At 62.2% G+C, this 56,041-nt stretch carries 54 protein-coding genes and 3 pseudogenes (1 of these 57 only partly in view); 27 read left to right on the plus strand and 30 right to left on the minus strand.

The window, feature by feature from the left end:
• Positions 1-65: 65 nt before the first annotated feature.
• The 3 genes from AC0L27_RS03045 (at position 66) to cax (ending at position 3,052) form a co-directional block, all read left to right on the plus strand.
• On the plus strand, positions 66-1,013 hold the full coding sequence (locus AC0L27_RS03045; RefSeq protein ID WP_354207325.1) for an ABC transporter substrate-binding protein: 948 nt from the start codon (positions 66-68) through the stop codon (positions 1,011-1,013).
• 338 nt (positions 1,014-1,351) lie between these two features.
• Positions 1,352-1,663: a hypothetical protein gene (locus tag AC0L27_RS03050; RefSeq protein WP_354056747.1), complete on the plus strand. Its 312-nt coding sequence runs from the start codon at positions 1,352-1,354 to the stop codon at positions 1,661-1,663.
• Positions 1,664-1,951: 288 nt separating this feature from the next.
• Entirely contained in the window at positions 1,952-3,052 is a 1,101-nt protein-coding gene (gene cax, locus AC0L27_RS03055; RefSeq protein ID WP_354211186.1) for a calcium/proton exchanger, read from the plus strand.
• A 138-nt stretch (positions 3,053-3,190) separates the two neighbouring features.
• On the opposite strand, the gene AC0L27_RS03060 is transcribed toward cax, so the two are convergent.
• Positions 3,191-4,387, minus strand: coding sequence for a L,D-transpeptidase (locus AC0L27_RS03060; protein WP_354211187.1), 1,197 nt, complete (start codon positions 4,385-4,387; stop codon positions 3,191-3,193).
• A 523-nt stretch (positions 4,388-4,910) separates the two neighbouring features.
• Between AC0L27_RS03060 and AC0L27_RS03065 the strand changes: the two genes are divergently transcribed.
• Complete coding sequence (locus AC0L27_RS03065; RefSeq protein ID WP_354211188.1) at positions 4,911-5,858, plus strand: lysozyme family protein; 948 nt, start codon at positions 4,911-4,913, stop codon at positions 5,856-5,858.
• A 255-nt stretch (positions 5,859-6,113) separates the two neighbouring features.
• Here the strand turns inward: AC0L27_RS03065 and AC0L27_RS03070 are convergent, their stop codons facing one another.
• The 3 genes from AC0L27_RS03070 to AC0L27_RS03080 form a co-directional block, all read right to left on the minus strand.
• Entirely contained in the window at positions 6,114-6,464 is a 351-nt protein-coding gene (locus tag AC0L27_RS03070) for a hypothetical protein (RefSeq protein ID WP_473317952.1), read from the minus strand.
• A gap of 558 nt (positions 6,465-7,022) precedes the next feature.
• Positions 7,023-8,642 carry an inorganic phosphate transporter gene (locus AC0L27_RS03075; RefSeq protein ID WP_275170355.1) on the minus strand — a complete coding sequence of 540 codons (1,620 nt, stop codon included), beginning with the start codon at positions 8,640-8,642 and terminating at the stop codon, positions 7,023-7,025.
• A gap of 69 nt (positions 8,643-8,711) precedes the next feature.
• Complete coding sequence (locus tag AC0L27_RS03080; protein ID WP_354211189.1) at positions 8,712-10,223, minus strand: CYTH and CHAD domain-containing protein; 1,512 nt, start codon at positions 10,221-10,223, stop codon at positions 8,712-8,714.
• Positions 10,224-10,452: 229 nt separating this feature from the next.
• Here AC0L27_RS03080 and AC0L27_RS03085 point away from each other — a divergent pair, with 229 nt between their 5' ends.
• Together AC0L27_RS03085 and AC0L27_RS03090 are read left to right on the plus strand one after the other, a co-directional pair.
• Positions 10,453-10,716, plus strand: a complete 264-nt coding sequence (locus AC0L27_RS03085) for a hypothetical protein (RefSeq protein ID WP_354211190.1) — start codon at positions 10,453-10,455, stop codon at positions 10,714-10,716.
• Positions 10,713-10,889, plus strand: coding sequence for a hypothetical protein (locus AC0L27_RS03090; protein ID WP_275170352.1), 177 nt, complete (start codon positions 10,713-10,715; stop codon positions 10,887-10,889). Before AC0L27_RS03085 ends, AC0L27_RS03090 begins: the two co-directional genes overlap by 4 nt.
• Positions 10,890-10,941: 52 nt before the next feature.
• Here AC0L27_RS03090 and AC0L27_RS03095 read toward each other — a convergent pair whose 3' ends face one another.
• Together AC0L27_RS03095 and AC0L27_RS03100 are read right to left on the minus strand one after the other, a co-directional pair.
• A complete protein-coding gene (locus tag AC0L27_RS03095; protein WP_354211191.1) occupies positions 10,942-11,232 on the minus strand; it encodes an HGGxSTG domain-containing protein in 291 nt (96 codons plus the stop codon).
• Positions 11,229-11,831: a hypothetical protein gene (locus tag AC0L27_RS03100; RefSeq protein ID WP_354211192.1), complete on the minus strand. Its 603-nt coding sequence runs from the start codon at positions 11,829-11,831 to the stop codon at positions 11,229-11,231. Before AC0L27_RS03100 ends, AC0L27_RS03095 begins: the two co-directional genes overlap by 4 nt.
• Before the next feature lie 441 nt (positions 11,832-12,272).
• Here AC0L27_RS03100 and AC0L27_RS03105 point away from each other — a divergent pair, with 441 nt between their 5' ends.
• The 3 genes from AC0L27_RS03105 (at position 12,273) to AC0L27_RS03115 (ending at position 15,717) form a co-directional block, all read left to right on the plus strand.
• Positions 12,273-13,247, plus strand: a complete 975-nt coding sequence (locus AC0L27_RS03105) for a Bug family tripartite tricarboxylate transporter substrate binding protein (RefSeq protein ID WP_354211193.1) — start codon at positions 12,273-12,275, stop codon at positions 13,245-13,247.
• A gap of 129 nt (positions 13,248-13,376) precedes the next feature.
• On the plus strand, positions 13,377-14,465 hold the full coding sequence (locus AC0L27_RS03110) for a mandelate racemase/muconate lactonizing enzyme family protein (RefSeq protein ID WP_354211194.1): 1,089 nt from the start codon (positions 13,377-13,379) through the stop codon (positions 14,463-14,465).
• Positions 14,466-14,568: 103 nt separating this feature from the next.
• Complete coding sequence (locus AC0L27_RS03115; protein ID WP_354211195.1) at positions 14,569-15,717, plus strand: amidohydrolase; 1,149 nt, start codon at positions 14,569-14,571, stop codon at positions 15,715-15,717.
• A 183-nt stretch (positions 15,718-15,900) separates the two neighbouring features.
• Here the strand turns inward: AC0L27_RS03115 and AC0L27_RS03120 are convergent, their stop codons facing one another.
• Together AC0L27_RS03120 and AC0L27_RS03125 are read right to left on the minus strand one after the other, a co-directional pair.
• The gene (locus AC0L27_RS03120) at positions 15,901-16,485 is read right to left on the minus strand and encodes a DUF1349 domain-containing protein (protein WP_354211235.1); all 585 of its coding nucleotides are present in this window, start codon (positions 16,483-16,485) and stop codon (positions 15,901-15,903) included.
• 320 nt (positions 16,486-16,805) lie between these two features.
• On the minus strand, positions 16,806-17,117 hold the full coding sequence (locus AC0L27_RS03125; RefSeq protein ID WP_354056773.1) for a hypothetical protein: 312 nt from the start codon (positions 17,115-17,117) through the stop codon (positions 16,806-16,808).
• On the opposite strand from AC0L27_RS03125, the gene AC0L27_RS03130 reads away from it, so the two are divergent.
• Entirely contained in the window at positions 17,116-17,838 is a 723-nt protein-coding gene (locus AC0L27_RS03130; protein ID WP_354211197.1) for a DUF72 domain-containing protein, read from the plus strand. The genes AC0L27_RS03125 and AC0L27_RS03130 overlap by 2 nt on opposite strands.
• 59 nt (positions 17,839-17,897) lie before the next feature.
• Here AC0L27_RS03130 and AC0L27_RS03135 read toward each other — a convergent pair whose 3' ends face one another.
• Entirely contained in the window at positions 17,898-19,085 is a 1,188-nt protein-coding gene (locus AC0L27_RS03135) for a CaiB/BaiF CoA transferase family protein (RefSeq protein WP_354211198.1), read from the minus strand.
• A 166-nt stretch (positions 19,086-19,251) separates the two neighbouring features.
• On the opposite strand from AC0L27_RS03135, the gene AC0L27_RS03140 reads away from it, so the two are divergent.
• Complete coding sequence (locus AC0L27_RS03140) at positions 19,252-20,139, plus strand: VOC family protein (protein ID WP_354056779.1); 888 nt, start codon at positions 19,252-19,254, stop codon at positions 20,137-20,139.
• A 100-nt stretch (positions 20,140-20,239) separates the two neighbouring features.
• Here AC0L27_RS03140 and AC0L27_RS03145 read toward each other — a convergent pair whose 3' ends face one another.
• Positions 20,240-21,031 carry a helix-turn-helix domain-containing protein gene (locus AC0L27_RS03145; protein WP_473317901.1) on the minus strand — a complete coding sequence of 264 codons (792 nt, stop codon included), beginning with the start codon at positions 21,029-21,031 and terminating at the stop codon, positions 20,240-20,242.
• Positions 21,032-21,049: 18 nt separating this feature from the next.
• Between AC0L27_RS03145 and AC0L27_RS03150 the strand changes: the two genes are divergently transcribed.
• The 4 genes and pseudogenes from AC0L27_RS03150 to AC0L27_RS03165 all read left to right on the plus strand — a co-directional run bounded on the left by AC0L27_RS03150 (position 21,050) and on the right by AC0L27_RS03165 (position 24,755).
• Entirely contained in the window at positions 21,050-21,859 is an 810-nt protein-coding gene (locus AC0L27_RS03150; RefSeq protein WP_354211200.1) for a glutathione S-transferase family protein, read from the plus strand.
• A 56-nt stretch (positions 21,860-21,915) separates the two neighbouring features.
• Entirely contained in the window at positions 21,916-22,269 is a 354-nt protein-coding gene (locus tag AC0L27_RS03155) for a putative quinol monooxygenase (RefSeq protein ID WP_473317902.1), read from the plus strand.
• Positions 22,270-23,946: 1,677 nt separating this feature from the next.
• A pseudogene (locus tag AC0L27_RS03160) lies at positions 23,947-24,444 on the plus strand (VIT1/CCC1 transporter family protein).
• Entirely contained in the window at positions 24,342-24,755 is a 414-nt protein-coding gene (locus tag AC0L27_RS03165) for a cytochrome P450 (protein WP_473317903.1), read from the plus strand. The pseudogene AC0L27_RS03160 and the gene AC0L27_RS03165 overlap by 103 nt, the downstream one beginning before the upstream one ends.
• A 137-nt stretch (positions 24,756-24,892) precedes the next feature.
• Here AC0L27_RS03165 and AC0L27_RS03170 read toward each other — a convergent pair whose 3' ends face one another.
• Positions 24,893-25,681, minus strand: a complete 789-nt coding sequence (locus tag AC0L27_RS03170; RefSeq protein WP_473317904.1) for a ferritin-like domain-containing protein — start codon at positions 25,679-25,681, stop codon at positions 24,893-24,895.
• 289 nt (positions 25,682-25,970) lie between these two features.
• On the opposite strand from AC0L27_RS03170, the gene AC0L27_RS03175 reads away from it, so the two are divergent.
• The 10 genes from AC0L27_RS03175 (at position 25,971) to AC0L27_RS03220 (ending at position 35,979) form a co-directional block, all read left to right on the plus strand.
• Positions 25,971-28,283, plus strand: a complete 2,313-nt coding sequence (locus AC0L27_RS03175; protein WP_473317905.1) for a 4Fe-4S binding protein — start codon at positions 25,971-25,973, stop codon at positions 28,281-28,283.
• Positions 28,284-28,306: 23 nt separating this feature from the next.
• Positions 28,307-30,253 carry a TAT-dependent nitrous-oxide reductase gene (gene nosZ / locus AC0L27_RS03180; RefSeq protein WP_473317906.1) on the plus strand — a complete coding sequence of 649 codons (1,947 nt, stop codon included), beginning with the start codon at positions 28,307-28,309 and terminating at the stop codon, positions 30,251-30,253.
• Positions 30,254-30,285: 32 nt separating this feature from the next.
• Positions 30,286-31,626, plus strand: a complete 1,341-nt coding sequence (locus AC0L27_RS03185) for a nitrous oxide reductase family maturation protein NosD (RefSeq protein ID WP_473317953.1) — start codon at positions 30,286-30,288, stop codon at positions 31,624-31,626.
• Entirely contained in the window at positions 31,623-32,543 is a 921-nt protein-coding gene (locus AC0L27_RS03190) for an ABC transporter ATP-binding protein (protein WP_473317907.1), read from the plus strand. Before AC0L27_RS03185 ends, AC0L27_RS03190 begins: the two co-directional genes overlap by 4 nt.
• Positions 32,540-33,367, plus strand: a complete 828-nt coding sequence (locus tag AC0L27_RS03195; protein ID WP_473317908.1) for an ABC transporter permease subunit — start codon at positions 32,540-32,542, stop codon at positions 33,365-33,367. The genes AC0L27_RS03190 and AC0L27_RS03195 overlap by 4 nt, the downstream gene beginning before the upstream one ends.
• Positions 33,364-33,936 (plus strand): nitrous oxide reductase accessory protein NosL, encoded by a 573-nt coding sequence (locus AC0L27_RS03200; RefSeq protein ID WP_473317909.1) that lies wholly within the window; start codon positions 33,364-33,366, stop codon positions 33,934-33,936. Before AC0L27_RS03195 ends, AC0L27_RS03200 begins: the two co-directional genes overlap by 4 nt.
• Positions 33,933-34,928 carry an FAD:protein FMN transferase gene (locus tag AC0L27_RS03205; RefSeq protein WP_473317910.1) on the plus strand — a complete coding sequence of 332 codons (996 nt, stop codon included), beginning with the start codon at positions 33,933-33,935 and terminating at the stop codon, positions 34,926-34,928. Before AC0L27_RS03200 ends, AC0L27_RS03205 begins: the two co-directional genes overlap by 4 nt.
• Before the next feature lie 36 nt (positions 34,929-34,964).
• Positions 34,965-35,354 (plus strand): c-type cytochrome, encoded by a 390-nt coding sequence (locus AC0L27_RS03210; RefSeq protein ID WP_473317911.1) that lies wholly within the window; start codon positions 34,965-34,967, stop codon positions 35,352-35,354.
• A 30-nt stretch (positions 35,355-35,384) separates the two neighbouring features.
• On the plus strand, positions 35,385-35,612 hold the full coding sequence (locus AC0L27_RS03215) for a hexameric tyrosine-coordinated heme protein (protein ID WP_473317912.1): 228 nt from the start codon (positions 35,385-35,387) through the stop codon (positions 35,610-35,612).
• Between the two features lie 103 nt (positions 35,613-35,715).
• Positions 35,716-35,979, plus strand: a complete 264-nt coding sequence (locus AC0L27_RS03220; RefSeq protein WP_473317913.1) for a hypothetical protein — start codon at positions 35,716-35,718, stop codon at positions 35,977-35,979.
• Between the two features lie 256 nt (positions 35,980-36,235).
• On the opposite strand, the gene AC0L27_RS03225 is transcribed toward AC0L27_RS03220, so the two are convergent.
• The 6 genes and pseudogenes from AC0L27_RS03225 to AC0L27_RS03250 form a co-directional block, all read right to left on the minus strand.
• On the minus strand, positions 36,236-36,598 hold the full coding sequence (locus AC0L27_RS03225) for a FixG Ig-like domain-containing protein (RefSeq protein WP_473317954.1): 363 nt from the start codon (positions 36,596-36,598) through the stop codon (positions 36,236-36,238).
• Positions 36,599-36,752: 154 nt separating this feature from the next.
• Positions 36,753-36,983, minus strand: a pseudogene (locus AC0L27_RS03230) (4Fe-4S dicluster domain-containing protein); the annotation flags it as partial.
• Positions 36,893-37,660 (minus strand): annotated as a pseudogene (locus tag AC0L27_RS03235) (4Fe-4S dicluster domain-containing protein); the annotation flags it as partial. The pseudogenes AC0L27_RS03230 and AC0L27_RS03235, both read right to left, overlap by 91 nt.
• Positions 37,661-37,669: 9 nt before the next feature.
• Entirely contained in the window at positions 37,670-37,984 is a 315-nt protein-coding gene (locus tag AC0L27_RS03240; RefSeq protein WP_473317914.1) for a metal-sulfur cluster assembly factor, read from the minus strand.
• Complete coding sequence (locus AC0L27_RS03245; RefSeq protein WP_473317915.1) at positions 37,981-38,490, minus strand: DUF2249 domain-containing protein; 510 nt, start codon at positions 38,488-38,490, stop codon at positions 37,981-37,983. Before AC0L27_RS03245 ends, AC0L27_RS03240 begins: the two co-directional genes overlap by 4 nt.
• Before the next feature lie 10 nt (positions 38,491-38,500).
• Positions 38,501-39,838, minus strand: coding sequence for a hypothetical protein (locus AC0L27_RS03250; protein WP_473317916.1), 1,338 nt, complete (start codon positions 39,836-39,838; stop codon positions 38,501-38,503).
• A 519-nt stretch (positions 39,839-40,357) separates the two neighbouring features.
• Here AC0L27_RS03250 and AC0L27_RS03255 point away from each other — a divergent pair.
• A complete protein-coding gene (locus tag AC0L27_RS03255) occupies positions 40,358-40,561 on the plus strand; it encodes a hypothetical protein (protein WP_473317917.1) in 204 nt (67 codons plus the stop codon).
• Positions 40,562-40,645: 84 nt separating this feature from the next.
• Here the strand turns inward: AC0L27_RS03255 and AC0L27_RS03260 are convergent, their stop codons facing one another.
• From AC0L27_RS03260 to AC0L27_RS03290, 7 genes are all read right to left on the minus strand, one after another.
• A complete protein-coding gene (locus AC0L27_RS03260; protein WP_473317955.1) occupies positions 40,646-41,149 on the minus strand; it encodes an EAL domain-containing protein in 504 nt (167 codons plus the stop codon).
• A 95-nt stretch (positions 41,150-41,244) separates the two neighbouring features.
• Entirely contained in the window at positions 41,245-42,984 is a 1,740-nt protein-coding gene (locus AC0L27_RS03265) for an FAD-dependent oxidoreductase (protein WP_473317956.1), read from the minus strand.
• A gap of 75 nt (positions 42,985-43,059) precedes the next feature.
• Positions 43,060-43,908: a sugar phosphate isomerase/epimerase family protein gene (locus AC0L27_RS03270; RefSeq protein WP_473317918.1), complete on the minus strand. Its 849-nt coding sequence runs from the start codon at positions 43,906-43,908 to the stop codon at positions 43,060-43,062.
• A gap of 57 nt (positions 43,909-43,965) precedes the next feature.
• On the minus strand, positions 43,966-45,036 hold the full coding sequence (locus tag AC0L27_RS03275) for an ABC transporter substrate-binding protein (RefSeq protein ID WP_085395764.1): 1,071 nt from the start codon (positions 45,034-45,036) through the stop codon (positions 43,966-43,968).
• Positions 45,037-45,140: 104 nt separating this feature from the next.
• Positions 45,141-46,214 (minus strand): ABC transporter ATP-binding protein, encoded by a 1,074-nt coding sequence (locus tag AC0L27_RS03280; protein ID WP_085395763.1) that lies wholly within the window; start codon positions 46,212-46,214, stop codon positions 45,141-45,143.
• Positions 46,215-46,242: 28 nt separating this feature from the next.
• Positions 46,243-47,859, minus strand: a complete 1,617-nt coding sequence (locus tag AC0L27_RS03285) for an ABC transporter permease (protein ID WP_473317919.1) — start codon at positions 47,857-47,859, stop codon at positions 46,243-46,245.
• 228 nt (positions 47,860-48,087) lie between these two features.
• Positions 48,088-48,843 carry an SDR family NAD(P)-dependent oxidoreductase gene (locus tag AC0L27_RS03290; RefSeq protein WP_473317920.1) on the minus strand — a complete coding sequence of 252 codons (756 nt, stop codon included), beginning with the start codon at positions 48,841-48,843 and terminating at the stop codon, positions 48,088-48,090.
• Between the two features lie 186 nt (positions 48,844-49,029).
• Here AC0L27_RS03290 and AC0L27_RS03295 point away from each other — a divergent pair, with 186 nt between their 5' ends.
• The gene (locus tag AC0L27_RS03295; protein WP_473317921.1) at positions 49,030-50,061 is read left to right on the plus strand and encodes a LacI family DNA-binding transcriptional regulator; all 1,032 of its coding nucleotides are present in this window, start codon (positions 49,030-49,032) and stop codon (positions 50,059-50,061) included.
• Positions 50,062-50,249: 188 nt separating this feature from the next.
• On the opposite strand, the gene AC0L27_RS03300 is transcribed toward AC0L27_RS03295, so the two are convergent.
• The 6 genes from AC0L27_RS03300 to hypD all read right to left on the minus strand — a co-directional run.
• The gene (locus AC0L27_RS03300) at positions 50,250-52,364 is read right to left on the minus strand and encodes a TonB-dependent receptor (RefSeq protein WP_473317922.1); all 2,115 of its coding nucleotides are present in this window, start codon (positions 52,362-52,364) and stop codon (positions 50,250-50,252) included.
• Positions 52,365-52,579: 215 nt separating this feature from the next.
• Positions 52,580-53,293 carry a HoxN/HupN/NixA family nickel/cobalt transporter gene (locus tag AC0L27_RS03305; protein WP_473317923.1) on the minus strand — a complete coding sequence of 238 codons (714 nt, stop codon included), beginning with the start codon at positions 53,291-53,293 and terminating at the stop codon, positions 52,580-52,582.
• Positions 53,294-53,457: 164 nt separating this feature from the next.
• Complete coding sequence (gene hypB, locus AC0L27_RS03310; protein ID WP_473317924.1) at positions 53,458-54,438, minus strand: hydrogenase nickel incorporation protein HypB; 981 nt, start codon at positions 54,436-54,438, stop codon at positions 53,458-53,460.
• Positions 54,438-54,794, minus strand: a complete 357-nt coding sequence (locus AC0L27_RS03315; RefSeq protein ID WP_473317925.1) for a hydrogenase maturation nickel metallochaperone HypA/HybF — start codon at positions 54,792-54,794, stop codon at positions 54,438-54,440. The genes hypB and AC0L27_RS03315 overlap by 1 nt, the downstream gene beginning before the upstream one ends.
• Entirely contained in the window at positions 54,788-55,855 is a 1,068-nt protein-coding gene (gene hypE / locus AC0L27_RS03320; RefSeq protein ID WP_473317926.1) for a hydrogenase expression/formation protein HypE, read from the minus strand. Before hypE ends, AC0L27_RS03315 begins: the two co-directional genes overlap by 7 nt.
• A protein-coding gene (hypD, locus tag AC0L27_RS03325; protein ID WP_473317927.1) for a hydrogenase formation protein HypD crosses the window boundary here: on the minus strand, positions 55,852-56,041 show its final stretch. Its footprint extends 941 nt past the window's final position; 190 of the gene's 1,131 nt are visible here — the last part of the coding sequence; its start codon lies beyond the right edge, outside the window; the stop codon is at positions 55,852-55,854. The genes hypE and hypD overlap by 4 nt, the downstream gene beginning before the upstream one ends.

Genomic DNA, 56,041 nt, shown 5'->3' on the forward strand with positions numbered 1-56,041 from the left:
ATGTCCATTTCGTCACGGCAACTGGTCGCCGTGCCGGAGCTTCGAACAGACCAGGGAGGAAGCCAATGTTGAAGTCGATCTCGTTTGCCGGCGCCGCGATGGCGCTCGTCTTGAGCTCTGCGCCGTGCTTCGCCAAGGAGCTCAAGTCGATCGGCGTTTCCTTGGGTTCGCTCGGCAATCCGTTCTTCGTCGCGTTGTCGAAGGGCGCCGAGTTTGAGGCCAAGAAAACCAACCCCAACGTGAAGATCACCACCGTCGGGTTCGAATATGATCTCGGCAAGCAGGTCACCCAGATCGACAATTTCATCGCTGCCGGCGTCGACCTGATCCTGCTCAACCCCGGCGATCCCAAGGCGGTCGGCCCGGCGATCAAGAAGGCGCAGGCCGCCGGCATCGTCGTCGTCGCCGTCGACACCGCGGCCGAAGGCGCCGACGCCACGGTGACCACCAACAACGTCCAGGCCGGCGAGATCTCCTGCCAGTACATCGTCGACAAGCTCGGCGGCAAGGGCGACGTCATCATCGAGAACGGCCCGCAGGTCTCCGCGGTGATCGATCGCGTCGTCGGTTGCAAGAACGTGCTCGGCAAGAACCCCGGCATCAAGGTCCTGTCCAACGACCAGGACGGCAAGGGCTCGCGCGAAGGCGGCCTCACGGTGGCGCAGGGCTATCTGACCCGCTTCGCCAAGATCGACGCCATCTTCGCCATCAACGATCCTCAGGCGATCGGCACCGACCTTGCGGCGCGCCAGCAGCAGCGCACCGGCATCGTCATCACCGCGGTCGACGGGGCACCCGACATCGAAGCAGCCCTCAAGGACCCGCAGTCGCAGCAGATCCAGGCCTCCGCCTCGCAGGACCCGTTCTTCATGGCCCGCCGCGCCGTGCAGGTCGGCGTCAACATTCTCAACGGCCAGAAGCCGGCGTCCACAGTCGAGCTGCTGCCGTCGAAACTCGTGACGCGCGACAATGTCGGCGAGTACAAGGGCTGGACCTCGGACCGCTCGCAGTAGCAGGCGGAAGACGGCCGGCGTCGGGTGCGGCGCTGGTCGGCTCGCGTGGCGTGGTGCTAGCTGGGCGTGCAGCGGTTGACCGGGTCGGCCGCGCTCTCGTTAGGCTCATGGTCTTGTGGTCACAGGTTCAATCTCGTCTCTCATCATATTCGCAGGCTCGACCAGCCGACGTCCGCTTTTCGACACCAAGCGGCCCCCTGAGTTTCAATGCAAGAGTTCAGCTGTGACCCCAAGCGGACCTTGGCCCTCCACGAAACGCGGGATTAACTTGCAGGTGTTTTGAGTGATCGGCACCAAGCCGTAGACGTTCACGCCTTAATATCCTCTAGGAGAACGCCATGATCCTTTTTGTGTGGGGCACAATACTCATGGTCACCTTCATTCCGGGCGCCATTGTTGGCTGGCTGGTTGGGAAAATTCCGTGTCCCACAGGGGTGTGCGGAGCATTGTTGGTTGCTGGATCAGCCCTTCTGGGGTTTGCGGCCTCCGAGATAATCGCTCCAAATCAGTCGGCCAGGTTTCATGAAGAAGAATTGCTGATGTACTCCCCACCGATTTTGGTCGCGATGTTGCTCGGACTATGGATCAGCCGCGCAAAAAAGAGGCCTCCGGCTCGCCCGTGGTATCTGCCCCCAGAGAAAGCGGAGTAAGGCCATCTCTCAGTTGGGTGACCTCATTTTTCTTCAGGGCGGCTATTGGCCCGTTTGAGACATGCCCGCCTATTCTGAAAATGTCCGTTCACCGGGGTAGACCGGAAGTCGCCATGATCCGGCCAACCGACGCGAATGACCCAACGACGACACTTTTTTTGCGGGGCTGGCGGACAACGGCCAGCGCGCCTTTCCCGGCCTTCGGGCCCGTGTTGAGCCAGATCAATGCCGATCCCGCGACGAGGCCGAATTTCCGCCGTCGCACTCAGTATGGATAGGGCGCCCGCTATGAAACCCCTGCTCAAGCAAATCCTGCACAGCCCGCTGCTCTGGATGCTGATCTTCGTTCCGGCCGTGCTGGTGGCGGAAGCGGTTGCACCGCATTCCCATACGCTGCTCTTCGTGCTTTCGGTACTCGCCATCGTGCCGCTAGCCGCCCTGCTCAGCCACGCGACCGAAGCGGTCGCCGCCAAGACTGGCGATGCAGTCGGGGGGCTGCTCAATGCGACGCTGGGAAACTTAACGGAGCTGATCATCGCGATCACCGCGCTTCAGGCCGGCCAGTATATGCTCGTGAAAGCGTCGATTGCCGGCGCGATTGTCACCAACGCCCTGTTCATGCTAGGTGCCTGTCTATTGCTCGGCGGCCTGCGCTATCACGTCCAGGAATATAATCGTGCCGGCGCGCGGCTCTACTCCGGTCTCTTGCTGATGGCCACCGTCGCCCTGCTCGCCCCGTCGGCGGTCGCCGACCTCGATCTCGTACAAGGCGACGCTGTCATGCGGAAGCTCAGCGTCGGTCTCGCCATACTGCTCATCGTCGCTTACGCGCTCGGCCTGCTGTTCTCACTGAAGACCCACAAGGAATTGTTCGCAAGTGCCGACCATAGCGAGGGTGAGGAACATTGGCCGATTGGCCTTGCGGTCGGCACGCTGCTGGTCGTCACTTTGTTGGTTGCACTAGTGAGTGAGATTTTTGTCGAGTCCGTACAGAAGGCGGCGGAAACGTTTGGAATGAGCCCAGCCTTTGTCGGCTTTATCATCGTCTCAATGGTCGGCGCCGCCGCCGAGTTTGCCGTGGCATTTTCTGCGGCGCGCAAGGACCGCCTCGACATGAGCGTCAGCATCGCGCTCGGCAGCGCTTCCCAGATCGCGCTGTTCGTCGCACCCGCACTGGTGCTGCTCAGCTATGTCGTCGGGCCGTCGCCAATGAGCCTGCAGTTCTGGCCGGGCGCCGTCACCATGGTTATGATTGCGACCGTGACCGCGAGCTTCATTACGAGCAGCGGGCGCTCGGCCTGGTTCGTCGGCGCCCTGCTTATCTTCATCTACGCGGTCTTTGCGCTGACGCTGTACGTAGTCCCGCCAGCGAGCCAGGGGATTGGGTAACGCCAACGCCTCCTTTTCCTCATCGTCCGTCGGCGCCGTGCCGTTTGTGAGTGAGTCCGTTGTTGGCCCAGAATTGCGGTTGGACAATTCCAGCGGGTTGCGCAGCGGCATCGTGCGTTGGTGGGTTGCGCCGGCGCGTCAATGCGTTACCACGATGAAATCCGTGTCTTTTCCCGTCTCCTGGCTAATTCCGTTGTCGGAAACAATCAACGAAGAGGCCGGCGTCAGGAGTTCAGAGATCTTCTCAACCGTATCCCGGGGCATTTCGATGCGGTTGAGCGCAGCGTTGGCTTTGTCGGGTAACGGTCCCGGCGCGGTTTGCTGCGCGGGCGCTTCTCGCCGTTTCGTGGCAGCTTCGGACATACGGGGCAATCCCTCTGGAATCGACACGACGCTCCAGCGAATAGCCGTTCCCTCGTTCTGGAATTCCATTGCGGTAAACACGTGCGTTCCCAGCGGCTCCTCCGGATTTTCGATCTTGACCGGGACATCAAACAACGGCGTGAAGCCCTGACGCACGAACAGCTTGCTCAACTTACGACTGACGAAGATGGAGATCGGGACGATCTTTTTAGGCACGCTTGCAGCGGGAGCCGAGCCCGGCTCCTGGAGACTGGCGGCTTCTGGAGTCTCGGCGTTTGATACCAGTGATCCCTGCTTTGCCGCGGCTGCACCGATGCTCTTGGTTGCGACGGTGGCACTCTGGAATTCGGACGAACCGGACGCGGCTTTCGGTTGAAAAAGCTGCGGATTGGCTATCTCGACCGGCTGGACATCACCATGCGCAATGATCACGCGCGTGCCGCGCTTCGTGAGATGCCAGAGTCGAACGGCAAAATCATTCTTCAAACGGATGCAGCCGTGTGACGCTGGATGCCCGGGCACGACACCGGCGTGCAACGCTATCCCTGACCAGGTGATGCGTTGCATGTAGGGCATGGGGGCGGCGCTATAAATATTTGAACGGTGCCATCGTTCTTTGCTGATGACGCTGAACACGCCGAGGGGCGTCGGATGCCCCTCCATTCCCGTGGACACCGAAGAGCGTGCAATCAGGGCCCCGTTGTCAAAAAGCGAGATCCGTTGGTCTGCTATCGAGATGATGATCTGGAGCGGGCCCTTCGGAAGGGGCTCGGGCCGAACGCTCTTCGCCGTTTCAGAGTTTGTCTGCCGGTGGTGGTGCTTGTCTTTGTACGGAGCGTATTGGCTTCGCCAGAACGTGTGTTGGGGTCCAAGCAGAAATTGAGCGTGTGCGATCCCCGCAGGGAGCATGAAAATGGCGAATACAGCGGTTGTTATCGCGCGCTGCATTGCTGGCAATTCCTTAACGAACATCGCCCGGTCCCCGTAGGCGCCATTCCATCGTTTCGAGACGATGCGCGAAGCCGAAGCCTGATGCGTCATCCTGACAGCGCACCAAGCCTCTCCTCCAAATCTGGTCGCAGTGGGTCGAAAATTGGACCGTACTCACAATTGCCGTGGGAGTTGCCGCTGAGACGGGCGCGATTGCTTGTGATCGACGCGTTGCAATCGGGCAACACGTTTCGGAAAAATTGACGAGCGGCCGTTCGCGCCATTGCGCGACCCACATTGAACCCAAGAATGAGCCTCTTCGCATGCTTGGCTTTTCTACACGGCTCCGGTGGAGCCCATGGGGGACGGCATCATGAACCCGCGGCGATTTACGATAGTGGTGCCGACGTTTTGCGGAACGGTCGTTCTCGCGGGGTGGATCGTTGGCTGGCTGGCTGGCTTCGGTCCGGCCGGCACCGAAAACGCCCGCGCAGTGACAATCCAGGAGCGCGCAGCATCTCTCGCCGCCAACGCGAGGCTCGCGGATGAACCGCAGGCAATCGCAATGGGCAACACCGGACCCGCGAACGCCGCTGTCGCTAGCGCCGAAGTGGCGACGGCCGCTGAGCCCGCGGCGGGGACGGCCACCGACACGACGGCGGCCTCGGATAAATCGGAATCGATCGTCGTGGCCGCGTTGCCCGATCCGTCGCAAACGTTGTCGGCCGATTTACCGCCTGCGCAGGACTCGGTGGACTTGGCCCACCATGATGTCGCCCAGCTGGCGCCGACCACGTGCGGTGCATCCGGCGGTGCCTCCAGCACGGGGCCGCAGGATTTCCGGTATCTCATTTGTTATGTCTGGTCCGAACTGCCGCCTGCCGAGAAGCCGGCTGCGATCGTCTTGCGTTCGTTCAAGGACATCCCGGTCGGAACGCCGGTGGAAGAGATCAAGCGCGCGTCCGACGCTTTCGGTCTGGATTTCGCTTTCATGAAGGCGGTGGCCAAGGTCGAGTCCGGGTTCGACCCCAAGCAACGCACCGGGTCGTATATCGGGCTGTTCCAGCTGAGCAAATACGAGTTCAGAAAATTCGGCTCCGGAGACATTCTTAATCCCCGCGATAATGCCGTTGCGGCAGCCTACAAGGTCATCACGGAAGGCATTCTATTCCAGTGGGTGACGCACCGGAAGCCGGACTTGAACGATCTTTACCTGATCCATCAGCAGGGCTGGGAAGGCGCCGCGGAGCACCTCAGCCAACCCAATCGCATCGCCTGGAAATCGATGTGCGCCACCAGCGAAGGCAGGGAGAAGGGCGAAAAATGGTGCAGGCGCGCGATCTGGGGCAATACTCTTCCGGCCGTCAAAGAGGCGTGGAAATCCGTGGAGAAGCTGACGTCGGAGGCGTTCGTCGGAATGTGGCGCGAGCGGGTTGCTCATTTCCAATCGAAATACATGGGCACCGCGACCGCCGAAGCCGAGCGGGCGCAGGCACCAGTGAATTCCCGTTGAGTGGTTAGCAGGAGTTGCCGCACCCGCGGGCGAGCGGGGCTTCACCGTCGCTGGTCGCGCGGATGCACTTTACATCGTCAACGACGCGCTCGGGTCGTTCCTGCTGCTAGCGAGGCGATCGATCGGGTGCCGATGTCTGCTTGTGGTCCGAAAGCGAAGTGTCCGGCACGCCGGCAACTAGGGCCATAGCGGGCATCGAGAATACGCGGGCAAATCGACGCGAATGACCCGAAGCCGAGCACCTTGAAAGTGAATTCAAGTCATGATGCCAGGCATGAAGCATCGGACGCGCGGATGGCCGTCTATGTAATGCCTCCAGACCATTGTACGGCCGAAGCGGTTTGGTTCTGTGACAACCGCACCGTCAGGTACGAGCACCCATTCGCCGTCAATGAGGACGCGGTAACGGCCCCGACTGGACTCCCAATCGGCATCGGACACGATGTATCCATCGGCATCGGTACAGCACCTTCCAAATTCGCTCTGCAAGCTTTCAAACCACGACTTCAGCGGAGAATGGTCGTATCGGCCATCGTCGCGTGCAAGTACCGGCGTCAGTAGCAACGCTGAACCCAACAACGATGCCGCAAGTTTCGCTGGAAACATCTGTTTGCCTCCGCGATATTCGCCGGCCGATCCGCTGGCTTGCTGCGGCTTAGGCTGGCAACCCGGAAACCAAGTCTGTTGCAACTGCCGCTGATGAGTGACGATAGCCACAATCGCTCGATGCTGTGATGGGACAGGTCATTGCCATCGCCCACTGACGTGAGTCCGGCAATTCGAGCGAAGGTTCAAACACGACAACGTTTCAACTAAAGGTCAGTGCAGCTGCTTCTTTGGCCTAGCTTGCCCTTAACCGACCTCCGGGCTGGCGCCGAGCTTGTCCGCTCATGACGGCGTAGCCGACCAAAGCCATCACAGACTTCCGTGCTCCGCCGTGCATGAGCGGGATTTGCCGTGCACTGCGGGTGAGACGACAGCTATTTTGATCTCGCTTCCAGTGCGAGCAACGCAAGGATCAGCGCGCGGGCACCGCCCGCGTCGTTGGTGGCGGCGGTCCCCATCAACCTCCCGTCCCGATCAGTTTTTCGGTGGCGTTACACGATCGGACGGCCCGTGCGCAAATGGCGCGCCGACAGACCATCGTTGCAGATGGCGAACGGGTCAGATCACAGCGTGGAAAATCATGTACAGCAGGCCGGCGATCAGCATGGCCGCGGGCAATGTCAGAACCCATGCCAATACGATGTTCCTGATCGTCCCCGTCTGCAGCCCCGAGCCGTTAGCCGCCATGGTGCCGGCGACTCCGCTGGACAAGATATGCGTGGTCGACACCGGCATGCCGTAAAACTCAGCGCCGAGGATGGTGCCGGCCGCTACCAACTCGGCCGAAGCACCTTGCGCGTAGGTCAGGTGCTGCTTTCCGATACGCTCGCCGACCGTCACGACGATCCTGCGCCAGCCGACCATGGTGCCGAGGCCAAGCGCGATCGCGACCGAGACCTTGACCCAGGTGGGAATGAAGCGCGTGCCGTCTTCCAGGCTGGTGCGATAGCTTTTCAGGACAGCGGCGTCGCCCGGCTCGAGCTTGGCGCCCGCGTCGGGCAGCAGACGGATGGCGTCGGCCGCCAGGTACATGTCGTTGCGCATGTTGGGCGTCGCCGCCGCCGGAACCCGGCTGATCGATCCGTAGCTCTTCACGCCATTGGCGACCTCGTCGGACAGGCTTGCGAGCGCTGCGAACACGTCCGGCCGGTTCAGGTCCCGGGTCTTGAGCGCGGTCCCAATCAGGCCGCGTGCATCGTTCGGACTGACCTGCTGAGCGCCTTGTGCACGCGCCGCGAACACCGACTTCGCCTTGCTGGTGATGTCGACGAACGCCGGCGTGCTCGAATCCGGCATGGTCCGGTTCAGAGCGTAGGCGGTCGGCGCCACGCCGATCAGGATCAGCATGATGAGGCCCATGCCCTTCTGCCCGTCATTGCCGCCATGCGCAAAGGACACGCCGGTGCAGGTCAGGATCAGGATGCCGCGGATCCACCACGGCGTCTTGCCCTTGGGCTCCTGGTACAGCTTCGGCACGGGAACGACGGCCTTCAGCAACAGCAGCAGCAAGGCCGACAACGCGAAGCCAACGACCGGACTGAACAGCAGCGCCTTGCCCACGCTCATGGCCTGGGTCCAGTCGACCCCCGACGTGGCCTGCCCGGTGGGGGCGAGAAGCTCGTTGGTAAGCCCGACGCCCATGATCGATCCGATCAGGCAGTGCGACGAGCTGTTCGGGATGCCCATCGACCAGGTCGCGAGATTCCAGATGATTGCCGCGATCAGCAGGGCGAAGATCATGGCGTAGCCGGCGGTGCTGCCGACCTGGAGGATCAGGTCGACCGGCAACAGCGTGATCACGCTGTAGGCCACCGCGCCGGTGGAAACCAGCACGCCGAGGAAGTTGAACACGCCCGACCAAATCACCGCGGTCAGCGGCGGCAGGCTGTGGGTGTAGATGACGGTTGCGACCGCGTTGGCGGTGTCATGGAAGCCGTTCACGAATTCGAAGCCGAGTGCGATCATGAGGGCAACGCCGAGGAGCAGCAGCGCACTGATCGCGAGCGGCTCGCCGACGCTTTGCGTATCGGTGAAGATGCCGTAGGCAGCATAGCCGATGCCGCTGACGAGGAAGAGCAGGAAGACCGCCACCATGCTGACATGGGGTTTCTTGTGGAGGTCGGGTTTGGCGGCGGCTTGCGCGACCGGACGTGCATCGTTGAGTGCGAGATCGGACATGGGGATAGCTCGGCGGTCAGTCTGTCAGCGATGATCCCGGCGGATCAGGAAATCCATGGGAGCCTCAGCTCAGCCGCTGGGCACGGCGCGCAGCCGGCGCAACCGGTGCAGCTCCTTTGCCGCGTCCTTCATCAGCCCATCGGCGGCCTCGCGTTCCTGGCCGACGATGACCCCCGATGTGAAAGCCTGGGCGCGGCGGTGCGCAGGCGGCGCCGTCAGCGCAGCCTCGGTCGCCAGTTTGCGGTGTGTCATGAAGTCGTTCAGCGATCCCAGGGCCGATTGAATCTGCTTCAGCCGACCGGAAAGAGCTGCAAGCTCCCTCCGGCCGCGATCGCCGTAAAGGCTGCTGAAGAAGTCGGTTGCATAGCGAACCTTCTTGATCTTGATCCGCAGCTTGTGGCGTTGCACCGGATCGAGATCATTCAGTCGCTTGCCTTGCTTTCGCGCCTTCCTGATGCGCCGATCCAGCACCTCCGCGGCGTAGGCGGCGATCGAGCGGTCGTCATCGACGCGAGGCCGTCCGGCTTCGATCCACTCGATCGTATCGATCAGCAGGCGGCGGTAACGCGCCGCCGCGACCGCGTCGCGGGCGCGCTTGAAAGCCGCCATCCTTTGCCTTGAGAACCTCTCGCGGATCGCCCGTGCCCCGCGTGCCGGGACGCCATGCCTGGTGATCGGCTGTATGCTCTCCTTCAGAAACACGTCGATTTCACGCGCAGGCGCCAGTTCGTCGGTGAGCCATTTCAGCTCGGCCTTGATCCGCGCCGTGCTCGCTCGCGGCAGGATGTCGCCGAACAGCGAAATCGCCGCGCGCAGGCGCCGCAGCCCAACGCGCATCTGATGAACGCCCTCGGCATCGAGGTCACGCACCGGATCGGCGTTCGCCGTGATGTGACGCAGCGTCGAATGCGCGATCACGCGGAATGCCTCGTGGGGCGATTGCTCGGGAATGAGCTCGATCGCCTCGGCATGTTGCGCGCCGCCGCCGCTGTCCGCGACGAGCTGGTAACCGCGCTCGGCCTTGGAGCGCAGATCAAGCTCGGCCCCCGTTCGGCGTTCGAGATCGCGCGCGAGGCGGAACAGGTCCGCGACATGTCCGGATTTGAGTTCCAGCTCCAGTTCGGCAACGGGCCGTGACCGCCGCCCGGCGCTGATGCGGCCCCGGTCGACGGCGAGTTCGATCTGGCTCTTTCGTACGCGGCGGGCCTGCGCCATCCGACGGATGTCGGTCTGGAATACCGGCTTCAGCTTGCGGGGAAGTTTCCCCGTCGCAAGGCGCCGGAGCGGTGTATGGCTGGTCTTGGCAAGATCGGGATTTGCGCCGGAGACCTCGTGCTCCCATTCTCCGCGCCTTACGCCGCCCGCGCCGCCTGCTTTGACGGTTTGCACGTAGCGGTCCTCGATCTTGCGAACGCGCAGCGTCAGGCCGTGGCGCCTGAGCTTGTACCCGTTCGTATCGTAGTAGGTCGACACCAGCGTCTGCTCGGATTTGTCGCGGCGCTGGCCCGCCGCGCCGCCCCGCAACACCGACGACAGTTTTTGCGGTGAAATCCGGAATTTCAGTTCCGTTTCTGCATTCATGGCTGGATCTTTCAGTTGCCCATTCAAAGTGGCGCCCCCGCGGGAAGTTCCCATGCTGCGAGGATTTCAACGCGGCCGGCGATTAAGGGCGCCGCAAGTCATGGAAACTTCACGGAACAGGCGCCAGCGTGCTCGATTGAGTAGCAGCACCACGATTGAAGGATGGGCCGGGGCGGATACCGCCGAGAGCCAGGCTTGCCGCAGCGATTGATCGGAGAGCAATACGTCGATGTCCGGAACCGCGATCACCGTTCGAGAGCTCACGGCCAGGGTGCTTGCCATTGTCCATGCGCATCCTGGCTGCGAGTTCGTGAAGGAGATCGCGATCACGCCGGTTGAGATCACCGGCGCCGGAATGACTTGGCACGCGAATCTCGTCGACAGCGGCGGTGCCGATGCGCAGCGCGCGGCCAGCGTCTTGAGGCAGGCGAGAGATGATCTCGAGCCGATGTTTGAATTGGTTGACGAACCCCCACCGAAAGACGAGCCATGAAAAAGCCCGCGATCCATCCAGATGACTTCCCGGTTGAGACCAGCAAAACGACCGTCAAGACCAACAAGGGCGAACCGCTTGCGGACGCCGAAAGCGAGCCGGTGGCGGAGGAGATCGCCGAGCGTCTCAACGAGCATGCCTATCGCGAGGAGCACGATCGATGGTCGCCGTGACCTCCGGATATCCATGGTCGTGATCGACGCTACGCGCAACAGCCGTCCGCTGTCATTCCACCGACGGACTGGGGCGGCTTAGTTCGTGAAGCAGTTCGCCTGCCTGATCCAGCAGCGTCCGGACGTTGTTCCGCTCCGCGACCGCTTCCCCCGTGAACATCCCATGCTTCCGCGCATTGCGGTTGCCGGGCGGCGCGCCCGTCCTTGCGGCGCCGCCATGCATGCGACATCGACTCTTGCCGCGCATCGCCGGCGCGCAACAGGGGGTACCACTACGAGCCCTTGCGCCGCAGCGGCGGCTCGCTTGCATCGGGCTGGTATTGCGAACGTGATCGCTGCTCATGCGATGGCGCCGTCCTCTACGTCAACGTTCGGCTCCGCGACGATCAGGCTCGCGTGTTGCGTGACGTTACCCACGATCGCCCTGCCGCCATCCTGCACCGACAAATTCCGGACCGTGATCGCGCGCTCGCCGTTGTTGCGGTGGCGGCTGAGTGCCTCGATCTGGCTTGCGAAGGTGCGGGCCAGCCGGGCCAGTGCGCGTGTGAGGCTCTCCTGCTGCGGAATGTCATCGGTGAGAGCGAGGCGGCAGGCAGAGCGCATCGCTGCGGCGTGAACGGACACCATCTGCACCGCGAGCATGGCCTCGATCGAGTCCTTCGGCGCGATGCTCTTCACCAGCGAGATCAGGAAGGCGAGATTGGCTTCATCGGGTTTCCGTCCGGTCATGCTGGCCTTCACCAATTGCCTGAGGAGACCATGGAGCGCGTCGCAATCAGCGGCGCCGAGCGCCTCGGCCAGCAGCCGTTCGCCGGCTTGCGGGTCGGCATGGAGGATCGCAATCCCCCGCTTGTAGAGCTTGACCCGCGGGCTCGCGGCGGAGCCGCTGCGATCGTTTGCCGCAACCGGGGGCGTGCTGTGGCGTTTCGCAGATGTCGTCATGTGCTGTGTCCTCTAACCCGTGCGGGCTCATTGCGCGCGACATCGATCGCTCGCTGCGCGCCTGTGGGATTTTCGAGATGTCGATGAAGGGTTTACGCGCAATCGCCGCGCGGCGCCCGTGGTCGGGCGGCGTGGACGCTGGCGATTTTTGCGATGATGGCATTCTGCCGGTGTTTTGCCCGACGAGTCAAACGAAGATTGCGAAGCGCGCAATCCTCGTTCGTGCAAATCCCTGTCCGCGCAAGTCCTTGTTCTCGCAGGTGTCGGCTACTGTGCATGGGGTTGTTTTCGCGTTTTTTGTTTCGAAGCGGCTCCGACCTGCCGCGCGACGGAATGCCGGACTGCAAACGCGATTGCGAAATCCGGCGCGGCCGCTCATCATGATTCTCGAATGCGCCGCGTCATGCAAAAGCGGCTGCGATGCGTCTAGGGAGAGAACCAATGCAAAGAACACTTCGCCTGCTGGCGATCATCGCCGGATTGTGCGCGACGACCGGGGCCCTCGCGCAAAAATATCCGGTGCGGCCGGTCAAGATCATGGTCGGCTTCAGCGCGGGCGGCCCGGTCGACGTCGTCGCGCGCATCGTCGCCGATCGGCTGAGCAACAAGCTCGGGCAAGCCTTCGTGGTCGAGAACCGCGCCGGCGCCAACGGCATGATCGCCGCCGAAGGCGTGGCGCGTGCGGAAGGCGACGGCTACACGATGCTGGCCTGCAACTCCTCCACGATCACACTCAACAAGACGCTGTTCAAGGATATCCGCTACGACCCGGAAAAAGACTTCGCGCCACTCACCACGGTCGTGTCGGCGCCGCTCGTGCTGGTGGTCAACCCGGAGAATCCCAAGACGGCGAACATCAACACCGTCGCCGATCTCGTCGCCGCGGCGAAGGCTGCGCCCGGCGCGCTTGCCTACGGCTCGGGCGGCAACGGCAACCTCGCCCATCTCGCCATGGAGCTGCTGAGCCAGAAGGCCGGCGTCAAGATGATCCACGTGCCCTATCGCGGCGGTGCTGCCTCCGAGGTCGGCATTCTCGCGCAGGAGGTCCTGGCGGTGTTCGATCCCTTGTCCGCCGTGCCGCTGGTGAAGGCCGGCAAGCTGCGCGCGCTCGCGGTATCCTCGGCCGAGCGGCTGCCGGCGCTGCCTGATGTGCCGACCGTTGCGGAAGCCGGCTATCCCGGTTTCGATATCTCGTTCTGGGTCGGCTTCTTCATGCCCAAGGCAACGCCCGCGCCGACGCTCGATATGCTGCACCGGGAGATCGTCGCCGCCGCCAACGATCCGGCGTTACGGGAGCGGCTGGAAACGCAGGGCGTCGTGAGCGTGCTCAGTCCGGCCGAGTATGCCGCCAAGATCGCGAAGGAGACCAGGGAACTCGCCGAAGTCGTGGCGGCCGCGAACATCAAGGCGGAGTAGGGGCGCAACTTGCCGGACTTGCCGTAGTCGGCCCGAGCGCAGCGAAACCCATCGCTACTTGCGAAGATGACGATGATGGGTTTTGCTGCGCTCTACTCATCCTACAAGAAGAAAATAGAGGGAGGCTGCATGCCGCGCATTTCGACCATCGAGACCGGATTCTACCGGATCCCCCTTCCCGTCACGCTGTCGGACTCGATGCATGGCGACATGGCGGCATTCGAGCTGATCACTTGCCGGGTGCGCGATGTCGATGGCGCCGAGGGCGTCGGCTATACCTACACGGTGGGCCGCAATGGCGGCGCCGTCGCCGGCATCCTCAAGCGCGAGATCCCGCCGCTGGTCGAAGGACGCGAGGCCGATGATACCGAAGCGATCTGGCATCAGGTCTGGTGGGGCCTGCATTATGGCGGCCGCGGCGGGCCGTCGGTGCTGGCGCTCTCGGCGCTCGATATCGCGCTGTGGGATTTGAAGGCGCGGCGCGCGAAATTGCCGCTGTATCGATTGCTCGGCGGCTTCGCTCCGCGCGTGCCCTGCTATGCCGGCGGCATCGACCTCGATCTCTCGGTCGAGGCGCTGCTGAAGCAGACCGACGGCAATCTCGCCAAGGGCTTTCGCGCCATCAAGATGAAGGCCGGCCGCCCCGATCTCAAATCGGATGTCGCGCGGGTCGCGGCGATGCGACAGCATCTCGGCGACGGCTTTCCGCTGATGGTGGATGCCAACATGAAATGGACGGTCGAGGAAGCGATCCGCGCCGCCCGCGCATTCCAACCGTATGACCTCACCTGGCTCGAGGAGCCGATCATTCCCGACGATATCGCGGGCCACACCCGCGTCATGCAGGCCGGCGGCGTGCCGATCGCGGCGGGCGAGAATTTGCGTTCGCTGTGGGAGTTCAAGAACTACATCGTCGCCGGCGCGGTGTCCTATCCCGAGCCCGACGTCACCAATTGCGGCGGCGTCAGTACGTTCATGAAGATCGCGCGGCTGGCGGAAGCGTTCAACCTGCCCGTCACCAGCCATGGCGCGCACGACATCACCGTGCACCTGCTCGCGGCCTGCCCGAACCGCTCCTACCTGGAGGCGCACGGTTTTGGGCTCGACAAATATATCGAGCATCCGCTGGTGCTGCAGGACGGGCTCGCGCTCGCGCCGGACCGGATCGGCCACGGCATCAGCTTCGACTGGGACGGGCTGGCGAAGCTGTCGCCGTAGACGCAACGCGTTGCTGCACGCGAGGCATTCGCTGACGCTTGATGCAAGCTGCGGTTATTCGGCTATGGTGTCGAGGCCGACACACAATCCAGAGATTCTTGCCTTGACCCCCGAGCTGCACCAGAAACTGACCGCGTGGCGCCGGCATTTGCATGCGCATCCCGAACTGTCCCTCCAGGAGAAAGCCACCGCCGCCTTCGTGCAGGACAAGCTCACCGAACTCGGCATTCCCTTCGTGTCAGGCGTTGGCGGCCACGGCATCGTCGCGACCCTGACGCGCGGCCACGCCCAGGGCCGCGTCGGCCTGCGCGCCGATATGGATGCGCTGCCGATCACCGAAGACACGTCCCTGCCCTACGTTTCGCAAAATCCCGGTGTGATGCATGCCTGCGGCCATGACGGGCATACCGCCTCGCTGCTCGGCGCCGCCGCGCTGCTCGCCGCCGACACCAGCTGGAGCGGGACGGTCGATTTCATCTTCCAGCCGGCCGAGGAAGGTTATGGCGGCTCGCGCGCGATGGTCGCGGCCGGGCTGTTCGAGCGCTTTCCGATGCAACGGGTGTTCGGCTTTCACAACTGGCCGGGACTTAGCACCGGCACCATCGCGGTCCATGACGGCGTCGTCATGGCCTCCGGCGGGCGCGTCAGCATCACCATCGACGGCCATGCCGGGCACGCCGGCATGCCGCATCTGACGCGCGATCCCGTGATGGCGGCCGGCCATCTGATCGTGGCGCTGCAATCGATCGTATCGCGCAGCGTTGATCCGCTCGACACCGCCGTGCTGTCGCTATGCACGCTCGAAGGCGGCACGGCACGCAACCAGATCGCCGGACGCGTCTCGATCGGCGGCACGTTGCGTTACCATCGCGATGCGGTGAAGGACACCGTCGTGGCGCGGATCGAACAGATCTGCGCCGGGATTGCCACGAGCTTCGGCGTCAAGGTGACGCCCGAGATCGTCATTGGCGTCGGCGTCGTGATCAACACGCCGGCCGAGGCAGATCTCGCGCGCCTCGCCGCGGACAAGGTGCGGGCCGAGTTGCGGCGCGACCTCGCGCCCAGCATGGCCGGTGAGGATTTCGCCCACTTTCTCTCGCGGCGCCCCGGCGCCTTCGTCTGGATCGGCAATGGCGAATTGCGGGACGGCGCCGAACTGCACGGCCCGCGCTATGATTTCAACGACGCGATCCTGCCAATGGCAGCGAGCTGGATGGCCGAAGTCGCCAAGGCGGCGCTGGCCTCGAACTAGAGTGTGTATCCATGAATGACACTGCACTTGATGCCCGCCATGCTTCCGACGGGTCAAAGGCGGCGGTCTGCACTGGCAATGACTTCTGCCCTACCCCGACTCCACTCCTGCCGCTGCAATGCGCCAACCGACGGCGATCGGCGACTTCAGACTTCAGCGCCGCCTCCGGCCGCGCCAGCAGCCTCATTCTAGATCGTGAAGGTCCTTGCCGAGCGGCGCCGTCATCCGAAACTCCGAAAAAGCCACTTCCAACCCGGCCCGCTCCGGCGTGCAAGCCATCGGTCCAACAAGATAGGAAGGGTTCTTGGCAAACGGCGCAAGCCTCATGAGAGGCCAAACCTTGCCATCGTTCGAAGCTTGCACACGAAGAACGCCATGAGCAACGGTTACCCGCAATCGGAAATCACGTGCGTCGTGCTCATAGGGTGCCGTTGCCCAGTCCGACCGCCCATCCGTCAATACGCTCGAAAGCATGGCCCGTCCGTCGGCAAATTCGATTCCGGCCTTAAGCCAGCGATTAGCGTCTACGCGCACCATGATGCCGGCTTGATCGTAGAGCGCTTGGAAATTACCGCGCACCCGCAACTCGGCCGTGAAGGCATCCCCGGCCTTAAACCCGAGAAAATGTCCGTTGTCGCGCATAAAGCCGTAGTGAGTCTCGCGCCAGAAGTCGGTGGCATTGTCAGTGACCACTTCAAGGCTGTTGCCCTTCTCGGTCCATTGTTTCGGCTCATTCAGCCAAATGCCGTCAGATCTGCCAAGTATCATTTTAACCTCGATGCAAACCATGTGATGGTCTCGACGAGCTTTCGGGTTTCGGCCCGACATCGCGATAGCGGCATCGAAGAACTGAACCTGAGCAAATCCAATCCGTCATGCCTCGCTGAACGGGCCTCAACGAGGTGCGCCACTTACTTCGTCGACGGACCAATTTCGAAAGTCGGCGATCAGCCGCCGCGGCGGATCATCTTGAGGCCCGACCGTCTTGCCGTGCTTCAAGCGATAACGAACTCGCCGGGTCTTGCGCATTCATCCGGCTAAGCCGGGCTGCGCGTAGTAAGCCCACCGCCCTGCGAACACGCGCCCGCTCAAGAGATCTCGCGCGGCAGCTTCCAGCCCGGCTTCGGCTCGAACGTCTCCTCGACCTGCGCGACGTGATAGCCGGCGGGCAGAAGCCTGCCGCCCTCCTCGTCCGCGACCGGCACGTCGGTCACCAGACCCTCGATCAAGGCGGCTTCCCACACCTCCTTCTCGGAGGGAAAGGGGTCGCCGATCTGCTTGTTGCCTTCGAACAGCGCGTACATCGGTTCCGGTCCTGCGTTGATCAAGCTCACGAGCAACGTATCGGCCGCACGGACGTTCCCATCCGGAAAATCGCAACGGATGGACACGTCAAACATGGCGCGCGTTCTGATCGGAACTTCCGGCTGGCATTACGCCTCCTGGCGAGGCCCGTTCTTTCCCGAGGGCGTGACGCTGAAGCAGCAGCTGAGCTATTACGCCGGACAGTTCGACACCACCGAGCTGAACGGAGTGTTCTACCGCACCCCGACGCCAGAGGCCGTCAAGGGGTGGCGCGAGCAGACCGGCCGCGATTTCGTCTTTGCCTGGAAGGCCTCGAAATTCATCACGCATTGGAAGCGCCTGTCGGACCGTTCGGTGAACAGCCTCGAGCTGCTCGAGGATCGTATCTCACGGCTCGGCGGCAAGGCCGGCCCGATCCTGTTCCAGCTGCCGCCGCAATTCGAGGCCGACGCGGACCGCCTCGCCGGCTTCTTCAAGCTGTTGTCGCGGAAGCGGCGTTACAGTTTTGAATTCCGTCATCCGAGCTGGTATCAGCCGCGCATCTTGCGGATGCTGGCCGACGAGAACATCTCGCTGTGCCTGTCCGACCATCACGACGCGCCGGCGCCGTGGAAGCGCACGGCGGATTTCGTCTATGTGCGCGGACACGGGCCGAGCGGGCGCTATCACGGGCACTATACCAAACCCACGCTGGCGCAATGGGCGCGGCGCATCAAGTCCTGGAAGCGGCAGGGCTGCGACGTCTTTGTCTATTTCGATAACGACCAGAAGAGCGCGGCGCCGGCCGATGCCCAGGCGTTGAAGCAATTGCTGTAGCGCACGGACAGGGCCGGCGACGCGCCGTCACGCCGCCGTGCAGGCGCCGTCGTTCATCGCTAGACGATGCCGCTTTGCCGGAGCGCCGCGATCGCGGCCTTGTCGTAGCCGAGCTCGCTCAGGATAAGGTCGGTATGCTCGCCGAGCGTGGGCGGGCGCGTCGCGATTTCGCCGGGCGTTTCCGACAGGCGGACGGCGGCGCGCGCCACCGGCGCGGGCTTCGGCAGACCGGGATAGTCGACGTCCTGCATGAAGCCGGCGGCGCGGATGTGCGGATGATCCAGCGCCTGCTGCGGGCTCAGCACTGGGCCGGTCGGAATCATGGCCTTGCCCAGGGTGTCGACGGCCTCCTGCGTGGTGCGCTCGGCGCACCAGCGCGCCATCCGCTCGCTGATGATAGGGCCGTTGTTGCCGCGGCTGATGTCGTCGGCAAAGCGCGGATCCTTCAGCCAGACCTCCTCCTCGCCCATCAGTTTCGCCCAGCGCTTGAACAGCGGATGCCCCGTGACCTGACACAGCACCCAGCCGTCCCTGGTGCGATAGATGTCGGCTGGCGCCGCAGTCTGGCCGAGATTGCCTGTCGGCACCCGATTGACGTTGATGACGGCCTGCTCGATCAGCGTGGCATTGGTGAAGGACAAGGCGGTTGCGAGCAATGCACCCTCCACGATCTGCCCGCGCCCGGATTTGCCGCGCTCGATCAGCGCGGCGAGCGTGCCGAACGCGCAATGCAGCGCGGTCCCGAAGTCGACCCAGTTGACCGCGGCCCGGTAGGGCGGATCGCCGGCGCCCGTCATGTACACCGAGCCCGACATCACCTGGCCGACACCGTCGAAGCCGACGCGGTCGGACCATGGCCCCGGCCCGCCGAACGCGGTTGCCGTCGTCAGGATGATGTCGGGCTTGATCGCCTTGAGCGAATCGTAGTCGAGCTTCATCGCGCGCAAGGTCTGCGGCGGTAGATTGGCGACGACCACGTCCGCAGTCGCAATCAGCCGGCGCATCACCTCCTGCCCTTCCGGCTTCATCGGATCGAGCGTGAGGCACTTCTTGTTACGGTTGACCTGAAGGAACAACGCCCCTTCGCCATTTTCACCCACCGGCGCCACGAAGCGATCCTCGCTGCCGTCGCGCTTCTCCACGCGAATGACCTCGGCGCCGAATTCGGCCAGCAAGGTCGCGCAATAGGGCCCCGCGATATAGCGCCCGAAATCGAGAACCCGGACGCCGTCCAGAACCCCTCCCATCGATCTCTTTCCTTTGTGCTTTTTGTCAGCTTACAGGGATTGGCGTTTGCGGCAAGGCGGCAACGGGCGCCATACTCCGCTCCTGAGATGTGGTACGCGAATCATTTCGACTGGCGGAAATTGTGCTCTAGTATGGACCTGTCCCTGCCCCATCAGAGCCCCGTCCATGCCGCAACAATTCGATCGATCCAAAGAAGATCTCGGCAACGCGATCCATTTCGAGCACGTCAACATCCAGGTCCCGGACCAGCGGCTTGCCACGCTGTTCTATGTCGCAGGCCTTGGGCTCACCCGCGATCCCTTTCTGATGGTGTCCGACACCAACATGTGGATCAACGCCGGACGGAGCCAGTTTCATTTGCCGAGCGGCCGGCCGCAGGTGCTGCGCGGGCATATCGGACTGGTCATCGCGGGCCGCGAGGCGCTGCTGACGCGATTGGCGTCGGTCGCCAAGAAGCTCGAGGGCACCGCGTTCGCCTTCGCCGAGCATAACGACCATGTCGAGGCGATTTGTCCGTGGGGCAACCGTTTGCGATGCTACGAGCCCGACGCCGCGCGCTTCGGCCGCGTCGCGCTCGGCATTCCCTACGTCGAGTTCGACGTGCCGGTAGGATCCGCCGCGCGCATCTGCGCCTTCTACCCCGAGATCATGGGCATGCCATCGGAGCTGTGGAACGGCGACGGCACGGTCGCCGCCGTGAAGACGGGGCGCGACCAGCATTTGTTATTCCGCGAGACCGATCGACCGCAAGGCGACTATGACGGCCACCACGTGCAGATGTACATCACCGATTTCTCCGGCCCTTATCGCAAGCTGCTGGCGCGCGATTTGATCTCGCGCGAGGACAATCAGTACCAATACCGCTTCTGCGACATCGTCGATCTCGACAGCGGCAAGCCGCTGTTCACGGTCGAGCACGAGGTGCGCAGCGCCACCCACCCGATGTTCATGCGGCCGATGGTCAATCGCAATCCGGCGCTGAACAATCGCAACTACGCATCCGGCCACGATCAATCGCTTTGGGCGATGGGACCGGATCAGTATGAGGGATAGGGGACCGGAAATCGCCCCTAGCCGGAACAATAGGTTAAAGGCCGTCGCCATCTACAACGCCTGGCCCCGAAGTGCATCCCCTGACTAGAGGACTGGTGCATCAAGGCGGGGGCGCTGAAGCGATGGCTTGGCTCAGTCGCGAAGGCTCAATCCCAAACATTTCGCGGAAGCTGGCACTGAAGTGAGCCGAGGAAGAAAAACCTGTTCCGAGCGCGGCATCCGTAAGCCTTGCGCCAGCTTGCATCATTCGTATGGCAGCCCCCATCGAAACCCACATGCGATATCGGCGAAATGGGATCCCGACGTCGCGCTTGAAGACGTGCATGAGACGTGACTCGGACATTTCGAGTTTCTTTGCGATTGACGCCAAGGGCGTCCGGGCGGCAGGCTCGGCGTGAAGTTGTTTAATCAACTCTGCGATCCGACAATCAATCCCGCCCGGCGCGGGGGCGTTGAGGTGCTCAACGAGCTCGCCGCGCGCCTTCTTCCAATCGATCACCCCATCCGATAGCCGAGTGGACAATTCGATCAGCTCATTTTCGATGCTCAGGTCGAATGAGGCTCTTGGTGTTTCTTCGGCTGCAAGCGACTGCAGGTGCTCCAGGTCGCGGCTGCGCCCATCCACATAAAGGAAAGCAACGCGGCCTCGCCCAATTTGGAAATGATGCAACATATTTGGCGGGATCAACGCAGTCCGGCAACTGCGATAAGCGGAGTTTTGCATCTTCGGATTTCTGGCAACGCCGAATGGTCGATCGACGCCAATTGCCAGCACGGCTACGGCGTTCCGATGAGGGCTCAGCCGAAAACTCGGGCCGACGTAGAAGGCACGTGCTCCCCAGGAAAAGAGCAGCCCGGACGCAGCAGGTTTTTGAAAGCGACTGTTCTCCATGTCGGGCATCATACCTCCATGATCGATTTGACGCTCTATCACAATCTCGCTTCCGCATCGTCGCAGAAGGTCCGCCTGACTTTGGCGGAAAAGAAGCTGGACTTTCAAAGCGTGGAAATATCGCTGGGAGGCGAGCAGCACGCGCCGGGTTACCGTGCCGTCAACCCAGCCGGCGTCATGCCGACGCTGGTGCACAGGGGCGACCGGATGTTCGAAACGGCCGCCATTCTCGAGTATCTAGATGAGGCGTTTCCATCTCCGCCGTTGAGCCCTTCCGACCCGGTCCTGCGGCAGCGGATGCGCGCTCACATCTGCCGGCTCAATGAAGTCAACCATCCGGCCAATGGTATGATGCACTATGCGATACTCGCGCGGCCGGCTCTTCTCCACTTGCCTTCCGACCGGCTAGAGGCGTTGCTGGCAGCGATGCCCAACGAGCGAGACCGGAAATTGCGCCGAGCGGCCGTGAGCCAGGGCCTAAAGGCCCTGGAGTTCGCCGATGCCGTACGCACTCAAGAGCAGATGCTCGACACGTTCGAGGAAATGCTGGGCCGCACCTCCTACCTGATCAACGATGACGTGACCCTGCTCGATTTGACGGCGCTGCCTTACATCGCCCGGCTCGACCAGATGGGGTTGACGACGTTGATCACGAACTGTGACCGGCCTCATCTTGCGGCCTGGTACGAGCGCATGAAGCTTCGTCCCTCGTGGGAGGCCAGCTTCGCCTTTCTCGCGGCCGGCGCCTTCAAGGATTGGCCGACAATGGGTCGCGCGGCCATGCCAAGCATCCGGCCGCTGCTGCGCAGACCGCCGAAGAACCATTGAGCCCACCGACAGCCTCGTGTCGGAAGGCTCTCCTGAAATCAACTATGGAGTTCGCCATGACCGATACCATGATGCCATCAGAGCAGGAACAATCGCCCGCCATTGCTGCTCCGAAAGACGCACGGCCCGTCATTGTGACTATCGACATGACTGCTCGCAATGCGGAGGCCTTAAAGCAGCACCTGCTGGCGGTCAGACCAGTGACACGGAAGGCCGCGGGGCAACGGTTCAGCTGGTCGTCCCAGGATCCGGAAAACGCCGCCCGTTTCACCCTGATCCAGGAATGGGAAAGCCTCGCGCAGCAGCAGGGTTACATCGCGTGGCGGACACAAAGGGGTGATCTTACAATTCTTCTGGATATGCTTGAGGCTCCTCCACGCATTGAAATACGAGAAGTCTTCGATCGTTGAGGGGGAACACGCATCCACTCCATGGGAGCAAAGGAGACTCGACATTTTCATCTGCAACGCCGGTATCGTCGATGGGGAGGACGTTCACCGGCTATTGCCGACCAACTGCAAGCTGCGGTCGGCGGGACCTCATCGAACGCCAAAGAAGGGCAGGATAGATGAGCGTTATCAAGTGGCTGGGGCGGGAGGGTCCCCAGCTAGACGGCGGCCCCGTGGCCTCCACAACTACGTGCCTGAAAAGTCTGAAGAAAATCCGGGCGACACCAGGGTGTGTAGCACCCAAGTGCAGCATCATCAAGGATACGGGTGTCTGCACTCCATTCGGATCGACCGCGGTCAACGCTCCTTCTGAAACGCGCTCCGCCAAGTTGGGGCCGCGGAACCAACAGAAGTCGCGCTCAAAGCGCAGGATCTATTTGGTCGTGACCTCCCTCGTCGGCCTCTTTCGGGCTGAACGATGACTTCGCAAGTGTCCGCGGTCGCCATACCAAGCAGGCGGAGCAGTTCGCGGGCCCGGCCGTATGCCGTGCTCTCGGCGTGGCGAGCAGCCTTCAACGCGTCACCACCGGCCAGCGGAGCCCACGACCTAAACAACGCATTGCTCGACGCACCAATACCGCAAAGGGTCAAATTCCCGGCGTTAGAAGTCCCGCTCTAGAACCCCAGAGGGCGCAGGGAAGGCCAGATGCCAGCCGTCGGCTGCACGGCACAGCCGGTGAGTGCACCCGCTACCTTGCTTGCCTCACGGTTTGACGGCAAACGTCGGCCCAGCGAGAGCTGAATTTGTTTGGCCTCTCGACAGAGATATTGAGCGCCGTGCTCATCCGAAAGAATGGCCTTCGGTTCGAAAGCTTGATCGTCCCTGCATGACTATCCCCGCGTCGCGCGCCGGTAACGCCCAGTTCGGAGTCTTCTCACGCACAGATGCGACTTTTGTAACGCGCAGTTCGCTGGAACTGGGCGTTACCTTTTGCAGAACAGGGCGTTACTTTCTTCAAACTGCACGTTTCTTTTCTGGGGTAGTAACGGGGGGCGTCCGCGGCTTTCCCGCCTACACGCTTCGGCACTTGCACACTCACGCCGGCCGGGAACGCGATTTTTCAAGGTTTTCTGCGCGAAGAAAGTGGCGGATAGAATTGGAAAACTGGCGAAGAGGGAGGGATTCAAACCCCCGTTAACTCGCCACACCTTCGCAAATCGCAGTCCGCACCTCGCCTTTCAAGGATTTGAATCTAGGATGGTAACGGGCAAAGCCGGCTCCGGTAACGTCGAAGCCGAAATCGTGTAACGCACAATCCGAGACTCGTAATGTCCCCGATCGTAGGATTCGACGATTTCAGATTGGGCGTTACATTTGCAGACTTGCGCGTTACATTTCTTGGGTAGTAACGGGGGGCGTCGGCAAAAAACCGCCTACTCACCTCCCTACGACACTCTTCCTCCGGACAGGCCTTCACGGGCCCATGGAGGGGGCCCTAGCGTAGGCGAAGGGTCAAGGCGTCACCGGACTGCAGCTCGGCGAGATGCAGCGAAAAGATGGTAGCGGGAGAGGCACTCGAACACCCGCCCAGGATTATGATTCCAGTGTTCTGGGCATCGGCTTGCTTTCGTTAAAAGCAGATTAGTATCGACGCAACCGCTACGGCCGGCCTTTCCGCGGCCGTCGCCAACACGGACGTGATCGTCACCGCTGGCCTCGCCGAGGTCGTCGCCGGCGCCATCGCGATGGGCCTAGGCGGGTATCTCGCGGCGCGGACGGACGCGGAGCACTACGCCGCCGAAGAACAGCGCGAGCACCACGAAGTCGGGCACCTGCGCGAGCGGGAGATCGAAGAAGTCGAGCACGTTCTTCCGCGGGTACGGACTCGAAGGAGACGCGCTGAAGTCCGTCGTAGCGCGATCGCATCCGACAGATAGCGCTGGGTCGACTTCATGATGCGCTTCGAACTCGGCCTGGAGTGCCCCGACCCGAATCGCGCGCCGATCAGCGCAGTCACCATTGGCGGCTCCTACGTGATCGGCGGCCTGATTCCGCTGGTGCCCTACATTTTCACGAAAGACGCGGGGCCGTCGTGGAAGAGGCCCTGCGGCTCTATCCCCCCATCGCCGCGCTCAGCCGAATGTCCGAAGGGCCGGACAATCTGGGATCTCATGAGATCGGCGTCCGGTCCCTGATCGTTATCGCACCCTACGTGCTGCACCGGCACGAGCGCCTGTGGGACCGGCCGGATATGTTCGACCCGTCGCGCTTCTTGCCGCCGGCAAGAAGCGAAGTGCCCCGTTTCGCCTACCTGCCCTTCGGCGCAGTCCCGCACCTGCATCGGATCATCCTTTGCGCTGCAGGAGGCGACGATCGTGTTGGCGGTGCTGATGCGACGCTTCGATCTGGACCTTCTGCCGGGCACCAAAGTCTGGCCACTGCAGGGGATTACGTTATGGCCAACGAACGCCCTACCTATGCGCCTCCGGAAGTGTCCGTGAGGTAGAGCGTCCTCCAAGAGTGCCTGCCATTATTCTGCCGGGAGGTCGTCCGCCGGTCCTACGGCCGGCACTGGCGAGGTTTTCTGGCCGATAACGGGTGAGGAGGCGAGTTTCTGCATCTGCTGCCTGCTGGGCAAGCGCCTCACTGGGAGCCAAGCGAACGCAGCCAGGCCAACCTCGAGATTGCTCTCTCCGCTAGGTGCTGCAAGGTTTCGACGGGCCGGGCGTCCTCCGAGCGCTCCGCGCCTTCGAGATAGGCGTCGGCCAGCGCCTCCGCGATCGTCTGCGCGTCCCGCTGCTCGAGCGCGCTCGGGAGGCTTCCAAACTCGCCAACCTCGTCGGCCATCCGCATCGTCTTTTCGAGGAGCTCGCGCGTGCGTACCGCAGCCGCGCCTTCCAGACGCCGCTCGAGGGTCGCAAGGTGCGTCGCGAGACAAAGCTCAAGCCTCCGCGCCTGGATCCGCTCCGCGTGTGGGCGCGCTTCGTCTGGCCGCGCCCCTTCATGCTCTCGATGATAGGCACGGCGCCGTTCTTTCCGCAGCGTCGAGACGTGGCCGAGCTCCTCCTTGGCCATCGCCTCCGAAGCCTTCTTGATCTCGAGATCTTTCGAATACGCGGCCAGATAGGACCAGAAGGCGAAGGCGCGTTCCTCGTTGCGCACCGCCATCGCGAGGGCGCGGTAAGGGGTCATCAGCTTCGAAGCCTTGATTTCGGCTGTGGCGTCACCGTCGAACGTCTCGGGCGCCTCCCAGCGGACGAGGGCGGGATCCGGCAACTTCCCGCGCCGCGACTGCGACCAGCGCTGCACGCTATCGACATGTTCGCGCTCCGCAGCCGCAAGATCGTCGAAAACTGTCAGCAGGTCGAAACGGTGCTGACGTCGCATCTCTTCGGCAAGTTCCCCGTACTTGGTCGCGGCTTCCTGCTCCATGGCATTCGCAAGCGCGAACAGCTCGTCCAGCGACTGCAGGGTCCCCGCCGGTTCCATCTTCAAGAGCGTCGTTCGCAACAACGGCATGATCATATTCCTCAGCTGTTTGATGCAGCGCAAGTTGCGAGGCAATTCCTATCATTACATAGACCCGCTTGACGCAGCTCGATTTGCGTTGGCTCAATCGATCCTCCCGTCCGGCGTCAACGACGATCCCGGGACATCAAATATCAAAATTCCAGATGGAATGAGCGTGCTCGGGCAGCCCCGTTCCGCTTTGAGGTACTCCATGGTCCGGAGTTTTTTCGCCCACAGACGGCCCGCATCTGCAGCGGCATTCGCGATCATTGTCGCGATCTGCGCGACGTTGTGGGCAGATGCGGCACTCGCGGCCGGCGATCTCGCCACTTATCTTCCGAAGGTCGCACCCGCCGACTTCTTCCAGGGCGCCGACCGGTTCGGTCCGGCACAGGGGGATCCGCCGATCGTTCCGGTCTATCGCGGCGACCAGTTGCAGGGTTTTGTCTACCTCAATTCCCAGTTCGCCAACGCCACGGGTTACTCCGGCAAGCCCATCCAGGTTCTGATCGGCATCGATACCAAGGGCGTGCTCAGGGGGTTCAAACTGGTCGAGCACAAGGAGCCGATTGTTCTGGTTGGCATTCCCGAGAAGAGGATTCTGGAAGCCGTCAATAAGCTGATCGGCGCCGACATGGGCGAGGTGGCGCGCGGTGCCGCGCAGGCGCCCCAAGTCGACATCGTCAGCGGGGCGACGGTCACGGTCCTCGTGTTCGGCGACAGCATCGTCCGTTCTGCGACGAAGCTGATCAAGAGCGGCCGGCTCGGCGCCCAAGGCGATGCAGCGACCAACGCAGCGCCGCAAGCGTCGAAAGCGATCGATCCGGGAATAAGCGAGGTTCGCGATTGGCAGACGCTCCTCGGTGACGGCTCGGTCCGGCGGCTCTTCCTGTCGGTTGCGGATATCAACAAGGCGTTCGAAAACACGGGTAACGCCGCCGCGACCGCGCATCCGGAGGCAGGCGACCCCGACGACACCTTCATCGATCTCTACGTCGCCGATGTCGCCGTCCCCACGATCGGGCGCAGTCTGCTCGGAGACGACGGCTACCAACGGCTCGCGGGCCGTCTCAAGCCAGGTCAGCAGGCGCTGGTCGTGGCCGGATCCGGCCGCTACTCGTTCAAGGGAGCCGCCTACGTCCGTGGCGGAATCTTCGACCGCATCGAATTGGTTCAGGAAACCAACAGCGTGCGCTTCCGCGACCGCGATCACACGCGGCTCGGCAGCCTTGCCGCCGAGGGTGCGCCCAACTTTCCGGAAATCGCGCTGTTCACGGTGCCGCCCGAACTCGCGTTCGATCCGATTGAACCTTGGGTGCTGCGGCTGCTGGTACAGCGCGTCGTCGGCGCCCGGGACAAGGCGTTGGTCACCTTCGATCTCGGCTATACCCTTCCTGAGACATACCTGAAGCGGCAGGCGCCCCCGGCGCAGCCTCCACAGGCGACGGCTTCGAAGGCGTCAGCGACCTCCGTTGCCGAGACGCGCGAAGTCGGTACGCCGCCGCCCGCGTCCGACGAGGAGCCGCTGTGGATGCGGATCTGGCGCGCCAACACCGTCAAGGTCGGCTTGACCGTGGCGGCGCTCGGCGCGCTCACCCTCATCTTCTTCTTTCAGAACGTGCTGGTTCGACGTCCAGCCGTGTACGTCTGGGTGCGCCGAGGGTACCTGCTCTTCATCCTTGTCTGGCTTGGCTGGTATGCGAACGCCCAGCTCTCTGTCGTCAACGTCCTGACCTTCGCGAGTTCCCTGTTGACCGGTTTCAGCTGGGACTACTTCCTGTCGGCTCCCCTGATCTTCATCCTCTGGGCATCCATTGCGGCCGGGCTGCTGTTCTGGGGCCGTGGACCGTTCTGCGGCTGGCTTTGCCCGTTCGGCGCCCTGCAGGAATTGCTCAATAACGTCGCGCAAGCGCTCAAGGTGCCTCAATTCCGCGTCCCTTGGGGACTTCACGAGCGGCTCTGGCCGATCAAGTACATCATCTTCCTCGGCCTGTTCGGGATGTCGCTGTATTCAACGGCCTTTGCGGAGCAGCTTGCCGAGGTCGAACCGTTCAAGACCTCCATCATCCTGAAGTTCGCGCGGGAGTGGCCGTTCGTCCTCTATGCGCTCACCCTGCTCGCCGCCGGATTGTTCGTCGAGCGCTTCTTCTGCCGCTACATGTGCCCGCTCGGTGCTGCGCTGGCGATCCCAGGGCGCATCCGGATGTTCGAATGGCTGCGGCGCTGGCCGGAATGCGGCTCGCCCTGTCAGCGGTGCGCCAACGAGTGTCCGGTGCAGGCGATCCATCCGGAAGGTCACATCAACGTCAATGAGTGCATCTACTGCATGCACTGCCAAGAACTCTATTTCGACGACCACCGCTGCCCGCACATGATCCAGGTGCGGCTGAAGCGGGAAAAGCGCCAGGCGATGTCCTCGCCGTCGATGCGCTCCGGCGGCAAGGGTCCGGACACGCTCATCATTGCCGGCGGGAAACCCGTTCGCGCGTCGCCCGCCGACGCTCCCACTCCACCTGCAACCTGAAACCGAAAGCCGAGGAGACCATCATGAGCGACAACGAAAACGCAAAGGGCGTCAGCCGACGAACCCTGCTGGGGACCACCGCCGCGGCTGCGGGCGTTGGACTCGCCGCCGGAGCTGTGATGAAGGACGGCGGCTTCGTCTCGGTCGCCGACGCGCAGACCAAAGCTGGCACCCCCAAGGCGCCGCCGGCGCGTCCGGCCGTGCAGAAGACGGAAGTCGCGCCGGGCGAGCTCGACGAATACTACGTCTTCTTCTCGAGCGGCCAGTCCGGCGAAATGCGCATCGTCGGCCTGCCCTCGATGCGCGAACTGATGCGCGTCCCCGTGTTCAACCGCTGCAGCGCCACCGGCTGGGGCCAGACGAACGAAAGCCTCAAGGTCCTGACCGAAGGATTGCAGCCGGAGACACGCGAGTTTCTCAAGAGCCGCGGCGGCACCTATATGAATGGCGACCTGCATCATCCTCATATCTCGTTCACCGATGGTACCTATGACGGTCGCTACGCCTTCATGAACGACAAGGCTAATAGCCGCGTCGCACGGGTGCGCCTCGACGTCATGAAATGCGACAAGATCATCGAGTTGCCAAACCAGCACACGGTGCACGGCCTGCGCGTGCAGAAATATCCGCGGACGGGCTATGTGTTCTGCAATGGCGAGGACGCCGTTCCGCTGCCGAACGACGGCAAGATCCTCGACGACAGGAAGCAGTACCGTTCGATCTTCTCGGCGGTCGACGGCGATACGATGAAGGTCGCCTGGCAGGTGATCGTCGACGGCAATCTCGACAACGTCGATGCCGACTACCAGGGCAAATATGCCTTCTCGACCTGCTACAACGCGGAGGAAGGCGTCACCCTCGCCGAAATGACCGCCAACGAGCAGGACTGGGTCGTCATTTTTAACCTGAAGCGGATCGAAGAGGCCGTGAAGAAGGGCGACTTCAAGGAAATAAAAGGCGTGCCGGTCATCGACGGGCGAAAGGGCTCGCCGTACACGCGCTACGTTCCGGTCTCGAACAATCCGCATGGCATGAACACCGCTCCCGACGGGATCCACATCGTTGCGGCCGGAAAGCTCTCACCGACTGTGACGGTGATGGACGTGCGCAAGTTCGACGATCTGTTCGACGACAAGATCAAGCCGCGCGACGTCGTCGTCGCCGAGCCCGAACTCGGGCTCGGACCGCTGCATACGGCTTACGACGGAAAGGGCAACGCCTACACCACCCTGTTCCTCGACAGCCAGGTCTGCAAGTGGAACATCGACCTCGCCAAACGGGCGTTCAAGGGCGAGAAGGTCGATCCCATCATCCAGAAGCTCGACGTGCACTATCAGCCCGGCCACAACCACTCCTCGATGGGTCAGACCAAGGAGGCTGACGGAAAATGGCTGATCTCGCTAAACAAGTTCTCGAAGGATCGCTTCCTCAACGTCGGCCCGCTGAAGCCGGAGAACGACCAGTTGATCGACATCTCGGGCGACCAGATGAAGCTGGTCCACGATGGTCCGAGCTTTGCGGAGCCCCACGACGCCACCATCGTGCACCGCTCGAAGATCAACCCGATCTCAATCTGGGATCGTGCGGATCCGATGTTTGCGGATGCAGTCAAGCAGGCCAAGGCTGACGGCATCGACCTGGAAGGTGATTCCAAGGTCATCCGCGACGGCAACAAGGTGCGGGTCTACATGACCTCGACGGCTCCCGCGTTCGGGCTCGAGCAGTTCCAGGTCAAGCAGGGCGATCAGGTCACCGTCTTCATCACCAATATCGATGCGGTCGAGGACCTGACACATGGCTTCAGCATCGTGAACTACGGTATCCAGATGGAAGTCGCGCCGATGGCGACGGCATCGGTGACGTTCAGTGCCGACAAGCCGGGCGTGTACTGGTACTACTGCTCCTGGTTCTGCCATGCGATGCACATGGAGATGAAGGGCCGCATGTTCGTCGAACCGAAATCGGTCTGATCGGGAGCGGCCTCGTGGGTCTGTTGTCGCGCATGTTTCCGGCGGCGCTGGTTGCCGCCGGATTGTCCAGCTTCGCCAATGCGGAGACATTGACGGCTGCGCCCGGCCAGCCGCTGCAGGCGGTGCTGGACAGCGCGCGGGCCGGCGCCGTCGTCAAACTTGCCGCGGGTGAGTATCACGGCTCGATCCAGATCGACCGTCCTTTGGAGCTGGTCGGCACCGAGGGCGCGGTGCTCGACGGCGACGGCTCTGGCAACGTCGTCACCGTCAGCGCGCCCGACGTCACCGTCCGCGGCGTGACCATTCGCGGGTCCGGCCGCGATCTGCAGGCGATGAACTCCGGGATCTTCCTGCAGAAGACGGCCGAACGCGCGAAGATCGAGGACAACCGCCTGACGGGAAACCTGTTCGGCGTCTATGTGCATGGCGCCCGCGGCTCCCGCGTCGTCCGCAACGAGATCGAGGGACTGCGCGGGGGACGTCTCAGCGAGGCAGGCAACGGCGTTTCGCTTTGGAATGCCCCTGACGTTACCATCGCCAGCAACAATTTCCGTTACGGCCGCGACGGCATCTTCTCGATCTCCAGCAGCAAGGACCGCTTTCTCGACAATCGCTTCGAGCAGGTTCGCTTCGCCGTCCACTACATGTACACCAACGACAGCGAAGTCAGCGGCAACGTTTCGATCGGCAACCATGTCGGTTACGCCATCATGTATTCGAACCGCCTCGTGATCCGCGGCAATTCCTCCGATCGCGATCGCGACTATGGCATGCTCTTCAACTACGCGAACTATGCCCAGATCGAGGATAATCGGGTCACGGGCGGCCCGCTGAGCCCGATAATGCAGGGCACGCAGGACAGCCCCGACGACGAGCGAGGCATGCTGCCGCAACAGAATCGGGAGAGCACGCTCAAAAGCGGCCCGGAAAAATGCGTGTTCATCTACAACACCAATCACAACAAATTTCGCAACAACTGGTTCGAGCGCTGCGCCATCGGCGTGCATTTCACGGCCGGCTCCGAAGGCAACGAGATCACGGGCAACGCCTTCGTCGGCAACGCCAACCAGGTGAAATATGTCGGCACCCGGCACCTCGACTGGTCGATCGGGGGGCGCGGCAACTACTGGAGCGATAATCCGGCATTCGACCTGAACGGAGACGGAATCGCCGACACGGCGTACCGGCCGAACGACCTCATCGATCGGGTGCTGTGGACTGCGCCCGCTGCCAAGGTCCTGATCAACAGCCCCGCCGTCCAGGTGATCCGCTGGGCGCAGGCGCAATTTCCGGCGCTGCTGCCGGGCGGCGTGGTCGACAGCCATCCACTGGTGTCGCCGCCGCAGAACGCTGCGCCGAAGGAAGCGCGATGACCAGCACGGTACGTATCAGCGGCGTCACCAAGGCGTATGGCCAGATCAAGGCCGTACGCGACGCCTCGTTCACGCTCGATCGAGGCGAACTGGTCGCCTTGATCGGCCACAACGGCGCCGGCAAGACCACGCTCATGAAGCTCATGCTCGGGTTGATCCGACCGACCAGCGGTGCCATCGAGGTTCTCGGAGACAATCCCGCCGCCGGCGAATTCGCAGGCCGGCAACAGCTCGGCTACCTCCCCGAAAACGTCTCCTTCGACCCTGCCCTCACCGGCCGCGAGACCCAGGCCTTCTACGCCAAGCTGAAGCGCGAACCGGTCGCCAAGGGCCTGGAGCTGCTCGACGCCGTCGGGCTGGGAGCCGCCAGCCGCCGCCGGGTGAGCACCTATTCGAAGGGCATGCGTCAGCGCCTGGGGCTCGCGCAGGCGCTGCTTGGCGAGCCGCGCGTGCTGCTGCTGGACGAGCCGACCACCGGACTCGATCCGGAGCTGCGCCAGACCTTCTACGACATCATCGCGCGGCTCGCCAACGCGGGCGCGACCGTGCTGCTGTCATCGCATGCGCTGACCGAGCTCGAGGAGCGCGCCGGCCGGGTCATCATCATGAACCGCGGCATCAAGGTCGCGGACGGATCGATCGACCAGCTGCGTCGTCTCGCCCGGCTGCCCACCAGGATCCGTCTCAAGGTCGCGGGCCTCGCGCCGAGCGAGATGCCGCCCTGGGCTCCTCAAGACACGACCTGCCGCCGTCTGAACGGCCACATCGTCGAGATCGACGCCGCACCGGAGCGGAAGATCGAACTTCTGCATCGTGCGACGGCCGCCGGCAATTCCGTCGAGGACGTCGACGTGGTCCCGCCCACCCTCGACGAACTCTACGCTCATTTTCTCCGGCAATCGGAGCAGGCGCCATGAATGTCATGATCATCGCCGCCAAGGAGATCCACCAGGCCATCCGCAATCGCTGGGTGCTTGCCGCAACGCTCCTGCTCGCGGGCCTTGCTCTGTCACTGACCTTTCTCGGCAGCGCGCCAACCGGGAATGTCGGCGTTCGCACACTGGACGTGGTCGTCGTCAGCCTGTCGAGCCTGACGATCTTTCTCGTCCCGCTCATCGCGCTTCTGATCTCCCATGACGCCATCGTCGGCGAGATGGAACGCGGGACGATGCTGTTGCTGCTGAGCTATCCGGTCGCGCGATGGCAGGTGCTGCTCGGCAAGTTCCTGGGACACCTCGCCGTCCTCGCCTTTGCGACCTGTCTCGGCTACGGCGCGGCGGTCGGAGCGCTGGCGGCGACGGGCAGCCAGATCGATGGCGATAGTCTGCTGGCGTTTGCGGCCATGGTGGCCTCCTCGGTGCTGCTGGGCGCCGTTTTCGTCGCGATCGGCTATCTAGTCAGCGCGCTCGTGCGCGACCGGGGAACGGCAGCCGGCATCTGCATCGGATTGTGGCTGCTGCTGGTGTTGATCTACGACATGGCCCTGCTCGGCGTGCTCGCGCTCGATCAGGGACGCAGCATCTCCGCGGCCGCGCTCAACGCCATGCTCCTGTCAAATCCGACCGACGCCTACCGGCTGATCAACCTCACCGGATTCGCCAATGTCAGCACCTTCGCCGGCATGGCGGGCCTCGCTCAAAGCACATCCCTGACGATACCGGTCCTTCTGACCACCCTGCTCTGCTGGACGCTGCTGCCACTGGGGCTGGCCGCGCTCGCCTTCTCGCGGAGGGAGCTATGAGGCGCCGAACGATACTTATCGCCTTGCTCGTGCCGTTCGCGCTCGCGGGCTGCAACGACAAGCAGACTGCCAAGATCCCACCGCCGCATCGGATGACGGCGGAGGACATCGGCCATTACTGCGGCATGAACGTGCTCGAGCACCCGGGACCGAAGGGCCATATCTTTGCCGCGAGCCTCATTGAGCCCGTGTGGTTCTCGTCGGTGCGGGACACCATCGCCTTCACCATGCTGCCCGACGAGCCCAAGGACATTTTGGCGATCTACGTGTCCGACATGGGCAAGACCCGCGACTGGGACAAGCCGGGCGCCGACAATTGGATCGAGGCGCGCAGGGCTTTGTTCGTGATCGAGAGCCAGGTCAAGAGCGGCATGGGCGGCGACGAGGCCGTTCCGTTCTCCGACCGGGCGGCGGCGGAGAAGTTCGCCGGTGAAAACGGCGGCAGGATCGTCGGCTTCAACGAGGTGCCGCGGGACTATGTCCTGGCCTCGGCGAACACTACAGGCGCAGTTGCGGCCGACGAGACGGCGGAAGGCCCGCCGGGCGAACGACCGAGGAGGACGCCATGACGCCAACCCTGACGCGCCGACGCTTCATCCGGATCAGCGCGGCGGCAGCGGGCTTCGGCCCGCTGTCTTCAGGTCATCCCGTTCGTGCAGAGGTCGCGCCGGTGATCTGGCGCGGCACGATGCTGGGCGCGGTTGCGACGTTGGAGATTCACGACGAGAATCGCGGCCGGGCGGAGCGGCTGATCGCGCTGGCCTGCGCCGAGGCGCGGCGGCTCGAGCGGCAGTTCAGTCTCTACATGAAGGATTCCGCTCTCGCGGAACTGAACCGGACCGGCATCCTCGTTGGCCCCATCCCCGAAATGGTCGAACTGCTGACGGCGTCGCAGCGCTACTCGGCGCTGACCGAAGGCGCGTTCGATCCGACGGTGCAGCCCTTGTGGGAGGTCTATAAGAACCACTTTGCGCAAAAAGGGGCGGATCCCGCCGGTCCGCCGCCGACGGCGATCCAGGCCGCGCTCCGGCGCGTCGGCCACCGTCGTCTGTCTGTCAGCCGCGACCGGATTGCGATGCCTCACGGAATGGCCTTGACCCTGAACGGGATTGCACAGGGTTACGTGACGGACAAGGTCGTCGAGTTGCTCCAGGCCGAGGGCATCTCGCACAGCCTAGTGGACATGGGCGAGACCAGGGCCATCGGCGCGCGGCCGAACGGCCGCCCCTGGGGAGTGGGCGTCGCCGATCCGGAGATCGCGAGCCGCACCGCCACGATCCTTCCGATCGTCGACCGGGCGGTGTCGACCTCGGGGAGCTACGGGTTCCGGTTCGATGCCGAAGGTCGCTTCAACCACCTATTCGATCCGGCGACGGGAGGCAGCGCCCATCGTTATCAAAGCGTGACAACCATCGCTCGAAGCGCCACTGCAGCCGATGCGCTCTCGACCGCGTTCAGCCTGATACCCGAGGAGCGAATCCGTTGGCTACTACCATACGTCGACGTCGATCGCGTGCATCTCATCGATGCTGCAGGCAAGTCATCCGAAATCACCGCTTGATCGATCGAATTCAACCCCAAGGAAAAGGAGAACTTGATGAACCGGACAGCACTTGTGGCCCTGTTTCTCGCAGCGGGTCTCGGCCAAGCCGGCGCCCAGGACGCCGCCGCGGGCGAGAAGGTCTTCGCCGTCTGCAAGGCCTGTCACCAGGTCGGCGACACCGCCAAGAACGTCGTTGGCCCGGTGCTCAACGGGCTGATCGGAAGGAAAGCGGGATCAGTCGAGGGCTACAACTACTCGGAGGCCAACAAGAAGTCCGGCATCACCTGGGACGAGGCGACGTTCTCCGAGTACATCAAAGACCCGAAGGCCAAGATCCCCGGCACCAAGATGGCGTTCGCCGGCATCAAGGACGAGCAGAAGATCAAGGACCTGATCGCCTACCTGCACACGTTCGACAAGGCGCCCGTCAAGCTGACGCAGTGAGCACTTCAGCCCCAACAAAGGATACGGCACATGAGCGAAAATTGGCTACCATCATTGAAGCCCGATACACCCCAGGCCGGCTTCGAACTGGCCGTAAAGCTCTCACGAATGGCGGTGAAGATCACGCAGCCATCGGACGAGGTCCGTGCGCGTCTGGGCGCGGCTTATGAGCAGGACTCGGAGCAACTGATCGCAACATCCCACGTGGTGGCGGTCCACTTCCAGACGGGCGCCGCCGCCAACAAGTGGTGGCGCTGATGAGACGCGGCCATCCCGCCTGCTCAGGAGCAGCCCGCACCGCACACCGGAACGCCTGCTCGCGTTCGCAGTTCACCCAGTCCAGGCACGAACAGGTGCAGCGATGAGAGGTCTCAGTACCGGTCAAATCGTCCTGCTGGTCGCCTTGGGCGCCGTATTGATCCTCACAGGCGTCTGGGCCGTTTCGGTGTGGAGTGCGAGCAGCGGCGTCGAGATGGGCAAGCACGGGTGGATCGCGTTGGGGCTAGGCACCTTCTTCTCGCTTCTCGTCGGGTGCGGGCTCATGGCCCTGATGTTCTTCAGTAGCCGCTCAGGTCATGACGACGCCGCCGATCCGTTCCGGCACCGGGAGCGCCGCGACCCGTAGTAGCCATTGCCGCAGGGGACCGCTCATGTCTCGGGGCCCGCCGGCGCCTTCAGCGGACTATTTGCCCACTTGATGGCGGCCGGTTCGTGCAGCGGATCGTCTTCGCAGCGCGAACAGACGTAGTGATCGCGACCGCTCGCGTCGGCCGCAAGCCGCATAGGCCTCCCGCACAACCGGCGCGGCTGGGGAGCGCCTAAGCCAGACCCTCAACGTCTCCTAAGGGTTGGGTGCCGCCGCGGTGGCAGGACCGTCGGCCCTACCGTTCGACGAATCGATCCGCTGCGGACAGCGCGCCGCCGGTCTCGTCACGCGCGGTGAACACGATATCCCGCTGCCCCGCTTGCGCAGCCGTCAAGGTCACTCGCAGCTGCTCCGAGGCATCCGGCGCGACCTCGACCGGAGAGAGGCCCTGGTTGCCAATGATGGACAGCTCCGCGTCTATGCCGGCGACGGACAGTGTGTACCGATGGGCACTCGCCGACTTGTTGAGCAGCTTCACCGTGTAGGCATTGCGTACCGAGCCGTCCGACAGGCGGACGGCAACCGGATCGCGGTCGTGCTGGACCGAAAGCGTCGCGGTGGTCTTTGTTACGAACGCGACGCCGATCGTGCCCGCCAGCGCAAATGCATGCCGCGGTCAATCCGATCGTCTTCGGCCGCAGCAGACGGTTGCGAGGAGCCTCCTTGCTGCGCCCCCTTTCGATGTTGGTCCAGCTTTCGTAATCGATCAGGCCCCGTGGGCGCCCGAGCTTCGCCATCACGCCGTCGCACGCATCGACGCAGAGGCCGCAGTTGATGCACGCGAAATTTGGGCCCTCTCGTATGTCGATCCCGATCGGGCAAACGGCGACGCACTGGCCGCAATCCACGCAATCACCTGCCGGCTCCCCCGGAGGCGCGACTCGGCCGCCTTCTTCGCCGAAGTCCGCTGCTCGCCCCGGTAATCGCGGTAATTCACCGTATAGGCTTCGGGATCCCAGATCGCACCCTGCAGGCGTGGCCATGGGCACATGAACGTGCAGACCTGCTCGCCCGCAAACCCCGCAAGTCCGTACGTCGTGCCCGCAAACACCGCGATCCAGGTGAGGGCGTTGGCCGAGACGTCGCCCACCATCAGACCGCTGAGCAGATCCGGCGCGTCAGTGAAATAGAAGATCAGCGTGCCGCCTGTCGCGAGCGAGATCAGAAGCCAAGTGGCGTGCTTGGCTACAATCCGGAGAACCCGCTGCGTTGTGAGAGGCGCTCCGATGTTCTTGAGGCGCCGGCGCCTGTCGCCCTCAATCAAGCGCTCGACCAGCAGGAACAAATCGGTCCAGACAGTCTGGGGACATGCGAAGCCGCACCAGAGGCGCCCCGCAAGCGCATTCGCTAGGATCAGGATGGTCGACGCGAGCACCAGAAGACCGGTCACGAGATAAAGATCCTGCGGCCAGATCTCGACGAAGAACGCGTAGAGGCGCCCGTTCGCAAAATCGAGCAACACCGCCTGGTCGGGCGCGTTCGGCCCACGATTCCAGCGGAGGAACGGCGTGACGTAATAAATCGAGAGAGTCAGCAGCAGGATGGCCCATTTGAGCCTTCGGATCCGCCCCTTGACGGCCTGCGGCACGACCGGCAGCCCGGCTGCCGCGGCAGCCCCGGCCCTGGTCTTCGCGTGATCGATCTCGATGGTGATCGCCATGGCGCGCCGTCAGTTCACAGCCGCAAAGCCGAGCGAAGCCCGGATCGATGGCGCGATGAGGTCGTAGGTCCAGGCCGGCTCGAAGGTCATCGCCACGTCGGCGGAAACGACCCCTGGGACCACGGACGCCGCCGCCTTCGCCCCTTCCTTCAGGAAGGAGGTCGCTGGACATCCCGGCGTCGTGGCCGTCATCGTGATGCGGACTGCACTGCCCGCGACCGCAATATCGTAGACGAACCCGAGATCGACGATGTTCTCACCAAGCTCCGGATCGATCACGCCGCGCAGCGCCTCGCGGATGCGCTCCACTAGCTGGTCCGTCATGACTGCGCCCTCACCGTGAGTTCGTAGGTAGCGCCATCGGGTGTGAATCCGCCTAGCCAGCGGAAGCCGCGTTTTTCGAGCTGCGGAAAGAGGAACACCGGCTCACGCCGCAGAAGAGCCGAGAGGGTCTCCCCTGGCTCAAGCTTGTCGGCGGCAGCGAGGATCCGGACCATCGGCTCCGGTGGCTCCAGGTCGCGATTGTCCAGTTTGACGCGGGGCTCGGGCCACGCGCCGAAGTCGAAGCCGTTCGACAGAGCCGCAACTTGCGCCGGCTTCGCTGCCGCAGGCGTGAAGAGTACCTCCCATTCGCCGCCTTCCATTGCGTTCGCCGAATGAGCGAAGCCCTTGTCGGCCATCACGGCGAACAGCGGGACCGGTTTGAAGGTCGCGTAGAGGCGCAGGCCCTGCCCTTCTTCCAGACGGTCGAGCGCAGCCATGATGACCGAGAACGGCTCGCCTCCGGCGCGCAGGATCGGACGGACATCGACGTCCAGGTAAGCGGTCATTGCGATCTCCTCAGGTTTTGGCGAACAACAGATGCGGCGCGACGGCGCCGCCGGGCAGGCGCAGCGGCAACGCCACATCTTCCAGCCGCCGAATTCGAATGATTTCGTGGACGATGCCGACGACGCCCAGGGTCATCGCAGCCGCTGCAAGCCGGAACGCGCTTGGCGCTCCTGCCAGCAGCGCGACCGTACCCGCCCAGACGGACAGGTAGTAGATCGCGAACCACTTCGTCGCCCTCTTCTCCGAGGCCAGATCCTGAACGCGAGGCGTCGCCGCGCGTCCCATCACCGGCCCGTAGGTCTCAAGCCAGGTGAGAAAAGCGACGATCTTGTATAGTTTGGCGAGCACCAGACCGGACAGCCAGCCGAACACCGTAAGGAAGGCGAACGCGCCCAAATGCAGCGGCAGTGTCCCCATCGAAACGAGCGCTATCCCCAGCGCGGCCGTCCCCGCCAGGCTGGCGAACGACAAGATCGCCATCCGCATATTGAGCTCAAGCTGCCGCCGCTTCCGATTCCGGAAGATGTCGGCGAGATCCCGCCCGTAGAGAGCGGCGCAAGACAAGCCGAGAATCGCGGTGACGGACAGCACGGCATTTAGCCTCATCGCGAAACTGATCATCACGGCTCCGCCGCACACGGTTGCCGCGACGGCAAGTGCGCCGACCGCGAGCGTGAGGCGGCTCTGGCGGTCCTCCACATCAGGCGCCAACATGAACATGGCCAGCAATCGATAGCTGACGCCCATCGCCGTCAGCGTAAGCCAACCGCCGAGCCCGGCGATCGCGTGCAGCGGGATGCCGCGCTCCAGGAAGGCCTCGCCAATCCTTCCCGCCCATCCACCCAGCGCGAACGCCAACACCGCACCGAACGCGACGGTCGCGCAGAGAGACGCGAGGCCGGCGATAACGAACCGTGCAGGTCCCGTCGGGCGCCGCCAAGCCGTTAAACCTAGATCCACTACAACGAGGCCGAAGCCGCCGACGAGCAGCACTGCCCCGAACGGCAGGAGCCAGGGGGCGGAAGGTAGACGGCCGCTCAAAGCCATGAACCCTGCCAGCAGCGAGACCAGCCCCGCCGTCAACAAACCCAGCGCCGGTAACACCCATCGCTCGGAGAACAAGGGCCTTGCGACAAGGACGGGGACGAATTGGAACAGCGCTCCGCACATCGCGGTACTTAACCACCCGATGCAGATCACATGCACCAGGACTAGCGAGTCCGGCGCCGCGACATCCGCTGCAGGATGACCGATGCCGGCGGCCATCAGCCCGAGCGCGGCAAGCAACCAGGTCAGCGCCGCGGCGAAGTAGGTCATGGTCCACCGGGAGATGTTGCCGCCGATCATACCGTCTCTTCTTCCGCTCGGTAGGCGAGGCGCGCCTCAAGAGCTCCGCGCGTCCGGCGTGAGCGATTTCCGGACTTCCTGCCGGCAAGCTAATTGAGGCCCCGCGCAGATCTTTGCGATGTCGCAAAGACCGCAAGGTTTCGCAGCGCAATATGCGCGTGTGGAAATGTCGGAGTAGGATGAATGAGGATTTTCGGAAGACTTCGGACGCACGTCCGAGTTCCCGTGCACGAGGTTGGTCTTGACGAGTGCGAGCGCAGGAGGGAGGCAAAACGAGCCGAATCCTCGTTCCATTCGGCTTCGCACGAGCGCAACGAAGCAGAAGACCCATGGGGGTCGATTCACAACATGGCCTGATGCTGACCAGCTGCATTCCGGTGCGCGGACACTTGAAGAATATCTGGCGCTGCATGCTTCGACGATGCGGATCGGAACCCACCATAGCCGAACCGATTGTATCAAGGTGGAACCGGGAGTTTTGGCATGTCGGTACCGCTTTAAATCGCGGCGATGGTCTTCATGAGCGTCCAAGCAGTGATTTTCGGCGCGGGAATGCTTGTGATCCTCCTCTCGCCGATCGAGTCGAACGCAACGGCGGCTATTCCGACGATGATCGCCGTGAGTTTCGTGGCGTCGGCCACAATTGCATGGCGGATAGCACCCCGGCTTCGCCAGCGTTATTGGCGCGCGAGAGGCACTCCAGGCGACGCGATTTCCGGTTGAGGCCGCTGGCCGTCCGTGTGTCTGTCATATTTCGTCTCCCTACTCGAACCGCGCTGCAGCCGTATCTTGCCGCTCGGCGCCAGGCTATGAGGCCGAGTGGATGAGAGATGGAAGTTTCGGGCTGAATCGACTTCGGGCCGCCGCAATCCGCTGCGGCCGTCCAATCAAGTAGCCTTGCATTTGGTCGCAGCCCTCCTCGATGAGGTGCGACATCTGGACCTTCGTTTCGATTCCTTCCGCAAGGACAGGCACGCCAAGTCCGTGCGCGAGCCCGATGACCGCGCGAACGATGGCCAATGATCGCTCACTTTGTCCGAGCGAGGCGACGAAAGACCGGCCGATCTTGATCCTGTCGAGAGGGAAGCGAACCTGCGCATCAAGGTTCTCCCTGCGGAATTGCGCGGCCGAGACGTTGACCGCGATCCGGAAGGGCCGGTCCCACAATGCTGCTTCCCGGCAGGCTTCCATCAGGACCCAATCGTCGATCTGGGCAATCGGACCGCTCCGTTCGGCCACCGGGATGAATTCTCCCGGAGGGACGAGCGCGCGGTCGGGATGCTGCCACCGCACGAGTGCCTCATATCCAATATCGAGCTAAATTCAAGTCAAGCTCTCGGGGGCTTTTCTGAAGCTGAGATCTCGTTCCGATCAGCTCGAGCGCGATTGCCCTCAACGCCGCGGTGTCAATTCGTTGTCGCTGCATCGTCGTCACCGGTTGCGCCGGCGAGGTAACGGCCGGCAATATAGCCGAACGTCATGGCTGGACCGAGATTGATGCCGCCCGAAGGGTAGTAACCGCCCATCACGCTCGCCATGTCGGCGCCGACCGCGTGCAGCCCCGGTATCGGTCGGCCTTCACAGTCGAGAACTCGGGTACGTTCGTCCGTCTTCAGGCCGGCGAACGTGCCGAAGCTGCCGGGCAGCACCTTCACAGCGTAGAATGGTCCGATTTCGATCGGTGCTACGCAGGGATTTGGTTTCACGTCCGAATCGCCCCCCTTTCGGTTGAACGGCGTCGAGCCGCGTCCGAAGGCGGGATCCTCGCCCAATCGCGCGTGACGATTGTATCCGTCCAGCGTCCGGCACAGGCCTTCCGGATCGATGCCGCAGGCGCGCGCCAATTCTTCCGCGGTCCGGCCGACTCTGATGTAGCCAGATCGAATATAGGGCGCAACCGGCAAGGGAGCCGGACGCGAGATGCCGAGACCGTACCGTCGCTGGAAGCTGCGGGTGCAGACTAGCCAGGATGCGACCTCCCGACCCGGCGGCGTCTCACGGATCATGGCGCTGACGTAATCGTAGTAGCCGTTGGCCTCGTTCACGAAGCGGCGACCGTCTGCCAAGACCGCAATAATGCCGGGCTTCGCCCGTTCGATGATGTGGGGAAAGCGCCCCACTGTCCCGTCCGGATACGGGACCAGCGAGACCGGGCACCAAGCACCGGGCGAAGCGAGCGACCTATCTACTTCACCGCCTGCCTCTTCGCCGAGACGCAGACCGTCCCCCGAGATAGAGTCCGGCGTGACCGACCAATGTTCTTCGCCCGAAGGCGTGTAGCCGAACAGCTCGCGTCGGCGCTCCCGATCGTGCGGAAAGCCGCCACTCGCTAGAATCGTCCCACGACGCGCACGGATAGTGTAGTCAGCGTTCGGACCACCGACCACGGCACCTGTCACCACACCATCCTCGACGATGAGGCGCCTCGCCGGCGCCGACACGCGGATTTCGACGCCGAGATCCGCGGCAGAGAGGGCGAGCCGCGCCGCCAATGCATTGCCATTCACCAGCTGGGTCGCCCGGCCAAACAGTGCAAGGTCGAGGAGGTGGCGACCAACCCGTCTCGCGACATGGAGCGTCGAGCGAACCGAGCGCGTGACGCTCATGAACGCTGCGAGATCCGCGCCCGCCATGATCGGCAATCCCAGAAAGGACGTTTCGCGCAGCGGCCGCCTGAGCTCGCCGAATAGAGCACCGAGCTTCCGTCCGTTAAATGGCGCCGCGCAGACTTGGTGGCCGCCTGTCGCGGCCCCCGGCGTCGCTCCATGCATATCAGGGATGGCGTTGCCATCTACGAATTGGAGTTGGGTGTGACGCTCAAAGAACGCGACCATGCGTGGCGCTGCATCGAGAAACGCATCCACCTTGGCCGGTTCGTATCGATTGCCAAGTTCGTTGCGGAGATAAGTGTGTGGGGCCTCTGGATCTTCGTGGATACCGGCACGGCGGGCAAGCGGATTACCTGGCACCCACATCCAGCCGCCCGACCACGCCGTCGCGCCGCCGAACACAGCTTCCTTCTCGACGACGATCACCTTCAGGCCGTGCCATGCCGCGGTGACAGCCGCTGACAAGCCGCCGGCGCCTGAGCCGATGACAAGCACATCACACTCATCCAGTTTGCTTCCCTCTGGCCTCATTGGCATCGCGGTGTCCTCTTCATCGCGCTTTGTCTTGGATTGTGATGAATTCAAGAGCACGCGCGCCCGCTCTGAGGCGTGTTACCTCGCGGCATGCCGTTCGAAGAACCTTCTGGACGAATCGGCGACGGATTGAATCCGCCGGATGGTCGACCAATTCGCTTCTGCAGCAATCGGCGTCTCGATTACGAGCTGCGTCGCTTTTGGAAGCGCGTCCACTAGTTCATGAAGCGGCATGCTCCCTTCTCCAGGATGCAGCCGCGAACCGCGGGCTTCGGTCGGCAGATCGTTCAGCTCGGGAGAGATTTGAACCGCATCGGAGAGCTGCGCATAGGCGATACGATTGGCGGAAATGCCCGCGACGTCTTGCGGCGTGCCACCCGCACGATACAGATGCAGGGTATCGATGATCAGCCCAGCATTCGAACGGCCCGCAGCCTCGACCAAATCAAGCGCATCCTTCCAAGTGGCAATGTCGCGGTAAAGCATGAACTCGAGCCCGACATGCAGGCCGAACCGGGCCGCCTCGTCGCAGAGGCGTCCGAACAGGTCGATACGCTGTGTCGGTTCGAGATATGCGTCGTTGCCAATCACCTCTGTGCCAATAGATGAAATGTGAGTGGCGCCCAGTTCTGCTCCAACTTCAAGCGCAGGGCGGAATTTGTCAAAATCGCTGGCCGGCGAGAGGATGAACGCTTCGACGTCGAATACGCGCATGTTGTGGGACTTCAAGGCAGATTTGATTTTGCGAACGACCTCAGGCCGTCCGACAACCTCGTGCTGGAGCGGATGCGCGGTGGCGCTCATTAGCAGGAGCCCCACCGCACCGAAGCCACTGTCTGCGGCGCCTTCAATGAATTCGACTGGATCAACGCGACCCGCGGTAAGGTTGGCGACTGAGACCCGATCGAGCGTAACTTCGTTCTTCATATTCAATTCCGTCAGCGGCTCGATGTTTTCGGTTGCCGGTTACCCTGCAGCCCGCTCTTAGCGATAGCTAAAGCCGGTGCTTGCCGCCCACCAGTTCAAGATGGTGTCACGGTCCTTGAGTGCCTTTTCAAGATCCAGGTTCAGCAGCTTGACCTCGGCCAGGACGGGGAGCCCCTTTGGCGAGGTAACGCCATTGCGCACCGGATAAACACCGGCTTCGGCGAAGATCGTTTGCATCTCGTGACTCAGCGCGAAATCGGCCAGCAGACGGGCCGCGTTGGGATGCGGCGCGTTTTTGCTGAGGCCGATTGCGTTGAACTGAGCGACGCCGCCGGACACCGGAACTGCCATCGTGACCGGAGCTCCCTTGGCGATGATGCCTGAGATCGCGGTCGTGATGTTGAAGAAGTCAAGCGGCCTTTCGCCGGTTTGCAGCTTTGTGGCCATCACGCCCATGGACGGGTTCAATTCACCCTTGGCACTGCGGAAGCCTTTGAGGATGGCACCGCCTTTTTCAGGGCCGAATGTCTGATAGATCGCTGCGACGGTCGCGAACGTCGCCGAGGACGAGCCGGGATTCGACATGGCGCCGAGGCCATCCCATTCGGCCGGCGGGCTGATGTAATCCGTCCAATCCTTCGGCACTTGCTTCTTAGCCATGGATTCGTGATTGTAGGCAAACAGAATGAGATTTCCATTGCCACGAACATAACCGCCGCCTGGTGGAAGACCCAGCTTACTTAGACTTCCGGTTTCATCGCTCGTAAAGTCCGCCAGGTACCCCGAAGTTTTGGCCGTGATGACGGTATCCTCGGCCTGATACATCACATCCAACAACGGCTTTCCAGCTGCGTTCTCGGCGACAAAGCGGTTGTATATCTGCCACGCATCACCGGTGGCGGACGTTACTTTGATCTTCGGGTATTTGGCGCTAAACGCCTTGAGCAACAATGGAACGGTGAATGGATCGCCGTAGACGACCAACTGGCCTTCCTTTTCCGCTGCCGCGACGAGCGTCGCATCTGCTGCGGAGGCGAACTGAGCAGTGGACAATCCAATCAGTGCGCTGAGGACACCTGCCACTGCCAAACTGTGAAGTACCTTGTAGCCAGCCCTTTTCATTCCCATTGGTTTTCTCCCTTTAAGTTTTAATATGATGAGTTGCTAACTTGTCCGCTCCGCTTGATACTTGGGCGGCGCCCTGGCGCGGAGCACTCCAAATCCACGTCGGCCTACACCTCGCTGCCGAACAGATGGACATGCTCGGGAGCGATAGAGAGCGAGAGCTGATCGTTGATGGCGAACCGTTCGTATCCGTAAGTCACAACCAGTTGCGGTCCTATCGGCGTGTCGACTCGTAGCTCGCGCCGATCGCCGACAAACGTGACTTCTTGAACGTTGGCCGAGAGCCCGGAGCCGGCACCCTTCGCCACGCGCCAAGATTCTGGCCGCACCATGCACAAGGCATCGCGCTGCGAGGACGCATTCGCCATCTGACCTTGTGAAATGATTTCTCCGGAGGGCAATGCGGCGACACTCGCCCCGTCGTTATTCGGGCGTACTGCTACCCGAAACAGGTTCGCCTTGCCCAGGAATTCTGCGACATAGCGAGCCGTTGGTCGAAAATATAGCTCCTCCGGCGGCCCCTTCTGGACCACCTTGCCCTTGCTGAAGAGGAAGATCTCGTCACCGAGTGACATCGCCTCTTCCTGATCGTGCGTGACGAACAGGATCGTGGCGCCGATCCGTTGCTGCAGTTGTCGAATCTCATGGCGCATCTCGACACGAAGCCGCGCATCGAGATTACTCAAAGGCTCATCCATCAGGATTAGCCTGGGATTTCCGACGAGGCACCGTGCAATCGAGACCCGTTGCTGCTGGCCGCCGGATAATTTCATGGCGCTCTTTTCAGCCTGATCACTCAGGCCGACAATCCTGAGCGTGTCTTGCACACGCCGTTCAATTTCGGCTTTACCCAGCTTTTGAGCTCTTAGTGGCATGGCGACATTGCCGGCGACTGTCAGGTGTGGCCAGATCGCATATGATTGAAACACCATACCAAGACGGCGCTTCTCCGGCTGGACATCAACGCCACGGTCGGAGTTGAAAACCGTATCATCGTCGATGATGATTGAACCGCCATTCGGTCGTTCCAGCCCGGCGATGCAGCGGAGTGTCGTCGTCTTGCCGCAGCCACTAGCTCCCAGCAACACCGAGATCTTTCCGCTTTGAAATCCTACGCTCAGATCATCGATCGCGCGTAATGGACCGAATATCTTCGTCAGCCCTTCCACTCGAACGCTCATGTCGTACCTCTCTCGTGGAGCTTCACGGTCAAACCGCCGCGACCTGCCGCTGCTTTGTTATGAGTGTCACGGTCCACATGACGCCCACGCCCATGACGAGCTGCAGCAATGAAAGCGCTGCAACCATAGAGAATTCACCGACGGCCCAGGTATCGAAGCTGAGGATGGATAACGTCCTCGTTTCCGCCGTATAAAGAGGGAGCACCATCGATAGCTCAGAGATGAAAATGCTGTAGACCATGACCCAGCTCGAAATGATTGCCGGCATCACCAGAGGCAATGTGACGCGGAACATCGTATTGCCCCAACCGAATCCGGAGATGCGGGCGCTCTCCTCAAGTTCGGGATGGATTTGAATGAGACTGCTGGTAACGGTGCGAACGGAATAGCTCACATAGCGACCGATGAGGCCGACGATGATGATCCACATCGTTCCGTAGATGCTCAACGGCATCCACAGCCAAAAGAAACTGACTCCAAGCGCGAATGCGAGGCTTGGAACGGACATCGGTAGTAGCACCACGTGTTCAACGAGCCGACGCCCCCACATCCGGGTCCGCGTCGTGATCCAGGCGACGGCGAGCCCCAGCACCGTTGCCGCCGTTGCGGCGATGACCGTGATCAACAGGCTGTTGACGACTGTCGCCCTTACATCTTCTGACTGCCATAGATACGCAACGTTGGCCGATGTGAACCGGCCTGACCACGTAAAAGTCGAAAAAGCTGCCGCGGTGATGATGACGATTGGTCCGATCACCGTGAGCGTGAGATAGAACCAAATGATCGCAGCCACGACATAGCGACCGCCAGCGAGCTCGATGATTTTGGGCCGAAACCCCTTGCCAGTTACAGTAACGAAGGAACGCCCACGCAGTGCAATGCTTTGCAGTATGTTCGCGACCGTCGACATGAACATCAGGTAAATTGCGAGCACCGCAACGATCCCGAAGCTCGGTGGAAAATGCTGTAGTTCCAGGTAAATCCGCGACGTGATCAGATAGATCTCTTTCGTCATGCCGAGGAGCACCGGCGTGCCAAACAACCCAATGCTGATTACGAAGGCGAGAACGGCTCCAGAAAGGATCGACGGGGCAACCACCGGGAGCGTGACGCTCAGCATAGTGCGTACGCGACTGAGCCCGCACACCTGTGCAGCCTCTTCCAGGCTCGGATCCATGTTTCTTAGCGCCGCCGCCACGATCATCATGACATAGGGCGCGATGTAGATGCCTGTGGTCCAGATGATGCCGGTGTAGGTGTATATATCCATTGGGTCACTGAGCCCGAGACCGCGCGCGGGCAGATTGAACAGCCCCACCCGCGGCGCGCCGATCAAGACCCAGGCAAAGGCGCCAATGAACGGCGGAATGAAGATCGGCAACGTCGCCAGTTGCTCGAGCGTGCGCGCAAACGGAACATTGGTTCGCACCAGACACCACGCCAGAACAACACCAATCACCGTTGCGAGCATCATTGCGCCAAGAGAGATCACGACGGTGTTCCACGTCGCCATCCAGTAGCCTGACTCTCTCAGGACGGCGTGCAGCGCTTCGAAGGAGAGAACTGTGCGTCCATCCTGCGTCTCTAGGAAGCCACGGAGCACGAGGGCGACGAGCGGCATCAGCGCAAAAACGGCCAGAACCACGCAGAATAGCGTCAGCCAACCTCTCTGCACGAGGACGCGCGACGGTGTCGGGGCGAAGACGTTTCGGGCCCGCCGTGAGGCCGATCGTTGTGCTATCGTGGAGGTAGAAAGCATCATATTTTTCGGCCTCACGGGAAACGTCACATTGCAGGGTCGCGAGTTCGATCTGTCTGCTCTTAATTTGCTCCGCGCCGAGTGAAGCTGCGGCTCAGCAATCCACAGTCATGGCTAATAGGTCGCGCGACCGCCGGTCAGGTCGAATGTAAAGCCGGTGGTGAAGCTGCAATCAGGGCTTACGGCAAACGCGACCATCGCGGCCACTTCGGGAGCCGTTATGAAGCGCCCCATCGGAATCTTTGCCTTTATCGTGGAGATAAATTCGGGCGTCATCTCGCGAAGCAACTCGGTCTCCGCCATAGTCGGCGCGACGCAATTCACCAGCACACCAGATTTCGCGAGCTCCTTCGAAATCGACTTCGTATAGGCAATCACGCCGCCCTTCGCAGCGGCGTAAGCGCTGCCGCCGGGATTCCCCTCCTTGCCCGCAATCGAAGCGACGTTGACGATACGGCCGTAAGCCCGTTCACGCATGTGAGGAACCACGGTACGGCAGCAATAAAACACGCCGGTGAGATCAATCGCGAGGACGCGATCCCAGCTTTCGATCGGGTACTCCCAGGCGGCGGCAATCGGGCCGTTGATCCCGGCATTGTTGACCAATATCTCGACGGAGCCCGCAGCAGCCAACGCACCTTGGAAGGCAAGCTGAACTGCCGCCAAGTCCGCAACATCAACGGATTGCTGGAGCACCGGCGTGAACCCCGCCTCCGATCCATCGAAAGTTGGGAAATCCAGATCCCATAGGATAATCCGGCACCCGTCAGCCCACAGGCGCTGGGCAATGGCCAGACCGAGGCCGCGAGCACCGCCAGTGACAATGGCGGTTTGCCCCTCAAGACTCCTACGCATGCCAGTGACCGTCATGATTTCGTTTCTTCCCTTAGGCAGCCAGTTGGCGCCTCTCATGGGCTATTCTCGATATGGAAGCGCTTCCATGATGATTATTTGGCTTGTTTGTAGGAGTCAACCCTTTTTGGAAGCGCTTCCACGGGCTATTATGCAGATTCGGCGGCAGACCCGTTCCGGCTAAGGGTGAGCGAAGGTGTCAGTTTGAGCCAGGAGATCGTCAAAGGCACCATTCGCATCGCCGATGTTGCCCGCCACGCCAAAGTCGGGGCCGGAACCGTATCCCGAGTCCTCAACGGCTCCCAAAACGTCGCCCCGGAGACGCGCGACCGGGTTTTGGCAACAATCAGCAAGCTCGGGTACGTGCCCAATCTCGTGGCCCGCGGCCTGGCCGCCAACCGCACTGGCGTCATCGCCGCCATCATTCCGGTGATTGGTTATTCCCAGCATTCCGAGGTCATTCAGGGAATGACGGAAGTTCTCCACGAGCACGGTGCGACCGTCATGATTGGTTCATCGGGCTACTCGCAGGACACGGAGGAAAAGATCGTCGCGACGTTCCTCGCGCGGCGTCCCGACGGCTTCTATGTGACCGGCACATGGCATTCCCAGAAAACCCGTAAGTTGCTGAGCGCGAGCAGCATACCGGTCGTTGAAGGAAGCAATCTGACCGACGATCCGATCGACACAGTCGTTGGCTATTCGAACTTTGCAGCCGCCAGGGAGCTCACCCTGATGCTCGTGTTGCGGGGCTATCAGCGTATCGCGCACGTGACCGTCAAGCGCGATCTAAATGATCGCATCGGAGATCGATTGAGAGGTTATCGTGCTGCGTGCAACGACCGAGAGAATACTCAGCCTGCGCTGGTGATCGAATGTGAGAACAGCTTCACAGGCGGGGCGGATGCCGTTGCCTGGGCGTTGAAATCCTCCGACACTATCGATGCACTGTTTTTTGCAACCGACGTGATGGCGGTCGGAGGCCTTCTCGAATGTCAGCGGCGCGGCATCGCAGTACCCAAGCAGTTGGCGATTGCAGGATTCGACGATCTTCCGATCGCATCATCCGTCATCCCCACTCTGACCACCGTGCACGTCGATCGCGTCGGCATGGGGCGAAAGATTGCGAACGTGCTATTGCAACGAATCAATGGAGCGCCTTCTCCATCAAACAGGATCGACGTTGGGTTCCAGATCAGGGAGCGCGACAGCACCCTCAAGCCGAGGCTTGAATAAGGTCGTCGTATCATAGGCGATGCCCGGCGAAGAAGGGTCGCCAGTTGGCGCGGGCCGCTGACATGCACAGGTCAGACCCAAGCTTCGCAATCAGCGATGCTGACGTGCGCTCGATTGAATGTAGCGCGGCTCTCAGACAGGAGCTCCGAAGCAGTACTTCAGCTGGAGGCCTCAGGCTTTGATGTCGGTTAGAACACCGTCGCCAGTGTTACGCGCAAAGCTCGCGGTTCGGCCGGATGCCCATGACGGTCGGCGATGCCGCCGATCGGCTCACCCGGTAGACGCGATAGATAGTAATATTCGATCTGGTTGGTGTGGGCGTCGAACAGGTTGAGCACATCCAGCTGCAATCGCGCACCATTGTCAAATCGATAGCCTGCGCGCGCATTGAAGATTAGCGCGGAAGCCGAATGAACGCTATCGTCCTCAATCAATGGGCGGGGGCCGAAATAGCGCGCCTTCAGCGCGCCGAACCAGCCTACTTCACGGCCGACGATGATGCTACCGCTGGCGATCCAGGCCGGGGCACCAGGAATGCGGTCGCCCGTGGGATCGAGATCGCTGAAGCGCGCGCGGGTATAGGCAAGATCAAGGTCGAAGGTCAGCCAGGGCGCGGGCTTGTAACTATTGGTCCACTCCACTCCGACACGTCGGCTCGGCCGGCTGGGTTCGGTCGTTCCGGCGTCGCCGACGAACAGGAGTTCAGAGTCGAAGTCGAGCACAAATACTGCGACCGAGCTGGTAAGGCCATCGATCGCCCTGGTGCGGATACCTAGCTCGGCGCCACGCGAGCGCACCAGGAGCGGAACACGATCGAGCGGGGTTACCTTATCGCGGGGATCAACGCTGATGGTCGCGCCGCGGATATCATTGCTGTGCAGGCCGTAGCCGGCATTGCCGTAGAATTCGGTCTTGAACCAGGGTCCAAACACGATGCCAGCTTTCGGACTCATCATCGACGCCTGGGCGTTACCAGAATTCTGCGGCGTATCGCTGAGAACGCGTCCGGCAAAGACGTCCTCACGAATTCCAACAGTGGTCCGCAACCACTCGGCCAAGCGTGTGGTGCTATCCATCCAGAGGCCGACATTTCCTTCCTCCACACGATCCGCGCGTACAGTCGAAAGCCACGCGCGCTGCTCGGTCGCGAATAGGCCGACCTGGATATGATCGTGGCGGCCCTCCACGCCAAAACGGGTATGTGTTTCAAACCCACCAAAGCGCCAGTCGAACGCATGCCGCGCATCAAAGCCCCCGAGTATGCGACGATCGAGCTGACTGAACTGGTCGCCGTTCAGCGGGTCATCGAGGAGATAGGTGAAATTGTTGAAGAGCTGTAGCTCAGAACGGACGACATAGGCGCGGATCTTGCTTTGACCGTACTCGCTTGAACCAGCCCAACTGCCGGAGAAACTGAAGCGGCTAGAGGTGCCGCCGTCGGTCGGATCGAGCGAGCCGAAGCGGCCGATGACACCCAGCTCAACGGCACGCTGCGCGATCTGATCAGTCGAATTCCAGCCGTTGGAGTAGGCCATTCCAGTGAACGACAATCCATCGGTTGCGGTACCCTGACTATAACGCAAGACGCTGTTGATCTTCCGCACCTTGTCCGGCACGTCCCAGGGACCGTCATACTTGCTACTCTCGACCGCGGCGAGCAGTGTACCGTCGCCCACCGCGGTGGAACCTGCCACCAGCGCTCGGCGATACCCAAAACTACCAAAGGTCATCTCCGCGATGTTTTTCGGCAGCTTGCTTATGTAGTCGATGCTGACCGCGCCAGCGGAAGCGAAATCGCCGACGTCCGCGAAGTACGGACCTTTGCGGATGCCAACCGACTGGACTAGCTCGGGGATCAGGAAATTGATGTCGGCGTAGCCCTGCCCGTGACCGTGCGTCGGCATGTTGACAGGCATGCCGTCGATGCTGATCGCGAGATCTGTACCGTGATCCAGATTGAAACCGCGCAGAAAATATTGGTTGGCTTTGCCTTCGCCGGAATGCTGAGTGACGATCAGTCCAGGAACGACCTCCAGCGCCTCGCCTGGCCGCGAGAACGGAATGGCATTCACCTGCTCGCCGCTCACAAGCATGGCGCTCGGGGCGGCGGACTGAAAAGCTCCCACCGGGCTTGACGATGCACCCCGCATGCCCCCGCGAGTGCCTTCACTCGCTGTTTGCGGCTGATCCGGCGGCACAATATTCCTAGTTCGCGATCCCCCATTTTGCGTCGCTTTGGGCGTGACAGTCCGCCTGCGCGGCGCGACATCCGGCGACGTCACAGTGACCGGAGGAAGCTGCATTGGCTGAGCCACCGCAAGCTCTTGCGCGGCCGAGGGCCCTGCCGGACCGGTTAGGGCCACGAAAGCTGCCGAGCTGAGCAATCGCCGCAGGAATTTCTTAGTCCGGTCAACTCTCACAGTGCCACTCTGACGCACCTGTAGAACGACAATACGTAGAGACCGGCAGAGCTCGCAAACACGAAGCTCCAACCATGCCGGGCCAAAGCGGATGCCGCCTAGCTTGTCGCGTAATGGTAAGCGATTGCCGTGGTATAGACAGTCAGAGCCCCCAGACCAATTGTGACAGCGCCGACGACGCCTTGGATCGCGCGGTTGGTCCACGTCAGCCACCGGGCCGAGATCGCAAGCGGCACGGCGATGATGATCGAAAGGCAGCCCATTCCAAACATCGACCCGATGCCGAACAGCCCGACGTACAGCATTCCGTAAACAGAATTGCTGATTTGCGATACCGCGAGCACCAGCAACGCGGCCGAACCGGCAATCCCATGGACAAGCCCCACCAGCAACGAACGCCAGCGAAACCCATGCCCATGGGTATGCGCGCTTTCCTGATCTATCGATCTTTCATTCCGATGGCTATGGACGTGAGTGTGCTTTGTTCCGTCGAGATGTCCGTGGCGATGAAAGTGAACGCGATCACGCCATAGCTTCCAGAGAACATTGATCCCCAGACCGATCAACATCACGCCCACGGCAGTTTCGAGCGGTTGCGCAAGGCTTTCGGGGATCGCCTGACCTAGCAGGATGGCGACACCAGCGAAGACGAAAAGGGCGAGCGTATGTCCGAGTCCCCAGGTCAGCCCATGCCTGACGATATCGCCGACATTGGTACGCCGGGCTGCGATGCTGGAGACCGCAGCGATATGATCCGCTTCCAGCGCATGTTGCATGCCGAGCAGGAATCCCAGCCCCAAAATCCCGAACATCTGCGCCCCCGCGGTCTGTGGCAGACATACCCCGTTGCACATCGGGGAACAGCCGGCCGTTCGCACAACAATCAAGGTTCGCGCAGATCGCGTATGTCCATCTGCGATAGAGAAGCGTCAGAGCAGAACACTGAAGTGAGGCGCTAATCGGCGCCATCAATGCTCTAGGCGAACACCGCCTCGCCAGCTTTGCTCAATTCACGGCGCAACCAGCCGTACCAATCGGCAAGTCCCTCGCCGGTTCGCGCTGAAAGCTGAAACACCGTGATTTCCGGGTTAACAGTCCGCGCATTAGTCACCGCCTGCGAGACGTCAAAATCGACATGCGGCAGCAGATCGATCTTGTTCAAAATCATGATCTCTGCAGCACGGAACATGTGGGGATATTTCAGCGGCTTGTCTTCGCCCTCGGTCACCGAGAGGATCACAACCTTCGCGCGCTCTCCGAGGTCGAACATCGAAGGACACACCAGATTGCCGACATTCTCGATCATCACCACTGATCCCGCTACGGGTTGCAGCTCGCCCAACCCGCGGGCAACCATGTCGGCCTCGAGATGGCATCCCGTGCCGGTGTTGACTTGCACAGCCGGCGCTCCTGCGGCCCGAATCCGCTCGCCGTCATTGGCGGTCGCCTGATCGCCCTCGACCACGTAGATGTTTAGCTCGGCAGACAGGTCGCGAATGGTGTGCTCCAGCAGCGTCGTCTTACCCGAACCTGGCGAGCTGACCAGATTGAGCGCGAGAATTTCGCGACCCGCAAACCATGCCCGGTTTTTAGCCGCCAGCGCATCATTTTTGGCGAGGATCCGTGTCTCCAGCTCGATCACGCTGCCCCCAGCGTGATCGTGTCGATGCTCCACGCTGTGATCATCGTGGGCTGAATGACTATGGCTGTGATGTGTGCCATCGGCGTGAACATGGTCGTGGACATGATGATGGTCGCGGGGACCGTCATGGGGGTGGTGGTGATCGTGACTATGCATGACACCATCGCCCAGCAAATGATCCTGCTTCAGGTGATGCGCGTGCTCATGGCTATGATCGTCGTGGTGGGAATGGCCGCTCATATCGATTTCCTTCCCAGTCTGAAGATTTAGGACTGTGGCGCCTCGCTTGTCTCCGCATCCGCAATGACCACACATCAAGCGACCTCCTCTTCCAGTTCCATGCTCTTGATGTTCAATTCTTCGCCCTGCAATCGCGTCAGCCGGCGCGAACCGCAGCTACACGCGCTGAACAGAGTCCGGGTGACGAACTCCAGTCCACAAGAATCGCAGCGGGCGCGTCCCTCGATCTTCCTGATCTCCAGCGTTGCGCCTTCCAGCATCGTCCCCCGGGCAACCGTCTCGAAGCAGAAGGCGATCGCGTCCGGCATCACGCCGGACAATACGCCAACATCAAGATTGACACGGCGAACCCGACGGCCCTTGGCGGCGTCGCCAACGATCGCGATAACGTTGCGAGTAATGCCTAGTTCGTGCATGAGCAGCCTCAGCAAATCCGCGGCAATTGCTCGCCCACCAACATGTCGACGATACGCTGTCCGCCAAACACGGTGCGCATGGTGACACGCCCTGGCTCTCCCCGTTTGACCCTGCCGACGACCGCGGCCCCCGCGCCCAGCGGGTGAGCCCGCATGGCTGAGAGTGCGGCATCGGCCTGTTCGGGAGGCGTGATCACCACAATCTTCCCCTCATTTGCGAGATAAAGCGGATCAAGGCCAAGTATTTCGCAAAAGGCCTTCACCTCCTCGCGAATAGGAGTGGCGCGTTCGTCGATTTCAATCGCAACCTGGGAGGCTTCGGCGATCTCGTTGAGTACTGTCGCCAATCCACCGCGCGTCGCATCGCGCATGAATCTAACTTCGGGTGCCGCCTCCAAAAGTATTTCGATCAGGCCATGAAGGCAGGCGCAATCGCTTTCGATCGTCGAATCAAGTGCCATGTCCCCGCGCGCGCACAAGATCGCTGCGCCGTGGTCACCGAGCAGACCATTCACCATCACCACATCGCCTGGCCTGGCGTTGCCGACTTCGAGTTCGAGGTCTCTGCGGATCACACCGATCCCCGTGGTAGTGATGAACAGCTTATCGCAGGCGCCACGTTGCACCACCTTGGTGTCGCCGGTGGAGATGACAACGCCGGCTGCTTGGGCGGTCACTGCCATCGAGCGCGCAACTTGGCGCAAGAGCTCGATGCTCGTCCCCTCCTCGATGATCACTGCACACGATAAATATAGCGGCTTTGCTCCGCCGACCGCGAGGTCGTTGACCGTGCCGCAAACCGCAAGTTCGCCAATGTCGCCGCCGGGGAAGAATAACGGATCAACCACAAAGGAGTCCGTCGTGAAAGCGAGCCGGTCTCCATAGCCAGCCAGTTCGGCCAGGCTGAACCGAGCCTGGTCTTCCAGGGGCGCGAGCGAACGATTGTCGAAAGCAGTGACGAACACGTCGTCGATCAGATCCTTCATTGCCTTGCCTCCACCACCGTGGGCAAGCGTGACCTTATCGACACTGACTTTGCCGAGCTTGCGAGCATAAACGAACGGCGCGACGTTCATACTGCCTCCTTGTAGCTCTTCTGGCCGCCATATTGGTAATAAGCTGCACAGGCGCCCTCGGACGAGACCATCAACGACCCGAGCGGCATCTCCGGCGTACACGCCGAGCCGAATACCTTGCATTGCCACGGCTTGATAACGCCCTTGAGCACCTCGCCGCACTGGCACGACTTCGGGTCGGCGATC

It is taken from the genome of Bradyrhizobium sp. Ken51 (genome assembly GCF_055807435.1).

Excerpts from the sequence above, each read along its gene's own strand:
- AC0L27_RS03150 (WP_354211200.1), top strand. The coding sequence starts at position 21,050 with ATGATCGATTTGACGCTCTATCACAATCTCGCTTCCGCATCGTCGCAG.
- AC0L27_RS03120 (WP_354211235.1), bottom strand. The coding sequence starts at position 16,485 with ATGATACTTGGCAGATCTGACGGCATTTGGCTGAATGAGCCGAAACAA.
- AC0L27_RS03070 (WP_473317952.1), bottom strand. The coding sequence starts at position 6,464 with ATGTTTCCAGCGAAACTTGCGGCATCGTTGTTGGGTTCAGCGTTGCTA.
- AC0L27_RS03275 (WP_085395764.1), bottom strand. The coding sequence starts at position 45,036 with ATGGGAATGAAAAGGGCTGGCTACAAGGTACTTCACAGTTTGGCAGTG.
- AC0L27_RS03170 (WP_473317904.1), bottom strand. The coding sequence starts at position 25,681 with ATGGAGCAGGAAGCCGCGACCAAGTACGGGGAACTTGCCGAAGAGATG.
- AC0L27_RS03185 (WP_473317953.1), top strand. The coding sequence starts at position 30,286 with ATGTTTCCGGCGGCGCTGGTTGCCGCCGGATTGTCCAGCTTCGCCAAT.
- AC0L27_RS03080 (WP_354211189.1), bottom strand. The coding sequence starts at position 10,223 with ATGAATGCAGAAACGGAACTGAAATTCCGGATTTCACCGCAAAAACTG.
- AC0L27_RS03110 (WP_354211194.1), top strand. The coding sequence starts at position 13,377 with ATGCCGCGCATTTCGACCATCGAGACCGGATTCTACCGGATCCCCCTT.
- AC0L27_RS03175 (WP_473317905.1), top strand. The coding sequence starts at position 25,971 with ATGGTCCGGAGTTTTTTCGCCCACAGACGGCCCGCATCTGCAGCGGCA.
- AC0L27_RS03095 (WP_354211191.1), bottom strand. The coding sequence starts at position 11,232 with ATGAGCAGCGATCACGTTCGCAATACCAGCCCGATGCAAGCGAGCCGC.
- hypE (WP_473317926.1), bottom strand. The coding sequence starts at position 55,855 with ATGAACGTCGCGCCGTTCGTTTATGCTCGCAAGCTCGGCAAAGTCAGT.
- AC0L27_RS03195 (WP_473317908.1), top strand. The coding sequence starts at position 32,540 with ATGAATGTCATGATCATCGCCGCCAAGGAGATCCACCAGGCCATCCGC.
- AC0L27_RS03205 (WP_473317910.1), top strand. The coding sequence starts at position 33,933 with ATGACGCCAACCCTGACGCGCCGACGCTTCATCCGGATCAGCGCGGCG.
- AC0L27_RS03270 (WP_473317918.1), bottom strand. The coding sequence starts at position 43,908 with ATGAAGAACGAAGTTACGCTCGATCGGGTCTCAGTCGCCAACCTTACC.
- AC0L27_RS03305 (WP_473317923.1), bottom strand. The coding sequence starts at position 53,293 with ATGTTCGGGATTTTGGGGCTGGGATTCCTGCTCGGCATGCAACATGCG.
- AC0L27_RS03140 (WP_354056779.1), top strand. The coding sequence starts at position 19,252 with ATGCCGCAACAATTCGATCGATCCAAAGAAGATCTCGGCAACGCGATC.
- AC0L27_RS03250 (WP_473317916.1), bottom strand. The coding sequence starts at position 39,838 with ATGATCGGCGGCAACATCTCCCGGTGGACCATGACCTACTTCGCCGCG.
- hypB (WP_473317924.1), bottom strand. The coding sequence starts at position 54,438 with ATGTGTGGTCATTGCGGATGCGGAGACAAGCGAGGCGCCACAGTCCTA.
- AC0L27_RS03190 (WP_473317907.1), top strand. The coding sequence starts at position 31,623 with ATGACCAGCACGGTACGTATCAGCGGCGTCACCAAGGCGTATGGCCAG.
- AC0L27_RS03220 (WP_473317913.1), top strand. The coding sequence starts at position 35,716 with ATGAGAGGTCTCAGTACCGGTCAAATCGTCCTGCTGGTCGCCTTGGGC.
- cax (WP_354211186.1), top strand. The coding sequence starts at position 1,952 with ATGAAACCCCTGCTCAAGCAAATCCTGCACAGCCCGCTGCTCTGGATG.
- AC0L27_RS03105 (WP_354211193.1), top strand. The coding sequence starts at position 12,273 with ATGCAAAGAACACTTCGCCTGCTGGCGATCATCGCCGGATTGTGCGCG.
- AC0L27_RS03155 (WP_473317902.1), top strand. The coding sequence starts at position 21,916 with ATGACCGATACCATGATGCCATCAGAGCAGGAACAATCGCCCGCCATT.
- AC0L27_RS03090 (WP_275170352.1), top strand. The coding sequence starts at position 10,713 with ATGAAAAAGCCCGCGATCCATCCAGATGACTTCCCGGTTGAGACCAGC.
- AC0L27_RS03135 (WP_354211198.1), bottom strand. The coding sequence starts at position 19,085 with ATGGGAGGGGTTCTGGACGGCGTCCGGGTTCTCGATTTCGGGCGCTAT.
- AC0L27_RS03125 (WP_354056773.1), bottom strand. The coding sequence starts at position 17,117 with ATGTTTGACGTGTCCATCCGTTGCGATTTTCCGGATGGGAACGTCCGT.
- AC0L27_RS03145 (WP_473317901.1), bottom strand. The coding sequence starts at position 21,031 with ATGGAGAACAGTCGCTTTCAAAAACCTGCTGCGTCCGGGCTGCTCTTT.
- AC0L27_RS03060 (WP_354211187.1), bottom strand. The coding sequence starts at position 4,387 with ATGTTCGTTAAGGAATTGCCAGCAATGCAGCGCGCGATAACAACCGCT.
- AC0L27_RS03065 (WP_354211188.1), top strand. The coding sequence starts at position 4,911 with ATGGGCAACACCGGACCCGCGAACGCCGCTGTCGCTAGCGCCGAAGTG.
- AC0L27_RS03300 (WP_473317922.1), bottom strand. The coding sequence starts at position 52,364 with ATGCAGCTTCCTCCGGTCACTGTGACGTCGCCGGATGTCGCGCCGCGC.
- AC0L27_RS03100 (WP_354211192.1), bottom strand. The coding sequence starts at position 11,831 with ATGACGACATCTGCGAAACGCCACAGCACGCCCCCGGTTGCGGCAAAC.
- AC0L27_RS03045 (WP_354207325.1), top strand. The coding sequence starts at position 66 with ATGTTGAAGTCGATCTCGTTTGCCGGCGCCGCGATGGCGCTCGTCTTG.
- AC0L27_RS03240 (WP_473317914.1), bottom strand. The coding sequence starts at position 37,984 with ATGACGGACCAGCTAGTGGAGCGCATCCGCGAGGCGCTGCGCGGCGTG.
- AC0L27_RS03215 (WP_473317912.1), top strand. The coding sequence starts at position 35,385 with ATGAGCGAAAATTGGCTACCATCATTGAAGCCCGATACACCCCAGGCC.
- AC0L27_RS03075 (WP_275170355.1), bottom strand. The coding sequence starts at position 8,642 with ATGTCCGATCTCGCACTCAACGATGCACGTCCGGTCGCGCAAGCCGCC.
- AC0L27_RS03200 (WP_473317909.1), top strand. The coding sequence starts at position 33,364 with ATGAGGCGCCGAACGATACTTATCGCCTTGCTCGTGCCGTTCGCGCTC.
- AC0L27_RS03050 (WP_354056747.1), top strand. The coding sequence starts at position 1,352 with ATGATCCTTTTTGTGTGGGGCACAATACTCATGGTCACCTTCATTCCG.
- AC0L27_RS03265 (WP_473317956.1), bottom strand. The coding sequence starts at position 42,984 with ATGCCAATGAGGCCAGAGGGAAGCAAACTGGATGAGTGTGATGTGCTT.
- AC0L27_RS03290 (WP_473317920.1), bottom strand. The coding sequence starts at position 48,843 with ATGACGGTCACTGGCATGCGTAGGAGTCTTGAGGGGCAAACCGCCATT.
- AC0L27_RS03255 (WP_473317917.1), top strand. The coding sequence starts at position 40,358 with ATGAGCGTCCAAGCAGTGATTTTCGGCGCGGGAATGCTTGTGATCCTC.
- AC0L27_RS03130 (WP_354211197.1), top strand. The coding sequence starts at position 17,116 with ATGGCGCGCGTTCTGATCGGAACTTCCGGCTGGCATTACGCCTCCTGG.
- AC0L27_RS03085 (WP_354211190.1), top strand. The coding sequence starts at position 10,453 with ATGTCCGGAACCGCGATCACCGTTCGAGAGCTCACGGCCAGGGTGCTT.
- AC0L27_RS03210 (WP_473317911.1), top strand. The coding sequence starts at position 34,965 with ATGAACCGGACAGCACTTGTGGCCCTGTTTCTCGCAGCGGGTCTCGGC.
- AC0L27_RS03245 (WP_473317915.1), bottom strand. The coding sequence starts at position 38,490 with ATGACCGCTTACCTGGACGTCGATGTCCGTCCGATCCTGCGCGCCGGA.
- AC0L27_RS03280 (WP_085395763.1), bottom strand. The coding sequence starts at position 46,214 with ATGAGCGTTCGAGTGGAAGGGCTGACGAAGATATTCGGTCCATTACGC.
- nosZ (WP_473317906.1), top strand. The coding sequence starts at position 28,307 with ATGAGCGACAACGAAAACGCAAAGGGCGTCAGCCGACGAACCCTGCTG.